This window comes from Alteromonas sp. LMIT006, assembly GCF_024300645.1.
GTDB lineage: Bacteria > Pseudomonadota > Gammaproteobacteria > Enterobacterales > Alteromonadaceae > Opacimonas > Opacimonas immobilis.
The window spans coordinates 2249188-2306858 of record NZ_CP101291.1; the positions used below are offsets into that span (position 1 = coordinate 2249188).

Here is a 57671-nt window from a genome sequence, read left to right on the forward strand (position 1 = left end):
TTTAATTGTCTTAATGGGGACCGGCCTAGTAACCATATATTCAGCAGGTGGTGAAGACATTGGATTGATCCATAAGCAAGTAACCCGACTCGGTATTGGCTTGGCCGTGATGTTGTTTTGTGCACAGATACCGATACACTTTTATCGTTCAATTGCGCCGATATTTTATTTAGTTGGAGTCTTGCTATTAGTCGCAGTACTGTTTATTGGTGTCGAGGGTAAAGGCGCACAACGCTGGCTCGATTTGGGCTTTATGCGTTTTCAGCCATCTGAAATACTCAAGTTATTCGTGCCGATGACCATTGCTTGGTATCTCAGCCAAGAACCATTACCGCCGAAGCTCAAACACGTATTGATAGGCTTTTTACTCGTGTTGATTCCCGCTTTGCTCATTGCCAGACAACCCGATTTAGGTACGGCCTTACTGATTGCTAGTTCGGGATTATTTGCGTTGTTCTTAGCTGGATTGAGTTGGCGAATCATAACGGTATCTAGTGTCTTAGCGATAAGCTTTATTCCGGTAATGTGGTTCTTTTTGATGAAAGCCTATCAAAAACAACGAGTCATCACGTTTTTAAATCCAGAAAGCGACCCTTTAGGTGCGGGCTACCACATCATTCAAAGTAAAATCGCCATTGGCTCTGGTGGGCTTTCTGGTAAAGGCTGGTTAGAAGGCTCACAATCACAATTGGAATTTTTACCCGAACGGCACACCGATTTTATCTTTTCTGTATTTAGTGAAGAATTTGGTTTAATCGGGGTTTTGCTACTGCTTGCGTTGTATGGATTTATCATAGTGCGAGGCCTAATCATAGCTGGTAGAAGTCAGTTTATATTTTGTAAATTATTGGCTGGTAGTATTACGTTGACCTTTTTTGTCTATGTGTTTGTAAATATTGGGATGGTCAGCGGCTTGTTACCTGTGGTCGGAGTACCTCTGCCTTTAGTTAGCTATGGCGGTACGTCTATGGTTACCTTGTTGGCTGGTTTTGGGATCGTCATGGCCGTTGCCACGCAAAAAAAGGTGGTTTCTCGATGAAGATCTGGATCATTTTTTTAGTCTTAATTATCAGTGGCTGTGCCCAATCTTATCGCTACTCTCAACGTGTAGATTCTGCCCCGGCGGTGCTGATCCCTGATCATGAACCCTCACCCATTATCCCGCGTTACGAGCCATATCGCTTAGCCAATCTCCGTCCTTATCAAATTGCAGGTATTTCCTATCAGCCCCTATTAAGTGGATATGGCTATGTGGAAGAAGGCATTGCATCTTGGTATGGACAAAAATTTCATGGTTACGCCACCGCCAATGGTGAGACATTTGATATGTATGAATATACGGCTGCCCATACCACCTTGCCATTGCCTTCATACGCCAGAGTGACTAACTTAGATAATGGCAAGTCTCTGATTGTTCGGATTAACGATCGCGGCCCTTTTCACAACAACCGAGTAATAGATTTGTCTTTTGCAGCCGCCAAAGAACTCGATTATTTAGATTCAGGAACGGCCAACGTGCGCATTGAAGTCATACACGTAGACAAGAACGAACTGGTGACGATTGGGGATAGTACACCGATCCCATTATCTGAATTTGTGCCTCCTTCACCTTTGCAGAAGCCTGAGGCCAGCAAGCAGTATTATGTGCAAGTGGCAGCTGCTACCAGTGAAGAAAACATCCTCTCTCTCGGTGACGTATTGCAACAAATCTATCAAACGGATTTTAAAGTTGCCGCACGAAATAACCTATACCGTTTAAAGCTTGGCCCTTTTGCTGATTATTTGAGCGCATCTGATGCACTAAACACCCTGCAAAGTAACGATTACCCTGAGGCCTTTATTGTTTTCGAGTAAGAGTGCAACTTTTTTGCCCTTTTAAGGTCACATTGTCCATACAATCTTGTTACAATCTTCACAGTTTAATTTTGAATTGGTTTGTCTATGTTTAAAGCAGTACTCCTTACCATTTGTTCTTGTTTTTTTATTTCTTTCGCGCATGCTCTTGTGGTCATTCCTCCTCCACCATCGGTCGCTGCTGAAGGTTTTTTATTAATTGATGCCAAAACTGGACATGTCATTGCTGAACAAAACGCGGATGTGCAACTCGCTCCGGCTAGCCTAACCAAAATCATGACCATGTATGTGATTGGTCAAGAGTTACAAGCCGGCAATATTGCCCTTACCGATATGGTGAGTATTTCAGAAAACGCATGGGCGAAAAACTTTCCTGATTCATCCAAAATGTTTATCGAAGTCGGCACAAAAGTAAGCGTTTCTGATTTGATGAAGGGAATTGTCATTCAATCAGGAAATGATGCATGCGTGGCAATGGCTGAGCATGTTGCGGGAAGCCATGATGCATTCGTGAGCATGATGAATGCCTATGCGGCTAAGTTAGGTATGACCAGTACCAACTTTATGAACGCCCATGGTTTGCATGACCCAGAACACTATACCACGCCTCGTGATATGGCTCGCTTATCGCAAGCACTTATTAACGATAATCCCAAAGAATATCAGCTCTATAGTCAAAAAGAATTTGAATACAACAACATTAAGCAATTTAACCGCAATAGCTTATTATGGGATAAGGCTCTCAATGTTGATGGCATCAAAACAGGCCACACTTCCGATGCAGGTTATTCGCTTATTACGTCTGCCACTCAAGGTGATATGAGACTGATTTCTGTGGTAATGGGTACTGAATCTGAACGCGCACGCAAAACCGAAAACAAAAAACTTCTGCGCTACGGGTTCCGTTTCTTTGAAACCATTGAACCTTACAAAGCCGGCGAAAGCTTTGTTGCGCATCGTATTTATATGGGCAACCGAGATACGGTTGATTTAGGAATTGATCAAGATGTATCTATTACCATTCCAAGAGGACAAGCTCAAAACCTAACAGCGAATTTCGTCCTTGACCGCAAGTTAGAGGCGCCTCTCTCTAATGGAGAAACCGTTGGCAAGCTATTTCTGCAAATCGAAGACGAAGTGATCGCACAGTACCCACTAGTCTCTTTACAGAGTGTCGAAGAAGGCGGTTTCTTTTCCAAGGCAGCGGACTTTATCAAGCTCAAACTGAGCAGCGAGCAACAATAATATTTGATATGGTGAATTCACAACGGTCTGAGTGTATAATCAGACCGTTTTTTTTATCCAAAGGTGATAATGTGGATACCCGTTTTGACGAACTTCTTGAATTTCCTTGCTACCAAACTTTCAAGGTCCTTGGTCTTGCTCAACCTGACTTCCCTGACCAAGTGATCACTCGTTTGCAGCAACTAGCACCTGGTGACTATAATCCGACAGTAAAACCCAGCAGCAAAGGCAATTATCATGCTTTATCACTGAGTGTAAAGGTGACATCTAAAACGCATATGGAGTCGATTTATACTGAACTGTCGGCATTAGATGTTGTTCGAGTCGTAATCTAAGCGTTTATTTATGGATACGATTATCGTTCGCCAACTCGGTCGTTGTGACTATGCCCCCATCTGGCAAAAGATGCAGGACTTTACCGATCGACGTGATGAACACACTCGTGATGAAATATGGTTAGTCGAACATGAAGCGGTATTTACCCAAGGGCAAGCGGGTAAAGCCGAGCACATACTGAATGTTTCAGATATTCCGATTGTCAAAGTCGACCGCGGAGGGCAAGTTACCTATCACGGCCCAGGCCAACAGGTGATGTATGTTTTACTGAATATCAAACGTCGCAAACTTGGTGTACGTCAACTCGTTACAGCGTTAGAGGAGACGATTGTGGCGCATTTAGCCCAAGCTGGCATTGAGAGTTATCCAAAAAAAGATGCGCCAGGTGTTTATGTCAACGAAGCTAAGATTTGTTCTATTGGCTTACGCATTCGCAAAGGTTGTTCATTTCATGGACTTGCGTTGAATGTGAATATGGATTTAAGCCCATTTCAGCTTATCAACCCCTGTGGCTATGCTGGTTTACAAATGGTTGATGCACACCGTCTAGGCGACGAACGTCCACTAGAACAAGTTGGAGTATCTGTAGTAAAATGTTTTCATGCGCTAATAGGGGCGCCTGCACTAGAATTTAGAGAAGGTTTTGATGAGTAACTCACGGACACAAGCTGGCGTAAAGCTACGCGATGATGAGAAAGTAAAATATATTCCGGTCACAATCGTACCTACCGAAAAAGAAGAAATGCTCCGCAAACCAGAGTGGATAAAAATTAAGCTCCCTCGCACCACCGATCGCATTGACAACATCAAAAAAGTCTTGCGCGAAAATAATCTTCATTCAGTATGTGAAGAAGCGAGTTGTCCCAATCTGGCCGAGTGTTTTAATCACGGTACAGCAACGTTTATGATTTTGGGCGATATCTGTACTCGTCGCTGTCCATTTTGTGATGTGGCTCACGGCAAACCTTTACCACCGAGTGCTGAAGAACCTGAGAAGCTTGCCAAAACCATCGCGCAGATGGACTTAAAATACGTCGTCATCACCTCCGTTGACCGCGATGATTTGCGCGATGGCGGTGCGCAACACTTTGTGGATTGTATCAATGCGATCCGTAAACATAGTCCTAATACCAAAATTGAAGTTCTGGTACCTGACTTCCGAGGACGCATGGATACAGCATTAGAGATCCTTAAAAAGGGAGTACCAGACGTATTTAACCATAACCTTGAAACCATTCCTGATTTGTACCGTGAGTGTCGCCCAGGTGCAAATTACAAGTGGTCGTTGGAGTTATTGCGTAAATTCAAAGCACAGCATCCAGATATTCCTACTAAGTCAGGCTTAATGATGGGCATGGGTGAAACGAATGAGCAAATCCAACAAGTATTAGATGACCTTCGTGAGCACAATGTCGATATGTTGACCCTTGGCCAGTACTTACAGCCATCACGCCATCACTACCCGGTTAAACGCTATGTGACTCCGACTGAATTTGATGAACTAGGAGAATACGCAAAATCAATTGGCTTTACTCACGCTGCATGCGGACCAATGGTCCGATCAAGCTATCATGCTGATAAACAAGCTGCTGGTGAAGACATTGTTGGACAATTTACGCCGAACAAATAAAACTTGATGCATGGCAGACAGAAAACGAATTTACATCGCTTACACTGGGGGGACCATTGGTATGAAACCCTCTCCACAAGGATATGTCCCTGTTGCGGGCTTTTTACAAACAAGTGTAAGTCAACTTTCAGAGTTAACCCGTCCGGAGATGCCGGAATTTGAGCTCCATGAATACCAGACACTGTTGGATTCTTCAGATATGCAACCCAGTGACTGGCAATTCATAGCGGATGATATTGTCGAGCGGTATGACGAGTTTGATGGATTTATCATCTTACATGGTACCGATACGATGGCGTATACCGCGTCAGCGCTGTCTTTTATGTTTGCCAATTTGGATAAACCTATTATTGTAACTGGTTCGCAGATACCGCTTGCACAATTGCGCTCTGACGGTCAAGAAAACTTATTAAATGCCTTATACCTCGCCGCACACCATCCAATTAACGAAGTGTGTTTATATTTTAATAATCAATTGTTGCGCGGTAATCGCGCGCGAAAATTAGACGCTGATGGCTTTGCTGCATTTGGCTCGCCAAATTATCCAACATTGATTGAGGCTGGGATCCATATTCAGCGCAATGATTTCGCCCCTATTGCTAATTCAGGGTCAATGAAAATGACCCGAATCACCACTCAACCTGTGGCATTGTTGTATTTGTATCCCGGTATCAGCGCTCAGATTTTGGAAAACCTGTTGCGTCAACCTATGAAAGCGATTGTATTGTTGAGTTATGGCGTGGGTAATGCACCACAAAACAAAGCAATTTTAAGCTTGTTAGCAAAGGCTAAAGAAGACGGCATCCTTGTCCTCAACTGCACACAATGTTTGCACGGTAGTGTGAATATGGATGGTTATGCGAATGGCAGGATCTTATCCGATGTGGGAGTAATCAATGGGTACGATATGACACCTGAAGCTGCACTCACTAAACTTCATTACGTTTTATCCGCCACAGATGATTACGATGAACAAATCACTCTCCTTGGGCAGAACCTCAGAGGCGAGATGAGCATCAACGCTTAAAGCTTAGTGCGGAAGATCTCGCTTTCTTCAGATAACTCACGACGCAATTCAGATTTGCTTTTGTGAACCATTTCACCATTTTCGCCTATGGTCATGTGTTCGTTGGTTTTGGCAATTTTGGCTTGATATAACATCACTGCTTGCAGTGCGTTTTCTTTTTGTTCATCGGTTAAGCTTTGGCCATTTGCCCACTTACCGGTCTCTACCGCCGTTTGCAAATTAGCAAAAATTTCAGGAGTCATTCCTGCGACAAGTTGTTCAACATTCATACTGGTTATCCTAAAATTTAATTTTCTTAGCTTTGATAAAAGCGATTCGAGCGCGATTGACCACGTACCACAAAAAACCCAATACCAACATTAACATGCCAATGCTGTGTTGCGTGCCACCGACCTCAGGTTGTCCCCAATACAATAAACCAAACCCCGTGATGAACACTAACACTGCTACAAATGACTGAGTTTGCAAGCTTTGATGTTGGTCGTAGCGTTTGCGTTTTTCTCTCTCCAAAATCGCATCGGCATCATCTGCCCCAACTGCAAAATCACAATGTGGACACGTTTCGGCTTTGTCGGAGATTTTTTTCTTACAAGCTGGGCAATCAGTTAGCATGTGAAACCTTGGAATTTATTTAAAAACAAAAAAGCTGATACGTATGATATCAGCTTTTTGATGTTAATTTAATGTCAGCGACTTAACTGTCTTTGACTTTATCCCAATATTGATTCATCGAATCTTTCATCTCTTTGCGCAACATCAAGATCCCAAACAAGTTGGGTAGTGTCATGACCACAATTGCTACCGCTGAAAACGTCCATACCAAGGTGGTATCAGAAAACGCCGCCATAAAGAAACCAGCCACATATACCACGCGATATGGCATGATGGATTTTGGTCCAAACAAGTATGTCATGGCACGGTCACCATAATAAGACCATGCAATCGCAGTAGAAAAGGCAAATAACAGCAAGCCCACAGACACGATATATTGGCCAAAATCACCAAAGAACCCGCGGGTGAAGGCTATGGTCGTTAAACGAGCAGAATGCACGAGTGATTTACCTGAAACAACGAGATTGTCTTTTTGTGGCTTACCATCTTCAACAATCACCATGCCAGTGAAACTATCTTCTTCAGAGGCAATACTAAAGACAACGTCTTCAGCAACAGAGCGCGAATTAATGATGGTAAAATCGGTGTTAACGGCTTTGCCGCTGACGACTTGAATACGACCGTTATACGGAGTAATCGCTTTGTCATCAATGTTGTTAAGATATTTATATAATGACTCAACATCAGCTTGATTTTGGTCGCTATATTGCCCTGACACAATCAGCATGTCCGCTTTGTCAAAAATGTTGTGGTGTTTTTCATTCCACACGCCTGATGACAAAATGACTAAGCCTGTAATAGTACAGATAATGATGGTATCGATGAAAGGTTCTAGGATTGACACCATGCCTTCGGCTGCTGGATCTTTGGTTTTGGCTGCCGCGTGTGCGATTGGCGCAGACCCCTGTCCCGCTTCGTTGGAGAATAAACCACGATTTACCCCTCGGTTGAATGCATAGGCTAAGCTCGCGCCCAAGAACCCTCCAGCAGCAGCTGAACCGGTAAACGCATCAGCCCAAACTGACGCAAAAGCAGGCCCTAAGTTACCTAAATTAGCAAAAATAACCGCTAATGCACCAATGATATAAATTACTGCCATAATCGGGACGATTTTGGACGTCACAGCAGCAATACGCTGAATCCCACCCAAAATCACCAAACCGAGTAATATGGCTAAAATGCCGCCCATCACCATAGGATCAATACCAAAGGACTGTTCCATTGCACTGGCGATACCGTTAGATTGTGGCAAATTACCTGTGCCAAATGAACAAATAACCGTTGCCACCGCAAAGGCGATGGCCATCCATTTCATATTCAAACCTTTGTCCATGAAGTACATTGGACCACCTGCCATGGTGCCGTCTTCGGTTTTTTCACGGTATTTGTGAGACAGAGTGACTTCTACAAACTTAGTCGTCATCCCCAAAAAGGCCGTCACCCACATCCAAAATAATGCTGCAGGGCCACCAAGGAATATCGCAAAGGCTACCCCAGAAATATTACCAGTGCCGACCGTACCAGATAATGCCGTAGTTAATGACTTAAACGGTGAGGTATCACCAGGATCATCATCATGAGTGTATTTACCCGAAACGACTTTCCAACCGTGTTTAAAAAAACGGATCTGCGGAAATTTTAGGTAAAAGGTAAAAAACAGGCCAGTTCCGAGTAAGACATACGGAAACCAAAAGGCACTGCCCAAAAACCCATCTAACATGAGTAAAAAATTATTGAGTGCTTCCACTTGTTGCTCCTTTATAAAGGGTTATTGTTGTAATACTTTCATCACTGCGCGCATCGCCACAAGGACATCTGCACCGAGCTGTTGTGAACGAGGTATCGACCAACCATAGACAGCATCTGGTAAATCTGCATTGTCTTTAAATGGCATCTCAAGAGTATATGATAGACAATTAAAACGATGACCAATGGCAGTTGCTGCGATCGTCAAATTGGCCGTACCTGGCGCATCTTTGGGATAGCCATAGGTATCTTGAAACTCAGGTGTGGTCTGCATCAATACTTGTTTAAACGTGTTCTCTAATTCAGCTAATCGCTCGTTGTAGTTCGGATTGCCTTCACAACCGGCAACAAAATTATACGGTAGCGCTTCATCACCATGCATATCCAAGAACAGGTCGACTCCGACTTCATCCATCTTGTTGCGCACAAGGAACACTTCTGGAGACTGCTCCATGGAGGGACTCTCCCATTCGCGATTGAGGTTCACCCCAGCTGCATTAGTGCGCAGATGACCACGCACACTGCCATCCGGATTCATATTGGGAACGACATAAAAGACAACGTGTTCAAGCAAATCACGTGCTACGCCATCGCTATCATCGAGTAATCTTGACAGAATACCTTCAGCGCACCACTGTGCCATAGATTCCCCTGGGTGTTGGCGAGCAATGACCCAAAATTTTAATTTTGGTGTGTCAGATTGCTCGTCACCAATGACCAGCAAATCCATATCACGTCCATCTAAGGTTCGGCCGAGTAATTCATGACGACATTCAAACCCAGTTTGTGCAGAAGCAATTAAATCCATGTGCCGCTCATAACTGTAAGGTGCAAAATAAGCAAAGTACATGACATCGTGCTCTGGGGTCACGTCGATGGTCAAGGTATCACCATCAAAGTGGCTGTCTACGCGGAACCATTCTTCACGATCATAGCTGGCAACCGCTTGATACCCTTCCCATCCTTTAGGGTAGGCTGAATTGGCTAAATCTGTAATACGCAGTGTATGGTTAACCATTGCTGTCGTTGCCAGACGAAAGTGAAACCACTGGTAAAAGTCAGATTGATGGTCTTTGTTAATGGCTAATCGAATGTCTTGAGGAGACTCTGCCGTAATGACGCGGATGTTGCCGCTATCAAAAGCACTGCTTATATGCATTGATGATTTCCGTGTTATTCTTATTACTTGCAATGTAGCACAATTTTTGTGGAAATGACCAGTATTGTCTAGCGTGATATTAAGGACTAACTCGTAAAAGCAAGCTTTACCTTCATCCCAAACTCTGAACTATACCCGACACTCCGCCCAACAACTGCTCCTTGGTTGTCCAGAATATACACGCTTGGAAACGCACTGATTTGGAACGTATGCGCTGTGCTACGAGTTCCTAACAGTACATTACTGCGCTTGGTACCCGTCTCTTGAACAAATCGCTCGACCTCTTCAAGGTTTTGAAATGAAAGAGCAATCTTAACCACATTCACTTGTTCCGAATCGAGTTCATCAACATTGTTTATACTCCAATAACACACCTTGCACCAAGGCGCGAAAAAATACACCAATGTCGGTTTATCATTGTCAAGTAGCGGTTGTGTGCGCCCGTCAAGACTCACAAATTGATGCTCAGGAATCGTGACTGTGCCATCTGCGACCAGCATATTACGCTGTTGATACCAGACGATGGCCATCAATATCACAACAAAGACACATATCTCAATGAGACTTCTGCGAAGTGACCGAAATTTTGAAGTTTTGTTGGTTTCCATCTGCGTCATGTTGAGTCCTGAATACTAAGCCTGTTCATTAAGCATGATAATTAAGACCGTAATAGTATCAGTGTTCTTTCACAGAACAAAAAAAGCCCCGGCACACTGTCCGGGGCTTAATCATATTAGAGTGAACAACACTTATTGAGCTGGTAGACTCGGCGCAAATATACCCGCCATATCTTGCGCCACACGCATAACCTGACAGCTATAACCAAACTCGTTATCATACCAAACATATAATGTTGCACGGTCACCCGACACAATCGTCGCAGCACTGTCGACAATTGACGCTGCACGCGCACCCACTAAGTCACTAGATACAATCTCTGTCGATGAAGTGAAATCAATTTGATTTTGTAACTCAGAGAACAAGGCCGCATTTTGCAAAAAGTCATTAATGGCTTCTTTAGAACCGGCTTCTTTTTCAAGATTCAAATTCAAAATAGCCATTGATACATTCGGTGTTGGTACACGGATCGCGTTACCCGTCAATTTACCTTCAAGCTTAGGATAGGCTTTTGATACGGCTTTCGCAGCACCGGTTTCAGTGATAACCATATTCAGTGGCGCACTGCGACCACGACGCTCAGCTTTGTGATAGTTATCAATTAAGTTTTGGTCATTGGTGAATGCATGCACAGTTTCGACATGGCCGTTTTTGATGCCGTATTCTTCATCAAGTACTTTTAGTACGGGTGTAATCGCATTGGTAGTACAAGATGCCGCAGAAACAATTTTATCATCCGCAGTGACGTCTTGATGGTTCACACCATACACGATGTTTTTGATATCGCCTTTGCCCGGTGCGGTTAATAGCGCTTTCGCTGCACCTTTCGCTTGAAGGTGTAAGCCAAGGCCATCGCGGTCACGCCAAATACCGGTGTTGTCAATGATTAAAGCATTATCGATACCGTATTGTGTGTAATCGACCGTTTCTGGTGAGTTTGCATAAATCACTTGAATGTAAGAGCCATTGGCTAAAATAGCTTTGCGTTCGTTGTCTACAGTGATTGAACCATTGAATGGACCATGTACTGAATCGCGACGCAACAATGAGGCGCGTTTTTCTAAATCGCCATCTTTACCGCCACGCACGACAATCGCTCGTAAACGCAATTTGTTATTTTCACCTTGACGTTCAATTAACAACCGCGCCAATAAACGACCAATACGTCCAAAGCCGTATAATACGACGTCTTGTGGTGCTTGGTTATCTTCTTTATCAACCACTGGAGCAAGTTGGTCTTTGATAAATCCGACTAGGTCTGTAGATTCTTTACCTGCGCCATAATGAAAATCATACGCCAATTTGCCAATATCAATGCACGCTGGTGCAATTTGCATCTCGTTGATGGCATCAAGAATAGGAAAAGATTCGCGTAAGCGAAGTTTTTGGCCTTCATGACGTCGAACCGTGCGATGTGCTTTGATGACATCGATAGCGCTGGCGTTTAATAACGAGCGACCGTAAACGGTGATTTCAATCGCTTTGTTGCGATACAGTTTACCAATAATTGGCATCATTTTTTCAGCGTATTCCTGACGCTCCTGCCAACTTTTCTGAAGTTCCAATTCGACTGCTTGATTCATTGTAATTAAGGCCTTTACTCAAACTAGTTAAACACTTGCCACGGTACGTTTGTAGGGTACAGAGGCGACAAATTCGAGTCTAAGTGTATACAAGGAAAATGGGCTTGCCAAATTGTTGGATAATTACAAAAAATGAATATTTTCAGAGAAATTGAAAGAATTGTATGTTGTTTTTCAACATTATTAGAGGTTAGTTACAGTGAACGCGCATGCTTGACGTTTTCAGACGAAAATAAAGCACACTATATAAGACTAAAATATATTATTATTTTGCGTGATATATTATTTATTCACCCGAGTGAAACTGCAAAGAGACACTATTTACGCAATACCTCTCACCAGTCGGTGCAGGGCCATCGTTAAAAACATGTCCCAAATGCGCATCACAGTGTTTACACAAAATTTCGGTGCGTATCATGCCATGTGAATGATCGGGGGCAAACTTTACATTTTGTGTTGTATCTTGATCAAAAAAACTCGGCCAGCCACAGCCAGATTCGAATTTATGCTCAGAGCTAAACAGTGGCGCATCACAGACAACACAGTGATACATCCCAGTTGCAAAATGCGCGTTATACTCGCCAGTAAAAGGACGTTCAGTGCCTTTTTCTTGTGTCACGTATAGTGCTGCAGGACTGAGGTGAGCGGTACTAAATGATTTGGACATTATGCTTCTCTTTTACTATCGTCTTGTTTAAATATAACAAACGAACGATTTGAGATCACAAATTGTGGCTTCGCTATGTAAGCTCCTGCAGGTCTAAAGTCCGTCATACGCGTATCGAGCACTACCTGCCAACGATGGTTCTGCTTAACGGTAGGCAACACCATATTGTGATCGACCTTGTCGGCATTGACACAAATCAGCCAGTGCTCTTGATTATCACGATTACCAATTAACTCTACGGCAAAGCCTTTGTTCATTGGATCATGCCAATCGGAATCGGCTTTGGGACTGCCATCAACTTTGTACCAATGGACGGCATCCACATTGCACTGGTCAAAAAATGCATCATCTGCTAATTGAGCATTGGTGAGGATCTGACTGGATTGTTTTAACGCGATACAGTACTGACAAAAAGCTAAAAAATCCGCCTGCTGCCGATTGAGATCCCAATCACAATAGTTGAGCTCATTATCTTGGCAATACGCATTATTATTACCGAGTTGAGTACGACTTAATTCATCGCCATGCAAGACCAATGGCGTGCCCTGAGCAAAGATCATCGACGCAAACAAATTGCGCTTTTGCCGTTCTCGGACGTGGTTGATCACCACATCATCGGTTGGTCCTTCAATGCCATAATTGCAACTCGCATTGTGATTATGACCATCGCGATTATCCTCAAGATTCGCCTCATTGTGTTTGTCTTGGTAGCTCACGACATCTTGTAAGGTGAAGCCATCGTGAAACGTCACGCCATTGACCGATGTGTAAGAGGCGCGAACGCCTTTGTGGAAAATATCTCGCGAACCAAACATGCACGTCGCAAAGTCCGCCATTTTGTTATTATCACCGCGCCAAAAACTGCGGGTGATATCGCGAAATTGATCGTTGATTTCAGCAAAGGACACCGGAAAATTCCCCAACTGATAACCATAATCACCAATGTCCCACGGCTCGGCTATGTGAATTTTGTCACGCAAAATTGGGTCTTGTTGCAAGGCTTTAAAAAAACCTGACTTTAATGAGAACGCGTGTGGCTGACGCCCCATATTCGTTGCCAAGTCATAGCGAAAGCCATCAAATCCATATTCTGTAACCCAATGTCTTGCTGCATCTAATATCATTTGGAGATTGTACTGGTGCGCAAGGTTAATGGTATTACCACATCCTGAATAATTCGCATATTCTCTTGATTCAGGTAAAAAGGTATATGCCGTACTTGGTTGGGTCGCACGATGATGTAATATCGGTCCATCAGGACCACCTTCGGCAGTATGGTTAAACACCACATCCAAAATCACTTCAAAACCGGCTTTGTGCAGCTTATCCACACAAGTTTGTAATTCTAAATGCGCATCACGGTAGGCATAACGAGGCTCCGGTGCAAAAAAGCTGGCCGTATTATAGCCCCAATAATTCGTGAGGCCCTTTTCGACAATGAAAGGCTCTGGCATAAACGCCATCAAGGGCATCAACTGAATCGTGGTGATGCCCATGTGGTGCAAATGCTCGATCACAGCAGTATGGCACAAGCCTAAATAAGTCCCGCGATGCTCAACTGGCACGTCTGGGTGTTGCATGGTCATACTTTTGACATGCGCTTCATATACGACGCGATGATGGGGCAAAATCGCTTTTTCTAATGGTGCAACCCGAACCAATTTTGAGGAGCGATGTTGCGATGGGATTTTGCCTTTTGGAAACCACAATGAAGGATTTTTATTGTATTGCTCACGATCCCAGTACCAAGCATGAGACAGTTGTTTGGCGTATGGATCACTGATGAAGCACGCTCCACCATCTTGCATCGTAACATGATACAAATAAACCAAATCAGAATAGCCTGTATTAATCGACCAATACCAATCTTTACCTACGCGCTTTTCTGCAGGAAAGCGAGCCAATTCTTCTTGCGTATCGGCATGAAATAAAACCAATTCTGCGTCCTTGAGTTCAGGCCCATACAAGACGAACTCAAGACTGTTTTGAGTCAGTGTGACTCCGTACGAAGCACGCAGATTGGCCGTAATCATTGTTGTACTAACACCACACAGGCTAATGGTGGTAATGCTAGCATCAAATGACCATTAGCAACGGTTGTAGTTTGAGGCACAAAATAATCACTCCCACCATAAATAGCTGCATCCGAATTAAACACCACTTGATATTCCCCGTCAGAAACATGATCTAAAACGTACTCATTGTGTGGGATGGGCGTAAAATTACAGAGCACAACGGCAATTTGGCCAGAATCTGCATGGCGACTAAAACACACAATGGAGCGTTCCTCATCATTGTGTGATAACCACCGAAACCCCTTTCCAGTATGACATTGCTCATGTAGTGCAGGGTTGTTTCGATATAAGTGATTCAAATCGCGATACAACTGTTGAATCTGTGAATGCTTTGGCTCATCTAGCAAATACCAATCGAGCTGACCATCGTGATCCCACTCCCGATATTGCCCCAATTCACAGCCCATAAAATTGAGTTTTTTGCCCGGATGGGTAAACATGAAACTTGCATAAGTTCTCAAGTTCGCTCGCTGTTGCCAATCATCGCCAGGCATTTTGTTAAGCAGTGAGCCTTTGCCGTACACCACCTCATCGTGTGATATGGGCAAGACGAAATTTTCGTCAAACGCGTACACCATCGAGAATGTGATTTCATTGTGGTGATACTTACGATGTGCTGGATCACGACTGATGTATTCTAATGAATCGTGCATCCAACCCATATTCCATTTGAAGCCAAAGCCGAGTCCGCCCATATCGACAGGACGAGACACCTTAGCGAACGAGGTGGATTCTTCAGCAATGGTCATGACATTTGGAAACTGCTCATAAACAGCTCGATTCATCCACTGTAATAAGCTGATGGCTTCATAGTTGTGATTACCACCATCGACATTTGGGATCCACTCGCCATCGTTGCGCGAGTAGTCCAGATACAACATAGATGCCACCGCATCCACACGCAATCCATCGATGTGAAAATGCTCACACCAATATAAAGCATTCGCCACCAAAAATTGACGCACTTCATCTTTACCAAAGTCATAAATGCATGAGTTCCAATCTGGATGCCAGCCTTTTCGTGGGTCTTCGTATTCATAAACACACGACCCATCGAACTTAGCTAAACCATGATCATCCTCTGGAAAATGCGCCGGTACCCAATCAATAATCACCCCAATGCCGGCTTGATGGCAGGTATCAACAAAATATTTGAAATCATCAGGCGTTCCAAAACGGCTAGTTGGTGCAAATAAACCAACGGGTTGATAGCCCCAGGAGCCATCAAATGGGTATTCAGAAATCGGCATACACTCGATGTGCGTATAGCCCATGTCTTTAACGTATGAGACCAAGTCTTGAGCAAGCTCACGATAGGATAAATAGCGACGTCCATCAACCGGTCTACGCCACGAAGCAAGTTGCACTTCATAGATGCTGATGGGATGTGAATACGGATCGGAATTTTGTCTATTGCGCCATTCACTGTCATTCCAAACGTAAGAGGAATGGTCAAAAATCACCGAAGCATGCGATGGATATTGATCATGGTAAAAGCCCACTGGATCGGCTTTATGAGGTAAACGCTCACCTTGTGCATTACGCAAGGCAAACTTGTATTTTTGTCCAATGTGCGCTGACGGAATGACCAAAACCCAATAGCCCATATCGGTTTTTTGCATGGGATGCGCCGTATCATTCCAGTGGTTAAATTCACCAATCACTGACACCGCTGATGCATTAGGTGCAAAAACCGCAAAACGAACCGCCTCTAAAGACGTATCATCTGAACCATGTAACGTAATGGCCTGTGCCCCAAGCTGACGATAGACATTTTGCGGCGCGTGATCGACAAAATGCACCGCATGATAAGCTTCATTTTTATACGCATAAGGGTCGACAATGGTGTATTCGGTGTCGACAGTTTGCACCTTCAGGCGGTACTGTTTTGGGATTTGACTGGCAATGACATTACAAAAAACTCCATCCCCGGCAGCTGTCAGTTCAACCACCTGTGCCCCTTGAACATCCACAACATTCACTGCGATTGCGCCAGGTATGTAAACTCGACAAAAGTCCCCTAACTCGTTGCGAAATACCCCCAAATCATTGAAGGGAAAACTCGCACGTCCTTGTACTAAATGATGATAATCAGTCATTCTGTTCCTTTTTATTTATGTTTGACTGGCGTCGATGCGCGCTTGAGAAATACGCGCAGACAAATCCAATATATCACGATTACTAAAAATATCTTCCAAGTTCTGCGACAACTTACGACGCCAATTTGGATATTCGTTAAAAGTGCCAGGGATATTGACTGGCTTGTCCATTTGCAACCAATCTTCCAATTGTAACGATAATAATGCTGAACTGCCCTTGGCCATATGCACCTGCATTCCGTAATTCAAAGCTTGGGTCATGCCGACATAATTGACATCGTGCCCTACTTCATTAGGTATTGAGCCATGGCCATGCAGGGTATTTAAAATTTGCTGCTTATTCTCATGACGCGATGCGTACAAAGGCTGCAAAATCTCTTCTGTTGGATATAAACCAAGTTCTTTACCCAATTCCAAATCATTGCAATGCCAATAACCAATCAAGGTTGGGAAGTCATGAATGGTCAAGGTCGCCATGGATTGCACAGGATAATGTGCGGGAGAATAAAACCCTCCATCTTCTGCTTGTTCGAAGAAAAAGACACGATAAGAATACACGCCATTAGACGCTAATTTATCTCGTATTTCCTCTGGCACTGTCCCCAAGTCTTCGCCAATAATAAGCGTTTGATGGCGGTGTGATTCAAGTGCCAAAATGCCAAGCAGATCATCCACTGGATAATAGACATATCCACCTTTGTCTGCGGAGTCACCTTTGACAACCCACCACAACCTCAGTAGCGCCATGGCATGGTCAATGCGCAACGCACCTGAATTGGCCATATTGGCAGAGAACAAATCGATGATAGGTTGATAGCCCTGTTGATAAAGCACTTCAGGATCCATCGGTGGCAAGCCCCAATTCTGACCCAATGGGCCAAGGATATCAGGTGGCGCACCGATACTTGCTTGCGTCACATACAAGTCTTTGGCAGCCCAAATTTCAGCACTGCCCTCACTTACACCAACAGCCAAATCGCGATAGATACCTATGGTGAGGTTTAATTCTGAAGCAACTGCACTGGCAGCTGCGAATTGTTGAGCCGCTAGGTATTGTAAATAACCATAAAAACGCACGCGTTCGGCATGTGATTGAGCAAACTCTGCCACAGCGTCATTTTGATAAGTTTGATACTCTTCAGGGAAAACTGGCCATCCCCAACTGTCCTTGCCCGCTTGGCGTAAATATTCTTGTAGTGCATCATACGTAGCTAGGGCTGCAAGACTTTCTCCGCCTTGTGTAATAAACGCATCCAGTTCTCTGGTATCCCCTTTAATATATTCTTGGTACAAGGCATTGAGCACGGGCATTTTTAGCTCGGCGACCGCCTTGTAATCAACATATTCAACTGCTCGGGTATGTTGTAATTTTGCCTGAAATTGCCCATCGCTGACCATGGCTTGAATTACGGGAGATTGATACTCAGGGACCGCAGTAACATCAATGTACAAATGATTGAGCCACTTTCGCGATGATGGGCTATATGGCGAACATGAGTCAGGTTCATTTGGATAGAGCGCATGAATCGGATTTAACCCAATAAAATCTGCTCCCTGCTGCGCAGCATTGCGCAGTAAAGCCTGTAGGTCAGTAAAATCACCCATGCCCCAGTTGCGTTCGCTGCGCACACAGTACAATTGAACACTCAACCCCCAAACTTTATGGCCTTGAGCTATTTTTGCTGGGGTATAGCACGCATCCGGTGCCATGATTAAACGCGCCTCTGCCAATACTTGCGTATCATGCATGAGTTGAAGTGTATGATAGCCGTCTGGTACTTCAAACTCTAAATCGATTGCAAATTCTTGGTATTCGGAATCTTCAATATCCGCAGCGTTGATCAAGGTATGCTCCGTCGCAATAAGATTTTGTAAAAGATCAGCGCCCGTTTCAGTAATGACTTTCAGTGATAATGGCGTATTCACCAAAGAAATAGGTAAACGCAGTGCAATCAATTTTTCGGAGGAATGACGCAACACTTTGACCGGATCAAGTGGCGTCATCCATGCATCTGAAACTTGCTCATTGATTTGTTGAACTAAGTGATCTTCTTTCTCGATATCATACCCCATGACACCTAAGATCTTTTCCTTAGTTCCTGCGGCAACCGATGTGGGTTTGCCATACGCATCAATAAATTGCGTTTCAATGCCTCGCATTTTGACGAGCGCATCAATGGGTGTTTGCGACATAAGAATTCCAGACTAGGTTATAGTGACCCTGCATTATTATGACTTAGTGGTCACATTAAAAATGAATACGATTGCATTGATGAGAAGTTTACACTTTTTCTGTAATAAAACTACATTTTACTGATAAAAACTTGCTAAAAGTCCGTTTCAACCCTATAATTTATGTAAATTTATTTCATTTTGTGTTTTTTCGATAAGATTAGAGGTCGTTATGACAATTAAAGTAGGTATCAATGGTTTTGGCCGTATCGGTCGCTTGGTTATGCGCGCAGCGGTTGAACGTGACAATATCGAAGTAGTAGGTATTAATGACCTATTAGATCTGGACTATATCGCCTACATGTTCAAATACGATTCTACTCATGGTCGTTTTGACGGCAATGTTGAAGTCACTGACGGTGGTTTATTGGTGAACGGTCGATTCGTTCGTGTGACGAACAAAACCAATCCTACTGAGTTAGCTTGGGATGAAATTGGCGTAGATGTTGTAGTCGAAGCAACTGGTATATTCTTAACCGCTGACAAAGCTCAAGCCCACTTAGAAGCGGGTGCCAAAAAAGTCGTCATGTCAGCCCCATCAAAAGACGATACACCGATGTTCGTGATGGGGGTCAATCACGAGAGTTATGCAGGCGAAACCATTGTATCAAACGCATCATGTACAACTAACTGTCTTGCACCTCTTGCTAAGGTCATCAACGACAATTTCGGTATTAAAGACGGTTTGATGACCACTGTGCATGCAACAACGGCTACACAAAAAACAGTTGATGGACCATCTGCCAAAGATTGGCGTGGTGGTCGTGGTGCCGGTCAGAATATCATCCCATCATCTACTGGCGCGGCCAAAGCTGTGGGTAAAGTCATTCCAGCATTGAATGGCAAGTTGACAGGTATGGCGTTCCGCGTGCCAACACCGGATGTTTCTGTCGTTGATTTGACTGTGAATCTTGAACGCCCTGCTTCTTATGAGCAAATCTGTGCAACGATTAAAGAAGCTGCCGAAGGCCCTCTTAAAGGTATTCTGGATTACACCGAAGATGCTGTTGTATCAAATGACTTTATCGGTGACAAGCACACCTCCATCTTTGATGCGTCGGCAGGTATTGCCTTGACTGACACTTTTGTCAAATTGGTAGCTTGGTACGACAACGAAGTGGGTTACTCAAACAAAGTATTAGACTTAGTGGCTCACATCCAAAAATAATTTGTTTCTCCCTCCTTACAAGCCCAGTTCCTACTGGGCTTTTTTTGTCTTGTGCACTATTCTTTAGAGAATACTCAAAAAGGACTCAACAACACATGAATACTCTCACCTTACGGACCTCATCGGCCAGTTGCCAAATTGCGCTGCATGGCGCACACCTCACCTCTTATGTGCGCAATGGATTGGAGCGTTTGTTTGTTTCGCAGCAAGCTGTAATGGATGGCACCAAAGCGATTCGAGGCGGAGTACCGATTTGCTGGCCATGGTTTGGTCAGCTACATGCTGATATCGCTTCGCACAAAATAGCGCATGGCTTAGTGCGAAATCAACCATGGGATATTATTGCGCAAACTTACAGTGCTGAAGAGTCGTCTGTCACTCTAGTACCATCTGATACACATCATCCGTTGTGGCCATCAGGGTTATCTTGCTCAATCAAAATCACATTGGGTGAAGTGCTAGAGATACGCTTAATATCATCCAATTCCAGTGCAAAACCAATTGCGCTCACCGGTGCATTGCATACGTATTTTGCAATTCCAGATATCGTAGATATTGAACTTGAGGGTTTTGAGCAAGCACATCAATATATTGATAACAATACCACTACACGACATGATTTTGGCGAAAATCCCTATCTAATTAACGATGAAGTTGACCGTGTCCATTTGCTGCCAGCGCCATCAACCAAAATCGTAAGCGATTCCCCTATCACAATAAAGCACAGAGGGCATGACTCACTTGTCGTATGGAACCCTGGCGCTGCTAAAGCAAAAGCACTCGCGGATTTAGCTGATAAAGAGTATCGACAGTTTGTCTGTATCGAAACTGCTCTTACCCAAGGATTTGAGTTAATTCCTGGAAACACCCATGAGCTAATACAGTCGATTGACTGATATTTTAAAGCACAAAAAAACGCACACTATTCCTTAATAATGTGCGTTAATGAAGTCTTGCGAACTAAACTAACTGACTTTTACGCGACGGCGTTTGCTCCTTCCACCGCTTCTTTAGCAAGTTGGGTAATCGCATCCCAATCACCGGCATCCATCAACGCATCCGGTGCAAGCCATGAGCCTCCCACGCAATGAATATTAGGTAAGGCCAAATAATCGTGATAGTTAGATAAACTGATCCCACCTGTTGGGCAGAACACCATATCTGGGAACGGACCTGCAATCGATTTAATGGCTTTTACACCACCCACCGCTTCTGCTGGGAAAAACTTTAGATGGGTATATCCAGCATCGCGAGCGCGCATCAAATCAGAGGTAGAGGAAATACCTGGGATCAGCGCAATTGGTCCTGCTTTACCAGCAGCTAATAACTCTGCAGTCATACCTGGGCTGATCGCAAATTTAGCGCCCGCATCGGTCACTTGTTGTAACTGTTCTGCATTGGTTACGGTACCCGCGCCAATCATCGCATCCGGTAATTCTTTTGCGATCAATTCAATGGCCTCTAGAGCCACAGGAGTACGCAACGTCACTTCCAAAATATTAATCCCGCCAGCAATCAATGCTTTGGCTAATGGCACTGCGTGTTCTAATTTTTTGATCACAAGCACAGGAACAACAGGTGATGTTGCGAACACGTCTTGTACTGAGTATTGCCATGACTGACTCATTAGGCATTCCTTACATGTTGATTAAGGTACGCAGCGGCACCCAATAACCCGTGATCGGGTTCGTTAATTAAGTACGTAGGGATATCTTTTATGTAATGAGCCATTTGTCCCTTGGCTTCAAAGCGTGACCGAAAGTCACTTTTTTGTAAAAATTCTACAAACCGCGAAGCAATGCCACCGCCAATAAACACACCACCGGTCGTAGCTAAATTCATCGCTAAGTTACCTGCAAAACTGCCCATGATGGCGCAAAATTGTGCTAAGGCTTTTTCGCAAATTGCGCATTGTTTATTGAGCGCACTTTCAGTGATCAAAGCCGCTTCATTGTAAATAGGCTCAACGCCTTCAGCCTGAGCAAGTGCTTTGTAGATGTTCACAATACCGCGTCCTGACATGACCTCTTCAGCTGAAGCTCGTCCATATTGGGCTTGTAAGTAACGCCAGATGACGACATCGGTTTCATCCACAGGAGCAAAATCGACATGACCGCCTTCTCCATCAAGGGTTTGCCAGCCACTTGTAGTTTGCGTGATGTGCTCAACACCCAAACCTGTGCCTGGACCAAATACCGCGATGTTGCCATTTTCAATTGGTGCACCTGCGCCAATTTGGATGATTTGCTCATCATTTAATACAGGTAGCGAATGAGCGACTGCTGTAAAGTCATTAATAACAAATAAATGTTGAAGACCAAGATTATTTTGCAATCCTGACGCCGTAAACTCCCAATCGTTATTAGAGAATTTGATCACTTCCTGATTGACCGGCCCTGCAATAGCGATACACGCAGAAGTAAAGGTTTTATCTTTGTGCTCTGCAAAGTAGTGCTCTATCGCAGCTTGAATGCTTACAAACTCAATACACTGATATTTCTCAATATCAGCTATGCCGTTATCAGTAACGGTTGCCAGACGAATATTCGTTCCGCCGACATCTGCGATCAGCTTATGCCCCAAATTGCCAATCTTGTTAGCCATTGTGTGTTGCTCCTTGCTCGACAAATAACGTACATGCGCCTTCCTCAGCGCCAGAAATTGATAAACGCATACCAGCAAACATTTCACGTCCCATGCCAACATGATGTTTAGCTAGATTAGCTGGTTGCGCGTCTCGCTTGGTAAGTTCATCGGCATCCACTAACAAAGACAAAGAGCCGGTAGTGGTGTCAATTTCAATCATATCGCCGTTGTGAACTTTTGCCAGTAAGCCTCCCTTGTATGCTTCTGGTGTAACATGAATGGCAGCTGGTACCTTACCTGACGCACCAGACATGCGACCATCTGTGACCAATGCGACTTTGTAGCCACGGTCTTGCAACACACCTAGCGGTGGCGTTAAGCGATGTAATTCAGGCATACCAATCGCGGCTGGACCTTGGAAACGCACCACCACAACACAGTCTTTGTCTAGATCACCGGCTTGGAACGCGGCATCTAATTCAAATTGATCTTCAAATACAACCGCAGGTAACGTCAGTTTGCACTCTGGAGAGCGCAATGCAGAGGTTTTGATGACCGCACGACCTAAGTTTCCTGATAATACAGATAAACCGCCATCGGGTTTAAATGGCACGGCAACCGATGCAACCACCTCTTTGTCTAAGGATTTAGAAGGTCCTTCGACCCACTCTAGTTCACCGTCACGCAACACAGGCTCTTTGGTGTACATTTCAAGGTTATCAGAACAAATTGTTTTGACATCATTGTGAAGTAAACCCGCGTCCAACAGCTCTTTGATAAGTAATGACATACCGCCGGCCGCAACAAAGTGATTGATGTCCGCATGACCGTTAGGATAAATACGAGTCAATAATGGTGTTGCACGAGACAAATCAGAAAAATCATCCCAGTTCACAATAAAACCAGCTGCTCTTGCTACTGCCACTAAATGCATGGTGTGATTTGTAGAACCACCTGTTGCCAACAATCCTACCAAACCATTGACCACGGCTTTAGCATCCACTAGCTCACCGATTGGGCGGTAATTATCGCCTAAATCAGTAATGCGAGTGGCTTGCACACCTGCTGCACGGGTCAAAGCATCGCGCAAAGGGGTGCCTGGATTGACGAAGGAGGAACCCGGTAAATGTAGGCCCATTATCTCAACCACTAGTTGGTTTGAGTTGGCCGTACCATAGAAGGTACAAGTACCTGCTGAGTGATACGATTCACTCTCAGCTCTTAACAGCTCTTCACGACCCGCTTTACCTTCAGCGTAAGCTTGACGCACCCGGGCCTTTTCTTTGTTTGGTAAGCCAGAAGGCATAGGGCCAGCCGGTACGAATACCGTTGGTAGATGACCAAAAGATAAGCTTCCTATTAACATACCAGGGACAATCTTGTCACATATCCCGAGCATCATCGCGCCATCAAACATGTTGTGTGATAAGGCTACAGCAGTCGATTGCGCAATGACGTCGCGGGACAACAATGACAAGTCCATACCGGCATTACCTTGAGTAACGCCATCACACATGGCCGGTACGCCACCAGCAAATTGCGCCACCGAGCCCACATTCTTAATCGCATCTTTTATGATTGCCGGGTAGTTTTCATAAGGCTGATGTGCAGATAACATGTCATTGTAAGAGGAACAAATCGCAATGTTCGCTTTGACCATTGAGGTTAAATCAGCTTTTTCTTGTTTACCACATGCGGCAAAACCATGCGCCAAATTACCACATGACAACGCACCACGGTGTGGGCCTTGACGACGTGCTACGGCTATTTTGGCAAGGTAATCTGCTCGAGTTTGCTTGGAACGCTCGATAATGCGTTCGGTGACTTCTTGAATAATTTGGTTCATTGGTCCCTACTCCTATGGTGCCCACATAAGGTTAACGGTTGCGCGATTAATTACCGCACTAATTGGCATCGCCAATTCCGTGCTTTGTAACGCCTTGGCAATCGTGTCCTTTTTGGATTCACCGACTAAATGTAAAAATATATTTTTAGCTGCTAAAATCGCCGGTAGGGTCAGCGACATACGTTGATGAGGCGCCGTGGTAGGCTGTACCGCAATGTATTTAGCTTGTGAATTGAGATCTAAACCTTGCTCGATTTGTTCTGAACATGGAAATAACGAAGCCGTATGACCATCTTCACCCATTCCCAATATCACCACATCAAAGGGTAACTGCACATTATCCAGTGCAGCTTCACATGAGGCTACTGCATCTTCAGCATTGGCAAAATCATGCTTTAACGTAATAAATGTGGCCGCGGCTGCGTAGCTTTGTAACAAGTACGTGCGCACAAGTTTGTCGTTGCTCGCATCATCGTTTACATCCACCCATCGGTCATCCGCTAAGGTAATAACCACCTTACTCCAATCCAACTCGGTTTGAGCCAGTGTCTGAAACAAGGCAACCGGGGTACGACCACCACTGACCACAAGTGTTGCTTGGCCTTTTTCTGCAATGGCTTGATTTAGAAGCTCTGTAATAGTGATGGCGAATTCAACGGTTAACTGCTCTGCAGAAGAAAATTCGTGTGATACAAGGGCCATAATTATTTTCCTTTTGCTTTTTTGACAGCTTGTTGTTGATACCACGCTCGACCAGTCTTAGCGAGTAAACCAATGGATTCGACCGGCCCCCAGGTACCTGCTTGATATGGCTCGGGTGGTTCATTTTTAGCTGCCCATGCACCGATGATCGAATCGACCCATGACCAAGCCTGTTCTACTTCATCGCGACGCACAAATAATGCTTGGTTGCCAAGCATGACTTCCAATAAAAGCTTTTCATAGGCATCAGCGATACGTTCATCCGAAAAAGCCTCAGAAAAAGATAGGTTCAGCTGGGTTTTTTGCAGATCCATAGAGCCTGATGAGGTCAACCCTGGCACTTTATTCATAACGGTGATTTCTACGCCTTCGTCCGGTTGCAAACGAATGACCAATTTATTCGGTGGCAATTGCGCAAAGCTATCTTTAAATAAGTTATGTGGCTGACGTTTGAAGTAAATCACCACTTCAGAGGTCTTCGCCGGCATGCGTTTACCCGTTCTTAAATAAAAAGGTACGCCCGCCCAACGCCAGTTATTGATGTGCGCTTTGATCGCAACAAACGTCTCGGTTTGTGATTTTTGGTTCGCATCAGGCTCGTCCAAATACCCTGGTACTTCTTTGCCATTCACAAAGCCACCCACGTATTGACCGCGAACCGTCATCTCATCAATATTAGAGGAGTCAATTGGACATAACGCTTTGAGTACTTTTAGTTTTTCGTCACGAATATCATCCGCATCTAAAGTTGCCGGTGGCTCCATCGCCACAAGTGACAGGATTTGTAATAAGTGGTTTTGCACCATATCACGCATTTGCCCAGCATCGTCAAAGTACCCCCAACGCCCTTCAATACCAACGGACTCAGCCACACTGATTTGAACATGATCAATACTGTTGTGATCCCAGTTGTTTGTAAAAATAGAGTTCGCAAAACGCAACGAAATCAAATTTAAAACTGTCTCTTTGCCAAGATAATGGTCGATGCGATAGATTTGTTTTTCTTTAAAATATTCTGCTACTGTTTCGTTAATGACTTTAGAGGTTGCCAAGTCATGTCCAATGGGTTTTTCTAGCACAACCCGCATTGAATCATCAATGGCATTAGCATGTTTTAAACCTGCGCAAATATCACCGAAAATAGAAGGAGGCGTCGCAAAATAACACACCATAGTTCGCGCTTCATTTACCAAAGGAGTAAACTGCTCATAATCAGACGGCTCAAGCATATTAATACACAGGTAACTGAGCTTTTTAGAAAAGCGAGACCACGTGACTTCACAAATCGTCTCGCCCAAAAATTTTTCTAAATTTTCTCGAACAATGGCAACGTATTCTGTCTGCGCCAAGGGTTGACGGGCCACACCGATAAATTTAGTTTCAGGATGAATCAAATCAGCTTTCTCTAGCTGATACAGTGAGGGAAGCAACTTGCGACGAGCGAGATCTCCCACTGTGCCAAAGAGGACAAAATCACAAGGGTCGAACGAAGGTTTAATCACGTTTTTATGCCTTTTCAATGAACACAACACAATTGCATTCTTCTAATGTATTAAGGTTAAGTGTACTCAATTTTGTAGTAAAATTACAACTTTTACACTGTGATAATGCAAAAAATATCACTTTAATGCGATAATACTGAAAGTTTTACTGTAATTTTGTGCAAAAACAATACATCTTGTATAGAAATACAGGTATATTGTTACTCATGCAAAAGAGACACCCATTAGTATGAATATTTTAGAACAAATCACCCGACACTTTGACGCGTTTAGTAAAAGCGAAAAAAAAGTGGCTCAAGTCATTTTAGATAACCCAAAAAATGCCATTCATTCATCTATTGCGACACTGGCAAACCTTGCCAATGTCAGTGAGCCTACAGTCAACCGTTTTTGCCGTAGACTCGATACTAAAGGCTTCCCCGATTTTAAACTGCATCTAGCTCAAAGCCTCGCCAGCGGAACGCCTTATGTCAATCGCAACGTTGATGAAAATGATGGACCAGCTGAATATACGAACAAGATTTTTGAGTCAACCATGGCAGCTCTGGAAACCGCTCGTCAGTCGGTTGATATCAATGCTATTAACCGGGTAGTAGACCTGTTAACACAAGCCAATAAGATTTCATTTTTTGGTCTTGGAGCTTCCGCATCTGTTGCACAAGATGCCTTGAATAAATTTTTCCGTTTCAATGTCCCGGTCGTGTATTTCGAAGATATTGTCATGCAGCGCATGTCGACGATGAACTCGACGGATGGCGATGTAGTGGTGTTGATTTCTCACACTGGGCGCACAAAATCATTAGTTGAAATTGCACAAATCGCACGAAGCAATCACGCTGTTGTCGTAGGTATTACCGCAAAAGACTCCCCACTTGGCCGTGAATGTAATTACGTTCTTTCATTGGATGTTGCCGAAGATACCGATATGTATATGCCCATGGCGTCTCGCATTGCGCAACTTACCTTAATTGATATCCTAGCCACTGGCTTTACTTTGAGACGTGGCAATCGATTCAGAGAAAATTTAAAACGCGTTAAAGAATCATTGAAAGACTCTCGTTTTTCGATTAAATGATCAACAATTGTTCAAATGCGCACGGATAGTAATAAAATTACGTAAAAAAACCACATTTTTAGTGAATATTTGAAAATCTGTAATATAATTACAATATAAATGAGCTATCATACGATATTCACGACAGACACAATACGGACTCTTACATGATACTAAATCGTCGCACCAAAATTCTTGCCACTCTCGGCCCTGCCACTGATTCTCAAGAGATATTAGAAAAACTCATCGCCGCTGGCGCCAATGTTGTGCGCATGAACTTTTCGCATGGCACTGCTCAAGACCACATTGAACGAGCAGCACGGGTTCGAGCTGCAGCCAAAAAGCTCAATAAGTACGTTGGTATTCTTGGCGATTTGCAAGGACCTAAGATTCGTGTAGCACGCTTTAAAGGCGGTCCTATCTATTTGAATATTGGCGATGCATTTGTACTTGATGCTAGTTTAGATAAAGATGCAGGTGATCAACACTCAGTAGGCATTGATTACAAAGACTTACCCAATGACGTAGTGCCAGGTGATGTGTTATTACTGGATGATGGACGAGTCCAATTAATTGTTGATCGAATTGATGGTAGCGCCATTTACACAACGGTATCGGTTGCTGGAAAGTTGTCAAACAACAAAGGCATCAACAAACAAGGTGGTGGCCTTTCTGCGGCGGCGTTAACAGATAAAGACAAAGAAGACATCAAGACTGCGGCGCAAATTGGCGTAGATTATTTAGCCGTATCCTTCCCTCGCTCTGGTGCGGATCTAGAATACGCAAGAGAACTTGCTCGTGCTGCAGGATGTAACGCACAAATTTGTGCCAAAGTTGAGCGTGCTGAAACCGTTGCAACGGACGAGGCCATTGATGACATCATTCTTGCTTCCGATGCAGTGATGGTTGCACGTGGTGATTTGGGTGTTGAAATCGGCGATGCCGAACTGGTTGGCGTACAAAAAAAACTGATCGCTCGCTCCAGACAATTAAACAAAATAGTGATCACCGCTACGCAAATGATGGAGTCGATGATTGAAGCGCCACTTCCGACCCGAGCCGAAGTGATGGACGTCGCCAATGCCGTGTTAGATGGTACCGATGCAGTCATGTTATCTGCTGAAACGGCCGCGGGCAAATTTCCAATTGAAACCGTTGAAGCCATGGCTCGCGTATGTATTGGCGCAGAAACGCACCCAAGCGTGAACGAATCTAAACACCGCATGGATGAAAAATTTGAATCCATATCAGAAACCGTAGCAATGGCTGCAGTTTATGCTGCTAATCATCATTTTAATATCAAAGCCATTGTTGGCTTAACCGAGTCGGGTAACAGCACTAAGCTCATGTCACGCATCACGACTAACCTACCCATTATTGGTTTGTCTCGTCACGCTACAACTCTTAATGCTATGGCATTGTACCGAGGCGTTAAACCTGTGTTTTTTGATTCGACGCAATCACGCCCTGGTCAAATCACGCAAGATGTTGTGAATGCATTAAAGGCTTATGGTTATCTTGCTGAAGGAGATAAATTCATCTTCACTTATGGCGATACCATGGAAACCATCGGTGCCACCAACACGTGCAAAATCGTCACTGTGAATTAACCACCACCCTCAGCGTTAACAAATAATTAACATCTCCTTCATTATCCGTTATGATGTCTCCTTAAAAATAAGGAGACATTAATGGAAAAGCAATTCGACATAATTGTCTTTGGCGCCACTGGATACACTGGCCGATTAGTCTGTGAATATTTGCGTGACCACTACGCCAATAGTGATGTTCAGTGGGCCATTGCCGGCCGTGACGAGGCGAAACTCACCCACACCAAATCCACCTTAAACCTTGCTGAACACATCGACGTACTGGTCGCTGACAGTCAAGATCCACAAGCTCTGCTGCCGCTGGTGACCAGTACCAAAGTCATCCTCACCACTGTAGGACCCTATCAGCTTTATGGGGATGTACTCATTCGTTTATGCGCAGAAATGGGCACTGATTATGTCGATCTGTGTGGTGAGCCAACTTGGATGCGCCAGCAAATTGATACCCTTTCTCAAACTGCCAAAGAAAGTGGTGCTCGGATTGTCCATTCGTGCGGATTTGATTCAATCCCCTTTGATTTAGGGGTGTTCTTTTTACAAGATTTAGCATGGCAATATTTCAACAAGCCTATGCCGAGTGTCAAATGTCGTGTGCGCAAGATGAACGGCAAATTTAGTGGTGGCACTGCCGCGAGCCTTCAAGCAACCATGGCCGCAGCAATGCAACAACCAGAGTTGCTCGGTTGGCTCAAAGACCCATTTAGTCTCGCGGGTGGTTTTGTTGGCCCAGATCAACCCAAAGGGAATGAGATCCATTTTGATGAGGCGCTTAACTCTTGGGTCGCGCCGTTTATCATGGCCAGCATTAATACCAAAAATATACATCGCTCTAACGCCCTACTCGACCATTACTACGGCAAAGATTTTGTGTATGACGAAATGATTTTGACCGGTCCTGGTGAGCAAGGGGAAAAAATTGCCAACCATATCGCCAACGATAAAAGTTTATCAGGCCCTGACGCCCCAAAACCGGGTGAAGGCCCGACTCAAGAGGAACGAGAAAATGGCTCTTATGATGTATTATTCATCGGTACTCTGGATGAGCATGAAGTGAGAGTCAGCGTTGGTGGACACCTTGACCCAGGCTATGGTTCGACTTCACGTATGCTGACTGAAGCGGCTTTATGTCTGGCTCATGATAATTTGGCTACGTTAGGAGGTGTATATACACCTGCTCCTGCGATGGGAGAGGCTCTGATTAAACGCCTGATTGAACATGCTGGACTGTACTTTGAGGTTGAGGAGCGACATTAGACTGGGATACTGAGCCGCAGCACCGAGCTGCGGCACTTATACGGTCATTCCCAATGGGTAAAGTAATCGCCACTCTCTAACGTTGGTTTGGGCATGGGTTTCAGGTTGGATGTACCAAGATATAAAAACCCGACGATTTCATCATCCTCACTGAGACCTAATGATTTTTTCATATAATTTGATTGAGCATAACTTCCAGTGCGCCAAATCCCAGCAAAACCTTGTGCTTGAGCCGCCATTTGCATTGAATGCACAGCACAAGCCGTTGAGCATACCTGCTCCACCATTGGCACTTTGTCATGTTCCACATACTGGGTATAGGCAATAATGACCATAGGCGCACGTAATGGCAACTGAATGGCTCGCGCAATACTTTGCTCATCTTTATCTTCAGCAATCGCAGATTCTTGTAACAAATCCCCTAATTTATTGAGCCCCCTGCCTGTGCAAACAATAAAACGCCACGGTTTAAGACCAAGGTGATCGGGTGCGCGCAATGCTGCTTGCTTGATATTTTCTAACGCATCCCCTTCTGGAGCTGGAGCCGTGAGTTTAGGCTGTGAAACTCGGTTTAACAACAAATCTAAAGCATCCATGAGTACCTCATTTGTATGAAGAAAAAAACAAGCAAAATGTACCCGTAAACAGGCTAAACACAAAGTGTTTTTGTAAAAAATTTTGCACTTTGTGACCAATGCGTTACAAAAAATTACAAATTTGCAGTAGCAGATTTACCCTCGTCTCTCTAGGATGTACTTTGAGACAATATAAAAGGTGTATTTAAGCATGGCAGCAAACCAGTCATTGACCAAATCTTTGTTTGTCGGGATTTGGAATGTCCTCAACTTCTCGCGGAAGTTAGTATTTAATCTGATTTTTATTCTTCTGCTTATTTTCTTCATTATGGCGATTGCCAATTCGGGTAAAGATGAGATCAAAGTCCCTCAAGGTGGCGCTTTGGTATTAAATTTATCTGGTAATTTGGTGATTCAAAAAACATCAGTCGATCCGTTTGATGAGTTTGCCAATGAAGCTTTTGGTGGCGGCTCTGGTCCCAACGAAATTCTGGTTCGCGATGTCGTAAAAGCCATTGAAAACGCCAAAGAAGATCGCCGCATCAGTGCGTTGCTGTTGGATTTTGATGGGTTACGTGGGGCAGGCTTGGATAAGCTTCGTGTTGTCGCGGCTGCTTTAAAGGATTTTAAAACCTCTGGCAAACCAGTGATTGCACGCGGCGATATCTATGGCCAAGTACAGTATTACCTAGCCGCGCATGCAGACAAAATTTACCTGAATCCGGAAGGTGCGGTGTTATTCGACGGCTTAACGCGACAGCGTATGTACTACAAAGAAGCACTAGAAAAGCTCAAAATCAATACTCATGTTTTCAAAGTGGGAACGTATAAATCTGCCATTGAGCCGTATTTGCGCAACGATATGTCACCAGAGGCAAAAGAAGCGAATGAAGCTTGGATGGGTAGCTATTGGCAACAAATGAAAGAAGACATTGCCAATGCACGCGGCATCGATATTGCCAGTTTTGATGAAACGGCTGCCGCTTTCATGACCAAATTTGAAGCCGCTAACGGTGACTTTGCCCGATATGCATTAGACAATGGCTGGGTGGATGCACTCAAAACTCGTGAACAAATCCGAGCTGAAATGATTGACTTGGTCGGTAAAGATGACAAAGACAGTTCATTTAAGGGAATTTCATTTGCGAGTTACATGCGCGTCATTGACTTCCCACTGCCACAAGAATTTACCAAAGACGGTATTGCCGTCGTTGTGGCTAAAGGCACAATATTAGATGGCAATCAGCCCTCTGGTACCATCGGTGGTGAATCCACCGCACGTTTATTGCGCAAAGCACGTAACAATGAGAACGTCAAAGCAGTAGTCTTGCACGTCGATTCCCCAGGAGGCAGCGCCTTTGCTTCGGAGATTATTCGTCAAGAAGTGATTGAACTCAAAAATGCTGGCAAGCCTGTCGTTGCAGTCATGAGCACCTATGCTGCATCAGGCGGTTACTGGATCTCGGCGAGCGCGGATAAAATCATCGCCTCTCCTGCAACCATCACCGGTTCAATTGGAATCTTTGGCATGCTAATGACTTATGAAGACTCACTGGCGCATTTGGGCGTATATACCGATGGTGTTTCCACCACTGAGCTGGGCTTTTCATCGTTGTCTAAAACCCTACCTGAAAGCCTAGAGCAAATCATTCAACGCTCTATTGAGCGCGGTTACGAGCAATTTATTACCCTCGTTGCTGACAACCGAAATATGACCCTTGAACAGGTTGATTCGATTGCGCAAGGTCGCGTGTGGATCGGTGAAACGGCGCTTGAGTTGGGTTTAGTCGATGCGTTAGGTGGCTTGGAAGAAGGCATCACAGCCGCCGCTGAATTAGCTGGGCTCGAGGATTATCAAGTTAAGTACATTGAACGCACTCTTTCGCCTAAAGAACAGTTTATTCGTGAGTTGTTACAAAACGCCACCATCAAATTAGTGCAAACACAAATGATTGATTCGAACAGCCCATTGTTAGGCTTGTTTGGTCAGATTGCGCGTGATATCTCGACGTTCTCTCGACTGAATGATCCGAAAGCGACGTATGCCATGTGTCTAGACTGTGAACTCAGATAACATAAAAGGCGTTTTGATAGCAAAAGCCCAACATAGGTTGGGCTTTTTTGTGGGTCAGTCTGAATGGATTTTTATCTCAAAACCAACGCTCAGTAAATGATTTGTCCAGGCTTTCAAACGCGGTTTTGAGGGTTTTTGCTAACTCTTTATATCTAGGCGGTTGTTTAGGTTGCGCGATGGTGACACCAGCTTGGCGCATTTTGGCCACAATCTCCCCGTGCCAAGCTTGCATGGCTGGCGGCAGTGGTTGATTGGCACGATGACCGAGCCACAGTTGACCTTGTAAGGGCAGACTAAAAAACAACCCAGCCATGGCCAGCGCTTGTGGCAAAAAACTCATACCGTGATTATTCACCAATAGCACAAACGAAAAGATGCCTAATCCAGGTAATACTTTATAACCGAACTGCGTCGCACTGATGACGCGACACTCGGGAAAGATCGCAAATAACTCTTTGCGCATAGGCCAAGTTTTCATGTATTGATGACCGTCTTTTACCATAGTGGCAAGGGATACTGACATGTAATACCTCAATTGTGGTTAGCAATTAAGCAAATTCTACTAAAAAAATTCAATTACGTTAATATACGCAGAATATTTATGCGAAGTTCGATAATTACTAGTTGAATCTTTAAAGTTTAGCACAATATAAACTAGTAATTACATTTACCAAGGCTTTGCGCCTAGACTGGAGATATCAATGTCAGAAGCAAGACACGTTAAACTGCTAATTTTGGGTTCAGGACCAGCTGGATACGCTGCAGCTGTCTATGCCGCTCGTGCAAATCTCAATCCAGTATTGTTAACCGGTATGCAACAAGGTGGCCAACTGACCACCACCACAGAGGTTGAAAACTGGCCGGGTGATCCAGAAGGCCTTACAGGTCCAGATTTGATGGTGCGGATGCAACAACACGCTGAAAAATTTGATACGGAGATTATTTTCGACCACATTCACACCACTGATTTTTCTAAGCGTCCCTTTACGCTAACAGGTGATGCCGGCACTTATACTTGTGATGCATTGATCATTGCTACCGGTGCGTCGGCCAAATATCTCGGCCTAGAGTCAGAGACTGCATTCATGGGTAAAGGAGTTTCAGCATGTGCCACATGCGACGGTTTCTTCTATCGCAATCAGAAAGTCGCGGTGGTCGGCGGTGGTAATACAGCTGTTGAAGAAGCGCTGTATCTTTCGAATATTGCTTCAGAAGTACATGTGATACACCGTCGTGATAGCTTCCGCAGCGAAAAAATCCTCGCCGACCGTCTGTTAGACAAAGCCAAAAACGGTAATGTGGTCTTACATTACAACCGCACGTTAGACGAAGTCCTTGGTGATGACATGGGCGTGACGGGTATCCGCATCAAGGATACACAGTCTGATGCAACCGAAGAAGTCGAAGTAATGGGTTTATTTATCGCTATCGGTCATCAACCTAACACGAGTATCTTTGAAGGCCAATTGGATATGAAAGACGGCTATATTACCGTCAAATCAGGTACCGAAGGAAACGCAACTCAAACCAGTGTACCGGGTGTATTTGCTGCGGGCGATGTCTCTGACCACATTTATCGCCAAGCGATAACCTCCGCTGGAACAGGCTGTATGGCGGCACTAGACGCTGAGAAATTCCTCGACGCGCTAGACGACTAAACCACACTAAGGCAGCGCTTCGCTGCCTTTTTATTATGATTGAACTCCCTTTATTAACACCGCATGATATTGCCTTTCCTGATGTGGAGCTTGCCTTAGAAGAACCCAATGGTTTATTGGCATTTGGTGGTGATCTTTCGTGCGCCAGACTGCGCAATGCTTATCGTTTGGGTATTTTTCCTTGGTATAGCCAAGGCGAGCCTATTTTGTGGTGGTCACCAAATCCAAGAGCCATCATCACGTACGAGCGTTTTCACATCAGTAAATCCTTGCGCAAGTGGCTAAGCAAACACTCATATAGAGTAACCGTTAATAACGCTTTTGACGAGGTCATTAAGGCCTGCAGCAGTATCCCGCGCAGTCCTATAAAACACGAGGATGGCACTGAATCAACCAATGGTGTTTGGATCAATGCCAATATGGTATCAGCATACAAAGCGTTGCATCGAGAGGGTGCAGCACATTCCATTGAAGTCTGGGAGGGCAATCAGCTAGTCGGAGGCTTATATGGTGTCTGTATTGGTAATGTATTTTGTGGAGAATCTATGTTTCACAAACGCACAAATGCGTCTAAACTTGCTTTTGTGAGTTTAGTTCAGTTTTGTCAAACACAAGGGATCCACTTTATCGACTGCCAACTGGAAAATCCATATTTAAAAAGCTTTGGCTGTTTTGCTGTTACTCGTGAAGAGTTTCGACAGCGACTACAACACGCTTACACTACGCCATATTCTGATGATATTTGGCAGCCTCGTGAGTTAGCCCCAGTCCCCCTAGCCTATTGGAATGTATTATGAAGTTTGGCCTCACGTCACATTTCCCTTGTAGTTACCTCCCCGACAGGGAAGAGCGCCTATTGGTGCATGTAGGCGAAGCTCAAGAAGGTCTGGTTTATGATAAGCTTATCCAAGCTGGCTTTCGCCGCAGTGGCGAGCAAATGTATCGCCCGCACTGTGCTCGCTGTAATGAGTGTAAAGCTATCAGAATTAATCTGGCCAAATACACTCCTTCGCGCAGCCAAAAAAGGCTCATCAACAAAAATAAAGACTTAAATATGCTCTGGCGTGCCAGCGAAAACATCAACCTAACGGATTATTTCCCACTCTATGCCGATTATATTAGCGAAAGACATCATGATGGTAGTATGTATCCTCCTGATTTGAACAGCTTCTTGACATTCAATCAATGCGCATGGCGCCAGCCTTACTTTTTGGAAGCGTGGTTGGACAATCGCCTAGTGGCTGTCGCGATTACGGACGAAGTGGCAAACGGATTATCCGCATTTTATACCTTTTTTGCTCCTGAGTTAGAAAAACGCTCTTTGGGTGGTTACATGATTTTGGCACAGATCGCTCAAGCACAACAGCTCGAACTGCCTTATCTGTATTTGGGTTATTACATCAACGAATGCGACAAAATGAATTACAAAACACAATACTCCGGCTATGAGTGGTTTAATGGTGAATATTGGTCTGATGAATCTCTCAAGCGCTAAATTAACGAAAGTATTACTTTACATATGAGTGAGTTTTCTGTATCTTCTGCGCGTTATTTTTGAGCAAATAAAGGTTTCTAAACTAGATGGCAAAAGAAGATTGTATTGAAATGGAAGGCACAGTGTTAGATACACTGCCAAACACTATGTTTCGTGTTGAATTAGAAAACGGACACGTTGTGACTGCCCACATTTCAGGCAAGATGCGTAAAAACTACATTCGTATCTTAACCGGTGACAAAGTTACCGTCGAAATTACGCCATACGATCTCAGCAAAGGGCGCATCATTTACCGCGCACGTTAATTGCAAACACGTTAGCTGCAAACATATTGATTCCAAAAAAAAAGAGGCTTACGCCTCTTTTTTTATTCCTTCTCGACCGTAGTCGCTGCCTTTGGCAATTCTTGTGGCTTGAAAGTAAACGTTAGCTCGTTTTTCTTAAGATCAACCTTAACTGAACCGCCGTTCGCTAAACCACCGAACAGTAATTCATTGGCTAATTCTTTCTTAAGCTTATCTTGAATCAAACGTCCCATCGGGCGTGCACCCATGGCTTTGTCATAGCCTTCTTCAGCAAGCCATTCTCGAGCTTTATCCGTGACTTCAAGGGACACACCTTTGGTATCTAATTGAGCTTGTAGCTCAATTAAGAATTTATCGACCACTTGCAAGATGACATCTTGCGTCAAGTGATTGAACCAAATGATGCCATCTAAGCGATTGCGGAATTCTGGTGAGAATACCTTGTTGATCTCGCTCAGCGCATCATGTGAGTGGTCTTGTTGCTTGAAGCCTATGGATTTACGAACAGTTGCTTGTACTCCGGCATTGGTGGTCATGACTAAGACGACATTGCGAAAATCCACCTTACGGCCGTTATTATCGGTTAAGGTACCGTGATCCATTACTTGCAACAAGATGTTGTAGATGTCGCTGTGTGCCTTCTCAATTTCATCAAGAAGCACTACAGAATATGGGTTTTTGATCACAGCATCCGTTAACAAACCACCTTGGTCAAAACCAACATAACCGGGAGGTGCACCAATCAAGCGTGATACCGCATGACGTTCCATGTACTCAGACATATCGAAGCGCACTAACTCCACGCCCATTATTTTGGCAAGCTGAGCCGTGACCTCAGTCTTACCCACACCGGTTGGACCAGCAAATAAGAATGAACCAATTGGTTTTGCTTCATTGCCTAACCCCGAACGAGACAAGTGAATTGCATCGGTTAACGTAGTAATCGCATTATCTTGACCAAACACCACCATCTTGAGGTTGCGTTCAAGGTTTTTGAGCACTTCCATATCGGATGCGGAAACCGATTTTTCAGGGATCCGAGCGATTTTGGCAATGATTTTTTCAATTTCTAAATCAGTAATCTCAGAAGGACGTTTGTCTTCCGGCATTAAGCGCAAACTTGCCCCGGCTTCGTCCATGACGTCAATGGCTTTATCTGGCAAATGTCTGTCATTAATGTACTTGGCGGATAATTCTGCAGCCGCTTTAAGGGCTTTTTGTGTGAACTTCACACTATGGTGCTCTTCATAACGCGATTTGAGCCCCATCAATATCTTCGTAGTATCTTCAACGCTTGGTTCCACCACATCAATTTTCTGGAAACGTCTCGCCAAGGCGCGGTCTTTCTCGAAAATGCTTTGATATTCTTGATAGGTAGTCGATCCAACACAACGCAGCTCGCCGCTGGAAAGTTTGGGCTTGAGTAGGTTCGATGCGTCCATCACCCCACCTGAGGCAGCCCCTGCACCGATAATGGTATGGATCTCATCGATAAATAAAATGGCATTCTCATCCGCTGTCAGCTCTTTTAAAATACCTTTGAGGCGTTTTTCAAAATCTCCGCGATATTTGGTACCGGCTAACAGCCCCCCTAAATCAAGAGAATAAACGGTTGCCGCTTGCATCACTTCAGGCACATCTTCATTGACAATACGATACGCCAAACCTTCGGCGATGGCGGTTTTACCGACGCCGGCCTCGCCAACTAGCAAAGGGTTATTTTTACGACGACGGCACAAGATCTGAATGGTGCGTTCTACTTCATGATCGCGACCAATTAAAGGGTCAATCTTGCCTTCTCTTGCGGTTGAGTTCAGGTTTGTCGTGTACTTCGAGAGCATCGAGGAATCTTCATCGCCCTCAACAGCTTCTGTTTGTGGCTCATTGATGGATGGCTCTTCATCTTTCTTAGTAACACCGTGGGAAATAAAATTGACCACATCCAATCGCGTGACGTCTGATTTCTTTAATATGTAAACAGCTTGAGATTCTTGTTCGCTAAAAATCGCAACCAATACATTAGCACCAGTCACTTCTCCTTTACCTGAGGATTGAACGTGGAACACTGCGCGTTGCAATACGCGTTGAAAGCCTAATGTCGGCTGAGTTTCGCGCTCATTCTCGGCATCGTCTAACATCAGAGGCGTGGTGTCTTTGACAAAATCAGTCAGTTCTTGTTTGATGGTATCCAAATCAGCACCACAGGCTTTCAAAGCCTCTAACGCTGCTGGATTATCCAACAACGCTAACAACAAGTGTTCAACCGTCATAAACTCGTGGCGATGTTGACGCGCGAAGATAAATGCCTCGTTGAGCGTTTGTTCCAGATCTTTGTTTAACATATAAAATGCTACCTCTTTTGCTTACGCAATATGATTATGCGCGTTCCATTGTACACATCAGTGGATGCTGATGTTTACGTGCATATTCGTTAACTTGCATGACTTTGGTCTCTGCAATCTCGGCAGTAAAAACCCCACATACGGCTTTACCGCGATAATGTACTGTGAGCATGATTTGATTAGCTTGTTCTGTGTTCATTCGAAAAAATTTGACCAAAACGCTAACTACAAAGTCCATCGGTGTGTAATCGTCATTGTTTAGAATGACTTTGTACATCGGCGGCGGTTGGGTCTTCTGACGCTCGTCCTCGAGCAGTTTGTCGCCGTCTAAGATGGTCGTATTATCTTTACTCATACCTTTAATATAATACCTATCGACAGTTTTTCATCTATTAATGAGAAAATAATTTTTTATTCGTTCACAAACTTGACATAACGCAAGTCCACTGACTACTTTTAAGGTAGGTTTTGCGGAATTTTACTGGCTTTGCAGATGTTTTCGCTCAACCTTGGCACTATCCTATATCATATTAAGTCGTTTTTATAGTCATAGTGGAGGCATTCAATCACATCAAAGAAAAGGCATAGAGGAACAGGGGTATGGCGCTTGGCAAAGTAAAGTGGTTTAACAACGCTAAAGGTTTCGGCTTCATCGTACCCGAAGGCGGTGGTGAAGATATATTTGCTCATTATTCAACAATAAAGATGGATGGATACCGTTCTTTAAAAGCAGGACAGGAAGTCACTTTTGATGTCGCACAAGGGCCGAAAGGCTTGCATGCAGAAAACATTGCCTTAGATCAGGATTCTGAACGATAGAAACTTGGTTGGGTTGAGTCGAGCAAAAAAAGCAGGCAAATGTCTGTTTTTTTATGCCCCGAACAATATTTGTGAAGTGCATGGCACATATTTTATAAATCGGTACAATAGAACTTGTTTCATTCGATAATAAACTTATCCAAAGTATGATTGTGTTGTTTAACAAACCCTTTGATGTGCTGTGCCAATTTTCCCCTCAGCCTGGCAAGCGTACATTAAAAGATTTTATTGATGTACCCAATGTCTACGCTGCTGGTCGCCTTGATCGCGATAGTGAAGGATTATTGGTACTCACCGATGATGGTGCTTTGCAACATCGCATTACTCATCCAAAGAAAAAAATGAGCAAAGAATATTGGGTTCAAGTAGAAGGTGAGATTGGCTCTCAAGCAATCGAGCAACTATCGTCGGGCGTTCAATTAAAAGATGGTCTCACACTGCCTGCAAAAGTCAGCGCAATGGCTGCTCCAAATGTCTGGGAACGACACCCGCCAATTCGAGATCGCAAATCCATCCCAACGTCATGGATAAAAATCGTCTTAAAAGAAGGACGTAATCGCCAAGTCCGGCGGATGACGGCCGCAGTGGGCCATCCTACATTACGTTTGATTCGCTACCGTATTGGCAGCTGGACAATTGACACAGTTGAACACGGTCAATATCAAATATTCGATCATTAAGCCGGTGATTCACTGACAAAAAAATGCTAAACTATCACCGTTTAAAACGACCATAGTAATTACGTTAACTGACATGCAGAACACTTCTCAAAACGAAGCTCTACCATCTCCTGAAAACACCAAAGTCATCATCGGCATGTCAGGCGGTGTCGACTCCTCAGTGTCTGCATTTTTGCTCAAAGAGGCCGGTTATCAGGTCGAAGGCGTCTTCATGAAAAACTGGGAAGAAGATGACAACGACGAGTACTGTGCCGCAGCTGAAGATTTAGCGGATGCTCAAGCGGTTGCTGATAAATTAGGCATTGAGCTGCACACGATTAATTTTGCTGCCGAATATTGGGATAATGTATTTGAGTATTTTTTACAAGAATACAAAGCGGGTCGCACCCCAAACCCCGATATCATGTGCAACAAAGAAATTAAGTTCAAAGCCTTTTTGGAATACGCCGCTGAAGATTTAGGCGCGGATTACATCGCCACAGGTCATTATGTGCAACGTCGCGACATCGACGGCGATACTCAAATGATCAGAGGGTTGGATCAAAACAAAGACCAAAGTTATTTTTTGTATACCTTGAGTCATGAGCACGTCCGTAAAACCCTATTTCCAATCGGGCATTTAGAAAAACCAGAAGTGCGACGCATCGCAGAAGCGCAAGGGCTGGTGACATATGATAAAAAAGACTCAACCGGGATCTGCTTTATCGGTGAGCGCAAATTCAAAGACTTTTTAGCACAATATCTGCCTGCGCAACCAGGCCCTATTGTGACAGCAGAAGGTGAGTCCATCGGTGAACATCAAGGGTTGATGTATCACACTTTAGGTCAGCGCAAAGGATTACTCATTGGCGGCACCAAAGAACACGGCGATGAGCCTTGGTATGTGGTGGACAAAGACGTGCCCAACAATACCCTCATCGTGGGTCAAGGTGCGAATCATCCGCGCTTATTCTCCAAAGGTCTCATTGCGAACCAATTGCATTGGGTAGATCGTAATGCCTTAACCGAACCAACGCGCATGACTGTCAAAACACGATATCGCCAACACGACATCAATTGTGTGGTTGAACCAACTGATAGCGATTGCGTAAACGTCATCTTTGATGAGCCACAAAAAGCCGTGACACCGGGACAATCCGCTGTATTTTACCAAGGCGACGTGTGCTTAGGAGGTGGCATCATCGAGAGTTATATACGTTAATGAGTGAAGCAATAGAAGCCACCCTCGCCCTTGCCGGAGTATGCCAGGCGGCTACCTTGGTGCAAGCCGTTGCCCGCAAAGGTCAATGTGATGATACGGCGTTTCAGGCCAGCATCTCAAGTATTTGTGTTACTGAACCAGAACACCCACAACAAGTGTACGGCCAATTATCAAACTTAAAAATTGGCTACACCACACTGGTTTATCAGCTCAACACTCGAGGAGCACAGAAAGACGCAGAGCTCACTCGTTACATTGCCAGCTTATTGGGTTTTGAGCGCAAACTTGCCAAAAATCCTCAAGCAATGTCTGAACTGGGACAGCGTATTGGTAACGTGCAACGACAATTAGCCCATCTAGAGTTCGAGCATCACCAAATTTTATCCAGTTTAGCCAGTGCCTACGTGGACATTATCAGTCCACTAGCACCACGTATTCAAGTCGCAGGGAACCCTGCGCACCTCGGACAAGCTTCAAATCAGGCAAAAGTTCGAGCATTGTTACTCGCAGGGGTTCGCTCTGCTGTATTGTGGCGCCAAATGGGAGGCCAGCGCCGCCAAATTTTATTTAATCGTAAACGCATCTTGCGCGGAGCCCAAGCTGCCTTACAGCAAATGAGTTAGACGTTAGGAGCCTTTTGTGGATCTATCTTTATTAACCGCCCTATCCCCTGTCGATGGGCGTTACGCCAGTAAAACCAATGAACTTCGTGAGTATTTTTCGGAGTTTGGCCTTCTCAAATATCGCGTCATTGTCGAAGTGCGTTGGTTACAACGTTTGGCGGAGACCGCTGAAATCAAAGAAGTTCCTGCGTTTTCCGCTCAAGCCAATGAACATTTGAACCAGATCGTATCTTCGTTCTCTGAAGACGATGCCCAACACATCAAAGACATTGAAAAAACCACCAATCACGATGTGAAAGCCGTAGAATATTTCCTCAAAGAACAAGTCGCCAACATACCTGAACTCAATGCGGTTTCGGAGTTTATCCACTTTGCTTGCACCTCAGAGGACATAAACAACTTATCTCATGCGTTGATGTTAAAAGAAGCGCGTGATGAGGTCATTTTGCCTTATATGGACAAATTGATAAATGCATTGCGTGAGCTGAGCAAAGAATATCGCAGCATCCCGATGATGGCCCGGACTCATGGCCAACCAGCCTCTCCTACCACCATGGGGAAAGAGATGGCAAATGTGATGGTGCGCTTGCAACGCCAACGCAACCAAGTAGCACAAGTCTCTGTGCTTGGCAAAATTAACGGCGCTGTGGGCAACTATAATGCGCATTTATCGGCCTACCCGGATGTGAACTGGCATGCCTTAAGTGAACAGTTTGTTACAAGCCTAGGCATTACTTGGAATGCTTACACGACTCAAATCGAGCCGCATGATTACATCGCAGAATTATTTGATGCCGTTGCTCGTTTTAATACCATTTTACTTGATTTTGACCGAGATGTTTGGGGCTATATTGCACTAGGTCACTTTAAGCAAAAAACCATCGCCGGCGAAATTGGCTCATCCACTATGCCACACAAAGTCAACCCAATTGATTTTGAAAACTCAGAAGGGAACTTAGGCATTGCTAATGCGTTGTTTGCACACCTTGCGACCAAACTTCCCGTGTCTCGCTGGCAACGTGATTTAACGGATTCGACAGTTCTACGTAACTTAGGTGTGGGCATGGGTTATTCACTTATTGCCTATCAAGCAAGTTTAAAAGGGATCAGCAAACTTGAAGTAAATGAAGCAAGTCTGCTTGCCGAGCTCGATGACAACTGGGAGCTTTTGGCGGAACCGGTTCAAACCGTGATGCGCCGATATGGTATAGAGAAACCATACGAAAAACTCAAAGAGTTAACTCGTGGCAAAAAAGTCAACGCTGACATCATGGCTGACTTCATCGATGGACTAGAATTGCCTGATAGTGTCAAGGCAGAACTTAAAACCTTAACTCCAGCAAGCTATATTGGCGATGCGATCCGTCTTGTCGATCAGTTGTTAGACGCTTAAAACCTTGTCATGATGCCTCTTTATCTTGTTAAAGGGGCATCTTATGCACACCCTACCATTTATACCCGCAATTACCAAGCCGCTGCATCAGTCACTGGATGACTGTGTGGTACTATTCTTTGATATGGCAAACTTTGTCGAACTGACACGAGACTTTCGTGATAAAGACGTGGTTTTTGCCATGCACTACTGTTTTTCAGCATTTGAACCCGTCATTGAATCCGCCATGGGCAAAATAATCAAAACCAATGCCGATCAATGTTTAGTCCTATTTATCCACCCTGACAAAGACGACATTTGGCCGTGTATTAGTGAGTTATTTCGGCAGTTTTACAGTATTTGTCACTACTATGGGATTGAAGGCCAGTTGCGCTGTGGCGCTCACAACGGCTCACTCGTGGCAGGATACATAGGTTCGAATAGACGTTACTTTGATATTTGGGGAAAAACGGTTAACATGGCATCTCGTTTAGAACGCCACGCAAAGCTCGATAGTATCAGTATGAGCGAGACTTTTTTCTTTGAATTCTGCCCATATCAAACACTAACATTGAGCGCACAGCATTTAAAAAGTTATGGACAATTGAGAACCGCACAATATGACTTCGCACACTTACGATATCATTGATTTTGATCCAGAAGTTTTTGTTCAACAATACTGGCAAAAGAAACCCTGTATTATCCGCAAGTTATTTCCTAATTTTCAGGACCCAGTGGATGCTGATACCTTGGCAGGACTTGCGCTTGAAGAGGATATTGATGCTCGCATAGTCAGTTTCGCAGACGAGCAATGGGACGTTCATCAAGGTCCTTTTACAGCTGATGACATCAATGAAAACTGTGTGGGTGGCTGGACCTTAATGGTACAAGGTGTCGACAATTACTTACCACAAACCAAAGCCTTAACGGAAAAATTTGCGTTCATTCCTCACTGGCGCTTTGATGATTTGTTAGTCACTTACAGTGTGGCGGGTGGCGGTGTTGGTGCACATTATGACGAATACGATGTGTTTATTGTGCAAGGCATGGGGCAACGACGCTGGCAGGTTGGACACAAACTCAGTAGCAGTTCTGAAAAGCTATACCCTCATGCTCAATTGCAACAAGTCAAACCCTTTCAGCCTATTATCGATATTGTGATGCTACCCGGTGATGTTCTCTACATACCGCCATTTTATCCGCATCAAGGTAAGTCCATCACTGAATGTTTCAATTACTCTGTTGGCTTTAGGGCTCCAAATCAAAGTGAATTATTGCAGGGCTTAGCCGATGGCATCTTGGATAACGACTTATTAACCAAACGCTTTAGCGACCCTAATCGTGTGATCACTCATAAACGTTCCGCGGTGAATGGGCATGATATTTTTGTCTTAAAGCAATTATTGCATCAGTTTATTGATCTAGATGAAACCGATTATTTGCTGACAGAAATGTTATCCAAAACCTATCATCCAATCCACGATGAATATGCTCTTGAATCACCATACAGTTCAGCTGAAATGCTGCGAATGATTAATGCAGGTTTAACCATGGTACCAAATCTTGGGATCCGCCCACTCTATCCTGAGCATCAAACTAATGAGTTTTTCGTGTTCTTTATCAATGGTCGTCGCTATGAGGCCGATGCCTTGGATAGGCCGTTTTTTGAAAGCTTACTCAACGAAACAAAAATGAAGGTAACCCCTAGTGATCACCTTCAATTCAGTAGTGTCAATATCATCGCTGAACTAGTCAACGAAGGATTTTATGAAATACTCGATTAGTTTACTTGCCAGAGCTTATCATCCTCGCTCATGTGATATAAGTCATGAGCCCGGGTGCCGAGCAACGTGAGGTATTCTTTTTGAGTTTCGTTGATCTTCTCAGCTTGAGAAAGGTTCTCCACTTTCAACTGCCACAACAGCGAAAAATGTTTCAACACGCCTCGAACATCAGATGACACACTTGCAGGTACAAAATCCACTGGCAAGTCACCACTGATGACCCAAAAGTATTTACCATCACGGGTTTTGATTTTCCATACCGCCACCATTGGCGCGAGATAGCGACTATCTTCGATAACTACAGATTCGAATAACACACCGTTTTCTGCTAGGTGTTTATTGGCTTTTTGAAATTGTTCACGCACCCATTCGGCTAATTGTTCTTGATCTTGAGGAACTGATTCGGCCATGTTGGTTCCTATTATAATAGTGAATTGAGTAATATTTGTAGTGGATGTCGCGGCTTGCCATCACTGTATCGAGCCACTTGACTGCGACAAGAGTAACCTGTTACCGCTCTCTGCTCGGGAGCAAATCGAGCAATTGCATCACGCCAGCTCAAATCATAGATCCCTTTGCTGTTGTGCAAATGCACCACTTCATGACCATATGTTCCGGCCATACCACAGCACCCAACAGACACGATACTAAGCTCTAACCCCGCATCAGCAAATATCTTCTGCCATTGCTTTTCACTGGTTGGCAGAGCTGTTTTCTCAGTACAGTGAGTAAAGAGGGCAAACTCATGCTCAGACTGAGCTTGGTTTTTGGCTATGACACTTGCTGCATGCTGTACTAACCACTCATGTACTGCCAGTACACTAAACTCTCCACGCTTTGCTCCTAATGTCTTAGTGTACTCATCTCGATAGACCAGCAGTAGTGAAGCATCTACGCCAACCATTGGGATATTGAGACTTGCGATGTCATTTAAAAAGGCAGCTGTGGACTTTGCAGTCTTGGCAAACTCCGTCAAGAACCCTTTGACATGCTGTGGTTTACCATTAGGGTTAAATGGCAGTAACACTGGGTTAAATCCTAGTTTTTGCGCGAGCAAGACAAAGTCTTCTACAACCTGAGCATCATAAAAGCTCGTAAAGGGATCTTGCACAATTAATACGGTTTGAGCCTTGTGTACGTCTGACAACTGCTGTAAGGCACTCATATCAAATTTTGTAGAAACCCGTTTCTTTAACGTTGGTGTAGATAGCAATGGTGCATCTACATAGCCAATACTCTCGCGCAGTGCCCATTGCACCAATCGGGAACGCATCACAGCATTATGTAGTGGAGCGATTTTGGCCAACCAAGGTGCCATGCGTTCAATATTAGCCACTAGGTAATCTTTTACTGGGCGTGAATATCTTTGATAATACAAGGCTATGAATTTAGCTCTAAAATCGGGCACATCCACCCCTACTGGACATTGCGACGAGCACGACTTACAGGCTAAGCATTCATCCATCACTTGCATGACTTCATGAGAAAAATCCCCTTTGCTTTGCGCTGAATTGGTATTGATTAAACGACTCAGCCATGAAGTTGTTCCTTGAGACGCATCCAAAGACTTGGTATCAACCCCTTGTTTCGCTAACAGACGAAGCCACTCGCGGATCATACCCGCTCGCCCTTTGGGTGAATGGCGACGATCGGCTGTGATCTTAAATGATGGACACATGGGCGATGTTGTGTCGTAATTAAAACACAAGCCATTGCCGTTACAGCTCATGGCAGGTTCGTATTCCTCTTTGAGCACCACAGGAATAGTTCGGTCGAATGCACCGCGTTTGGTATCACTAACTTTGACGAGCTCAGCATCAGACTTATACGGCGTACAAATCTTGCCAGGGTTCATCTTATTGAGCGGATCAAACACTGCTTTAATCTTACGCAACTCTGTGTACAGCTCCTCACCAAAAAACTCAGGAGCATACTCACTGCGATAACCTTTACCGTGCTCGCCCCACATCAGGCCACCATACTTAGCAACTAAAGCAACCACTTGGTCCGATATTTGTTTGAGAAGCACTTCTTGCTGCGGATCATTCATATCCAAAGCTGGACGAACATGTAATACGCCAGCATCCACATGACCGAACATGCCATAATCCAACTTATGCGAATCGAGCAAGTCGCGAAACTCCATGATGAAATCCGCCAAATTTTCAGGTGGTACTGCGGTGTCTTCCGCAAATGCAATAGGCTTTTTCGCCCCATCGGTTTTGCCTAGCAAACCTACTGCTTTTTTGCGCATAGCGTATATTTTTTGGATATCAGCGACATCATAGGTGACTTGAAAGCCAATCACTCCTGTTTCGCCAGATTCAATCTCAGCTTGTAAGCGAGCTTCTAAGGCTGTGATCTTAGTGGTAATTTCGGTTTCATCTTCGCTGTTGTACTCGACCATATTCAGCCCAAGTACCTCGGCGTTTGGCACATCTTGAATCAGATCCGACACCGAATGCCATATAATATCGGCTTTGGCTAGATTGAGTACTTTTGAATCGACCGTTTCAACAGACGTAGCTTCAGCCTCGACCATCTTAGGCGCATGACGCAAAGCCGATTCAAATGAGTTGTATTTGATATTGACCAAAGCTTTGTGCTTGGCAATTGGGGTAATGTTGAGTTTGGCTTCCGCCACAAATGCCAAGGAACCTTCAGAACCAGCAATTAAACGGCTTATGTCAAACTGTTGTTGTTCAGGAATATACGCATGTTCCAAATCATAGCCCGTTAAGAAACGATTCAAGCGCGGAAATTTTGCTAATATCTGATCTCGCTTAGCGACACATGAAGTTTGAATTTGCTCGCTGATTTGCGCATAACTGGACTGGGCATGTGCCAAGCAATCATCGATTGAAGTCGGTTTGGTATGCAGAACATCCCCATTGGCTAACACACTGGTCAGGCCTAGTATGTGATCGGAGGTTTTACCATAGACTAAAGAGCCCTGACCTGAGGCGTCAGTATTGATCATGCCACCAATGGTTGCACGATTCGAAGTCGAAAGGTCTGGAGCAAAGAAAAAACCAAATGGCCTCAATGCATCATTTAACGCATCTTTAACGACACCTGATTGGACTCTTACCCATCGTTCTTCAGCATTGATTTCTAGTATCTGATTCATATAACGCGCGGTTTCAACAATGATCCCAGATGTTAATGACTGACCATTTGTGCCAGTACCACCACCACGAGCAGAAAACACCACTTCGGGAAAATCATTCGCAACTCTGCCAATAATCGATAAATCATTCACTGATTTGGGATAAACCACCGCCTGTGGTAGTTTCTGATAGATTGAATTATCCGTTGCCATCGCAAAACGCGAGGAATAGGCCGTTTCAATATCACCAGTAAAATCACTGTCGCGCAACGCATCCAAATAATCTTGATAGTGAACAGATAAAGCTTCTTGAGGGTCGAGTACCGGTAACATGTTGACTCTTTAGTCATAATTCATGAACGCAAGTATACAAAAAAGCCCTGAAAGATGCATCAATCAGGGCTCAAATTACTCAATATGCAGGTGTAAATTAAGCGTGCTTCTCCGCTAGGTACAACCACGTTTCGACAACTGTGTCAGGATTCAGCGACACACTATCGATACCTTGTTCAACTAGCCAAGCTGCAAGGTCTTCATGGTCAGATGGGCCTTGACCACAAATTCCCACGTATTTACCGCGTCTCTTGGCGGCTTGAATGGCCATAGCGAGAAGTTTTTTGACCGCAGTGTTGCGTTCATCAAATAAATGCGCAATTAAACCAGAATCGCGATCCAATCCCAACGTCAATTGAGTTAAGTCGTTAGAGCCAATCGAGAACCCATCAAAAATGTCTAAAAATTCATCAGCTAATAACGCATTTGACGGTAATTCACACATCATAATAACGCGTAAACCATTTTCTCCTTGCACCAAACCTTCTTCGCGCAATAAGTCGATGACTTGCTGACCTTCTTCCAATGTGCGCACAAACGGGATCATGATTTCGACATTGGTTAATCCCATGTCATTGCGCACGCGTTTAATGGCTTCACATTCCAAAGCAAAACAATCGCGGAAATCCTCGGAAATATAACGTGACGCACCACGGAAACCGAGCATTGGATTTTCTTCGTCTGGCTCGTATTGATAACCACCGACGAGGTTAAAGTATTCGTTCGATTTGAAATCTGACATTCGTACGATGACTTTTTCAGGCGCGAACGCCGCACCGATCGAACTGATGCCTTCCACGAGTTTTTGAATATAAAACTCTTTTGGCGAAGCATAACCGGCAATCATCTCGGCAATTTCGGTTTTCAAATCATCGGGTTGTTCGTCAAAGTTTAAGAGAGCTTTAGGATGCACACCAATCATGCGGTTGATGATAAACTCTAGACGTGCAAGACCGACACCTGCATGCGGTAAACGCGCAAAGTCAAACGCGCGATCAGGATTACCTACATTCATCATGATCTTCAATGGTAAATCAGGCATCGAATCGATGCGTGACGTTACCACGTCAAAGTTTAGTTCTTCTGAATAAATGAAACCAGTGTCCCCTTCCGCACAGGATACAGTGACTTTGTCACCCGTATTGATGCTCGACGTCGCATCGCCACATCCAACAACAGCCGGAATACCTAATTCACGTGCAATGATCGCAGCATGACAAGTACGTCCACCCCGGTTGGTGACGATAGCTGAGGCACGTTTCATGATCGGCTCCCAATCAGGGTCAGTCATATCGGTAACCAGCACATCACCCGGCTCAATTTTGTCCATTTCAGCAATAGAGCTAAGAACTTTTGCAGTGCCTGCACCAATCTTGTGACCAATCGCACGACCGGTACACACTGTCGGGGCATTGCCATCGAGTTGATAGCGTTCAATGACTTGTGCATCTTCACGTGAGCGTACAGTTTCTGGGCGAGCTTGTACTATGTATAACTTCCCATCTGTGCCGTCTTTGGCCCACTCAATGTCCATCGCTCGGCCGTAGTGCTCTGCGATAATCACGGCTTGCTTCGCTAATTCTTCTACTTCAGCGTCGGTAATAGAAAATGTCAAAGACTGTTCTTTTGGCACATCCACAATCTCGACTTGCTTACCGTGTTCTTGCGACGTCGAGTAAATCATCTGCGTAAGTTTACTGCCTAAGTTACGACGCAATACCGCAGGACGCCCCGCCGCTAGAGTGGGTTTGTGAACGTAAAATTCATCTGGATTGACCGCACCTTGAACCACCATTTCACCTAAGCCAAAACTAGAGGTGATAAACACTACATCTTCAAAACCAGATTCAGTATCAATCGAGAACATGACACCAGAAGCGGCTTTATCCGAACGCACCATGCGTTGAATGCCAGCAGATAAGGCTACGCCTTTGTGGTCATAACCTTGGTGCACACGATAGCTGATGGCACGGTCATTAAATAACGATGCGAATACATGTTTAATCGCGACTAATACGGCTTCATAGCCTTTTACATTCAGAAAAGTTTCTTGCTGACCAGCAAATGATGCATCAGGCATATCTTCTGCAGTCGCCGATGAACGCACAGCAAAAGAAGCGGCGTCGCCGGCATCGCCAGAAAGCTCAGCAAACGCATCGGCAATGGCTGTTTCTAAAGCTGGCTGGAATGGTGTATCGATGATCCACTGTCGAATTTGCTCGCCGGCTTTAGCTAGCGCGTTGACGTCTTCGACGTCCAACGCATCAAGCACTTCATGAATACGAGCTTCTAGACCACTTTGCTCTAAAAATTCATTAAACGCATACGAGGTTGTTGCAAAACCACCCGGTACCTGCACGCCAGCATTGGCTAAATTCGAGATCATTTCACCAAGAGAAGCGTTTTTGCCCCCTACTCGGTTAACATCATGCATACCTAATTGTTGATACCATAGAACGTATTCTTGCGCTTGTTCTTGCACTTGCGAGCCTCCAGCCGTATTGTGTAATAGCTTAATGGTTTATCGACATTAATTACTGCCTGTTTAAAATTTAACCAAAAAAGCAAAATAGCATTGTAGAATGCTGACTATAAATTTGTAAAATTTAATTGTAATCCGTAATAAAATTACAAGATTGTTAAGGAGTTGTGATGCGCGCAGCCTATTATATTTCCGATGGCACAGCCATTACTTCAGAAGTTTTTGGCCATGCTTTGCTGTCTTTATTCCCAATTGAGTTCAATCACATCACGATCCCTTTTGTCGAAACTGAACAACATGCAAATGAAGTGTTAAAGCAAATATCTGTAAGTTTTCAAGAAACAAATCAGCGTCCGTTGGTTTTTTACACAATCGTTAACAGCGACATTCGTCATATTATTGCCAACTCAGTTGGCATCAATTACAACTTTTTAGACCAATTTGTGGCCCCACTTGAAAAGATCCTAGGGGTACCATCAAAGCCAGAAAAACATCGTACTCACAGCATCCATGAAACGACATACGACATTCGTATTGAAGCGGTCAACTATGCATTGACTAATGACGATGGCGCAAATTTACAGAATTATGCAGATGCGGATATTATATTGGTTGGAGTATCGCGCTCAGGCAAAACGCCAACGAGTCTTTATTTGGCATTACAATACGGTATCAAAGCGGCTAATTATCCTTTTACCGAAGAAGATATGGGAGACATGATAAAACTCAATCCTGCGTTGCGCCGATATAAGAACAAGATTTTTGGCTTAACTATCGCGGCCGAGCGCTTGCATCAAATACGATCAGAACGCAGAGCCAACTCCAAATATGCCTCAATGCAACAATGTCGTATGGAATTGAGAGAAGTGGAAAACTTATACCGTAAAGAAAGGATCCCTTTTCTCAACAGTACCAAATTTTCGATTGAAGAGATTTCGGCCAAAATTTTGGCCACAACTGGACTGAAGCGTCGAAAGTATTAATCTTTGGCTAACGGTCTGCCGCCGGTCACTTTATTGGCTCGACCCTCGGCTTTAGCCTTCTCTGCGCGCAGACGACGAACTTCTTTGGGATCAGCTATCAGTGGACGATATATTTCAATGCGATCACCGTCCTTTACCATATCTTTGAGACGACAGGCACGATTCCAAATCCCGACTTTGTTCTCAGATAAATCGATTTCAGGAAAAATGTGCTGAATATTAGATTGAGTAATACATTCCTCAACTGAAGTCTCAGCAGGGACTTCAACGGTGACGATTTCTTGTTTATCTGGAGTGCCATAAACGACTTCAACCGAACACAATTTCTGCATTATGCATTTCCTTCCGCTAAGGCTTTTTGTTTAGCTCGAGCGATAAATGCGCTGACCATTACATTGGCTAGTTGGGTAAACATTTTGCCAAATGCCATGGCGATAAGTTTACTTTTGAACTCAAATGTCAAATTCAACTCAACCTTGCATGCGTGCTCATCGAGTTCAGTAAATGTCCATCCACCGCTCAAAGATTTGAACGGCCCATCGGCGAGTTGCATCTTGATTGCACGGTTGGGTTCAAGGCTATTGAGTGTCGTAAAAGTGTGTTTGATGCCCGCCTTTGCAATGTGCATAGAAGCTTTCATATGTGACTCATCAGCTGAATGCACCTCTATACCTACACAACCTGGTAAAAACTCGGGATACGCATGAACATCGTTGACTAAGTCATACATTGTCTTAGCACTGTAGGGAACCAGTGCGCTTTTGTTTACGTCAGCCATAACACCTCAACCTTAAATATCATGTAAATAATAACATAACCCATATCTTTAAACGCAAAAAAATATCCCCATATCGCTATACACATTGCAAAATACCGATATACTAACTGGATGAAAAAGAAGTCAAATCCCAGCACCACCATCGCGCTCAACAAAAAAGCGCGCCATGAATATTCTTTTATAGATAAATATGAAGCCGGCATGGAGTTACAAGGGTGGGAAGTAAAAAGTATTCGCTCTGGTAAGGTCAATTTAGTTGACGCTTACGTTTTTATTCGTGATGGCCAGGCCTATGTGTCAAATGTCAATATTACGCCACTCAATGAAGCCTCGACTCATGTGATCTGCGATCCAAGACGCGTGCGTCGACTGTTGCTCAAACGTCGCGAGCTAGATCAACTCATTGGCGCAGTAGAACGCGATGGCCATACGATTGTCGCCACTGCCATGTACTGGAAAAAATGTTGGGTCAAACTCGAGGTTCAACTCGCTCGAGGGAAGCAGTCACACGACAAACGCGATACCATTAAAGACCGCGACTGGGCACGTCAAAAAGAACGCATGATGAAGCACAAAGCTTAATCTAGCTCGGTATAGTTGATAAGTACTTTTTCTGCTCCGCTCTAATCTTGGTTTGCTGTATTGAGCGGGATATTGCAAGCATCTAGTAATGCATGAATGTCTTCACTTACACTTATATTTGAAAGGAAAAGCCCATAACGGTTTCATTTGGGAAAATTATTTATGTTTTTTATCGCTTAATTAGGATAAAAGTTGTAAATTTAGTGATACTTCATTTTGCGAAATACACATAAGGACACGTTATGAAACTCGAATCCATGGTCTTGCATCACGCTTACAAATCTGACCCGACGACTAAAGCAGCAGCCGTGCCAATCTACCAAACCACATCTTATACGTTTGATGACACCCAACACGGTGCTGATCTCTTTGACTTAAAAGTTGCTGGTAATATCTATACTCGAATTATGAATCCAACCACAGCCGTATTAGAAGAACGCATGGCGGCTTTAGAGGGTGGGATAGGTGCATTATGCGTTGCTTCAGGTATGGCTGCCATTACCTATGCGGTTGAAGCCATTACTCATGTTGGCGCGAACATCATCTCGACCAGTCAACTATATGGCGGTACTTATAATTTGTTTGCTCATACCCTGCCACGCCAGGGTGTTGAAGTACGTATGGCGTCTTTTGATGATCTTGATACATTAGATGCCTTGTTTGACGAGAATACAAAAGCCGTTTTTTGTGAGTCCATCGGTAATCCTGCCGGGAATGTTGTTGACTTACAAGCGCTTAGTGAGATTGCACATAAACACGGTGTGCCATTAATAGTGGATAACACTGTAGCAACACCCGCGCTGATTCGTCCGTTTGAGCACGGTGCCGATATCGTGATTCACTCTTTGACCAAATACGTTGGTGGCCATGGCACAACCATTGGCGGTGTGATTGTTGACTCTGGCAAATTTGACTGGGTCGCCAATAAAGACCGTTTCCCAATGCTCAACGAACCCGATCCCTCTTATCACGGTGTGGTGTATACCGAAGCACTTGGTCCTGCTGCATATATCGGCCGCTGTAGAGTGGTACCTTTGCGCAACACAGGCGCAGCACTTTCGCCGCAAAATGCCTTCCAACTACTGCAAGGATTAGAAACTTTGCCATTGCGCATGGAGCGCCATTGTCAAAATGCACAAGCCCTCGCTGAATATTTAAGTGCTCATCCGCTAGTAAGCTGGGTCAACTACGCTGGGTTAGATAACAGCCCATATCACGCAACATGTCAAAAAATGTCTGGTGGTTTGGCTTCGGGAATAATCAGCTTTGGCATCAAAGCCGATGATGCCAAAGTCGCTGGTGGCAAATTCATCGATGCATTACAAATGATCTTACGCTTAGTGAATATTGGTGATGCCAAGTCACTTGCTTGTCATCCTGCATCAACGACGCATCGTCAATTATCTCCTGAAGAACTTGCCTCCGCTGGGGTTTCAGAGGATCTAGTGCGCATTTCGGTGGGCATCGAACACATTGATGATATCATCGCAGATGTTGAACAGGCGCTGAAGGCCTCCCTAGCTTAATAAAAACACTAGCCTCAAATGAGTTCTTTACGCTATTATATGGCGAAAAATAAAGAACTCATTTGATTATGTCCAATCGCTCTGCAGATCATTTTTCCGAAATTCGACTAGAAGATAATGACCGTGTTGCGCCGCGTTCGCGAGCGGCTTCACCCCCACCCACCCCCAAGTCGTCAAGCTCTTCTTTGACCCTAATAGCCTTTATTCTAGCCTTATTTGCATCAGGCGTTGGCGGTTACTTGTACTATTTGCATACGCAAACGATAGCAAGCTTGGATGATGCACAAAACCGGATTGTAGAATTAGAAAATCAGCTCTCCGCCACAGGTGAAGAAATGGGTAGTTCGACGGTTGCCTTGCAAGCCAAACTCAAAGAGTTAGCAGCCAAAAGCGATGAACTCTGGGAACAAATGGATAAGCTTTGGGCATCGGCATGGCGTCGGAATCAAAAAGAGCTGCGCGATCTAGAAAAAGTTGTAGAAGACAATCGCACCAACTTGCAAAAAGGTCAAAATACTATCACCGCAAATGTGGCAAAGACGGACAAAGGACTCGATGTATTAGGTGTGGACATTAGCAGTTTGCGAAATGAATTACTGGCCGTCAATCTTGAAATTGAATCAGTTAAGCAATCTATATTGAGTCACCAAAGTTCAAACAACACAGTCAATGACAAAATTGCGATATTGGAACAACGCAATAATGCACTAAAGCAAAAGGTGACTCAGCTGGAACGCACGGTCTCGACTTTGCGTTTAACACCAACAAGCTAACCCATGACTGATTCTGTTCTCATTATTGGTGTAGGTGCTTTTACTCATGGGATTGCCGAGCGTCTTCAAAAGGCTGGATTGAACGTGGTGGTTTGGCTAAATCGAGACTATGGTCATTACGGTGCTCGACAAGTCGCAACATGTTTTACCTTGCACGACTACGCCAGCCCATTAGAGCTATTGGCTGAACACCCTTGTACCTATGTATTGCCGATGTCAATTGATTGGGCTCAGCAAACTTGGGCGTCGGCGCTTGTGGCGAACACAAAGATCCTCTGTCCTATAGGGGAAGCTTTGCAGCTAGAAAGAGATCGCTTTTTTGCTCATCGTTTATGTGAACAATATGGCATTGCGTTACCTAAAGCACATGTGGCAATGAATCGATTGGACGCTGAAGCCTTTATCGAAGAACACCCTGCTCCCTATGTGCTCAAAAACACCTTATGCTCCCCTACGAGTCCCATTCACACCATAGTGTGTGAAACCTTAGCGGATACCAAAAGTTGGCTAAATCGAATCGACTATGCAGAAGGCGTCTATTTGCAGGAATATCTCGGTCATCGTGAGGCTGGGCATATCGCGTTTGTTCAAGGTGATACCATTACGCCTCTTATTACCAATCAAGAATACAAACGCGCATTCAATGGCAATATGGGCAAAATCGCTGGTGCACCACTTGGCGGCATTGTCGAACAAGATCCTACGGATAAATACGGACTGGTAGCTGAACTTATCGAACCTTTAAAGCCATGGTTTAAGGAAGTCAATTATTGTGGTCCAGTTCAAGTAACAGCGATATTTAAAGATAATCAATGGCGGGTCATTGAATACAACTGCCGACTGGGTGTCACGTGCGGTACTATGATCATGAGTATGTTGAATAACCCAATTGATCTCTTTAGAGCATTGGATGGAGAATCATTCATACCCGATTTTAAAGCCTCTTATCGGATCGGTACTTCAGTGACATTAGCCGGATATGGCTATCCATTTCTCGAAATCACAGGTCCTGCTTTCCCTGTTCTGATTGAGCCTTATGCACAAGCTGATATTTGGTTTAACGAAGTGATAAAAGGGCAAAATAATGACATTCTGGCAGATGGTCACAGACTACTCGAAGTCAATGCGTATGGTGAAAGCGTGGCACAGGCACTGACTCATTGCTACGCTCAATTGCAACGTATCCATTGTTCTGGAAGTTATTATCGAACGGATATCGGTCAAACGATGTGGCCTCCAGGAAATGCCTAATGAATATTCCTGATGTGGCTGCCATCCGCAATGCTTGGGTAGAAATCGATACTGTCCAACTCGCCCAGAACTTTGCAATCATTGATCGACATGCCCCTGCTCAGCTAAAGCGCTTATGTGTCGTAAAAGACAATGCTTATGGACATGGAGCAATAACAACCGCTCGTCTTGCATTGGCTAATGGGTATTGTTATTTGGCGGTTGAAACAATTAAAGAAGCCTATGAGCTGCGACAAAACGATATTCAAGCACCGATTTTGTTATTTGGTGAAGCGAGTTTAAAAGAACTTGAAGCATGTGTTGCGTTCAACATCACTCCTT

General features: G+C 44.3%; 54 protein-coding genes (2 of these 54 only partly in view). 30 read left to right on the forward strand and 24 right to left on the reverse strand.

Annotated elements, in window-relative coordinates; genetic code table 11:
* The 7 genes from rodA to ansA form a co-directional block, all read left to right on the forward strand.
* Window positions 1–1039, forward strand: the 3' portion of a protein-coding gene (gene rodA, locus NLG07_RS10480; protein ID WP_254855398.1) for a rod shape-determining protein RodA. Its footprint begins 74 nt before the window's first position; only the last 1039 of its 1113 coding nucleotides appear in the window; its start codon lies beyond the left edge, outside the window; it ends in the stop codon at window positions 1037–1039.
* On the forward strand, window positions 1036–1854 hold the full coding sequence (locus NLG07_RS11890; protein ID WP_303049204.1) for a septal ring lytic transglycosylase RlpA family protein: 819 nt from the start codon (window positions 1036–1038) through the stop codon (window positions 1852–1854). The genes rodA and NLG07_RS11890 overlap by 4 nt, the downstream gene beginning before the upstream one ends.
* A gap of 87 nt (window positions 1855–1941) precedes the next feature.
* The gene (locus tag NLG07_RS10495; RefSeq protein WP_254855399.1) at window positions 1942–3099 is read left to right on the forward strand and encodes a serine hydrolase; all 1158 of its coding nucleotides are present in this window, start codon (window positions 1942–1944) and stop codon (window positions 3097–3099) included.
* A gap of 71 nt (window positions 3100–3170) precedes the next feature.
* A complete protein-coding gene (ybeD, locus tag NLG07_RS10500; protein ID WP_254855400.1) occupies window positions 3171–3434 on the forward strand; it encodes a DUF493 family protein YbeD in 264 nt (87 codons plus the stop codon).
* A 10-nt stretch (window positions 3435–3444) separates the two neighbouring features.
* Window positions 3445–4089, forward strand: a complete 645-nt coding sequence (lipB, locus tag NLG07_RS10505; RefSeq protein ID WP_254855401.1) for a lipoyl(octanoyl) transferase LipB — start codon at window positions 3445–3447, stop codon at window positions 4087–4089.
* A complete protein-coding gene (gene lipA, locus NLG07_RS10510; RefSeq protein WP_254855402.1) occupies window positions 4082–5065 on the forward strand; it encodes a lipoyl synthase in 984 nt (327 codons plus the stop codon). Before lipB ends, lipA begins: the two co-directional genes overlap by 8 nt.
* A gap of 10 nt (window positions 5066–5075) precedes the next feature.
* Complete coding sequence (gene ansA, locus NLG07_RS10515) at window positions 5076–6092, forward strand: asparaginase (RefSeq protein ID WP_254855403.1); 1017 nt, start codon at window positions 5076–5078, stop codon at window positions 6090–6092.
* Here the strand turns inward: ansA and NLG07_RS10520 are convergent.
* The 10 genes from NLG07_RS10520 to malQ form a co-directional block, all read right to left on the reverse strand.
* On the reverse strand, window positions 6089–6361 hold the full coding sequence (locus NLG07_RS10520) for a YeaC family protein (protein ID WP_254855404.1): 273 nt from the start codon (window positions 6359–6361) through the stop codon (window positions 6089–6091). The genes ansA and NLG07_RS10520 overlap by 4 nt on opposite strands.
* A 10-nt stretch (window positions 6362–6371) precedes the next feature.
* Window positions 6372–6704, reverse strand: a complete 333-nt coding sequence (locus NLG07_RS10525; protein WP_254855405.1) for a zinc ribbon domain-containing protein — start codon at window positions 6702–6704, stop codon at window positions 6372–6374.
* A gap of 82 nt (window positions 6705–6786) precedes the next feature.
* Window positions 6787–8451, reverse strand: coding sequence for a sodium:alanine symporter family protein (locus NLG07_RS10530; RefSeq protein WP_254855406.1), 1665 nt, complete (start codon window positions 8449–8451; stop codon window positions 6787–6789).
* 21 nt (window positions 8452–8472) lie between these two features.
* Entirely contained in the window at window positions 8473–9609 is a 1137-nt protein-coding gene (locus tag NLG07_RS10535; RefSeq protein ID WP_254855407.1) for a M14-type cytosolic carboxypeptidase, read from the reverse strand.
* Between the two features lie 86 nt (window positions 9610–9695).
* Entirely contained in the window at window positions 9696–10226 is a 531-nt protein-coding gene (locus tag NLG07_RS10540; RefSeq protein ID WP_254855408.1) for a thioredoxin-like domain-containing protein, read from the reverse strand.
* Between the two features lie 132 nt (window positions 10227–10358).
* The gene (locus NLG07_RS10545) at window positions 10359–11810 is read right to left on the reverse strand and encodes a glyceraldehyde-3-phosphate dehydrogenase (RefSeq protein WP_254855409.1); all 1452 of its coding nucleotides are present in this window, start codon (window positions 11808–11810) and stop codon (window positions 10359–10361) included.
* 286 nt (window positions 11811–12096) lie between these two features.
* Window positions 12097–12477: a peptide-methionine (R)-S-oxide reductase MsrB gene (msrB, locus tag NLG07_RS10550; RefSeq protein WP_254855411.1), complete on the reverse strand. Its 381-nt coding sequence runs from the start codon at window positions 12475–12477 to the stop codon at window positions 12097–12099.
* Window positions 12477–14510 (reverse strand): glycogen debranching protein GlgX, encoded by a 2034-nt coding sequence (gene glgX, locus NLG07_RS10555; protein ID WP_254855412.1) that lies wholly within the window; start codon window positions 14508–14510, stop codon window positions 12477–12479. Before glgX ends, msrB begins: the two co-directional genes overlap by 1 nt.
* Entirely contained in the window at window positions 14507–16651 is a 2145-nt protein-coding gene (gene glgB / locus NLG07_RS10560; protein WP_254855413.1) for a 1,4-alpha-glucan branching protein GlgB, read from the reverse strand. The genes glgX and glgB overlap by 4 nt, the downstream gene beginning before the upstream one ends.
* Window positions 16652–16666: 15 nt before the next feature.
* On the reverse strand, window positions 16667–18844 hold the full coding sequence (gene malQ / locus NLG07_RS10565; RefSeq protein WP_254855414.1) for a 4-alpha-glucanotransferase: 2178 nt from the start codon (window positions 18842–18844) through the stop codon (window positions 16667–16669).
* 211 nt (window positions 18845–19055) lie between these two features.
* Between malQ and gap the strand changes: the two genes are divergently transcribed.
* Window positions 19056–20051, forward strand: a complete 996-nt coding sequence (gene gap, locus NLG07_RS10570) for a type I glyceraldehyde-3-phosphate dehydrogenase (RefSeq protein WP_254855415.1) — start codon at window positions 19056–19058, stop codon at window positions 20049–20051.
* A gap of 95 nt (window positions 20052–20146) precedes the next feature.
* Window positions 20147–20947: a D-hexose-6-phosphate mutarotase gene (locus tag NLG07_RS10575; protein WP_254855416.1), complete on the forward strand. Its 801-nt coding sequence runs from the start codon at window positions 20147–20149 to the stop codon at window positions 20945–20947.
* 80 nt (window positions 20948–21027) lie between these two features.
* Here the strand turns inward: NLG07_RS10575 and NLG07_RS10580 are convergent, their stop codons facing one another.
* From NLG07_RS10580 to zwf, 5 genes are read right to left on the reverse strand one after another with little or no spacing between them, the layout of a single operon-like run.
* Window positions 21028–21678: a bifunctional 4-hydroxy-2-oxoglutarate aldolase/2-dehydro-3-deoxy-phosphogluconate aldolase gene (locus NLG07_RS10580; protein ID WP_254855417.1), complete on the reverse strand. Its 651-nt coding sequence runs from the start codon at window positions 21676–21678 to the stop codon at window positions 21028–21030.
* Window positions 21678–22634: a glucokinase gene (glk, locus tag NLG07_RS10585; RefSeq protein WP_254856857.1), complete on the reverse strand. Its 957-nt coding sequence runs from the start codon at window positions 22632–22634 to the stop codon at window positions 21678–21680. The genes NLG07_RS10580 and glk overlap by 1 nt, the downstream gene beginning before the upstream one ends.
* Before the next feature lie 13 nt (window positions 22635–22647).
* On the reverse strand, window positions 22648–24483 hold the full coding sequence (edd, locus tag NLG07_RS10590; protein WP_254855418.1) for a phosphogluconate dehydratase: 1836 nt from the start codon (window positions 24481–24483) through the stop codon (window positions 22648–22650).
* 12 nt (window positions 24484–24495) lie between these two features.
* Window positions 24496–25185, reverse strand: coding sequence for a 6-phosphogluconolactonase (gene pgl / locus NLG07_RS10595; RefSeq protein WP_254855419.1), 690 nt, complete (start codon window positions 25183–25185; stop codon window positions 24496–24498).
* 2 nt (window positions 25186–25187) lie between these two features.
* Complete coding sequence (zwf, locus tag NLG07_RS10600; RefSeq protein WP_254855420.1) at window positions 25188–26687, reverse strand: glucose-6-phosphate dehydrogenase; 1500 nt, start codon at window positions 26685–26687, stop codon at window positions 25188–25190.
* A 229-nt stretch (window positions 26688–26916) separates the two neighbouring features.
* Between zwf and NLG07_RS10605 the strand changes: the two genes are divergently transcribed.
* The 3 genes from NLG07_RS10605 to NLG07_RS10615 all read left to right on the forward strand — a co-directional run bounded on the left by NLG07_RS10605 (window position 26917) and on the right by NLG07_RS10615 (window position 30605).
* Window positions 26917–27762: a MurR/RpiR family transcriptional regulator gene (locus tag NLG07_RS10605; RefSeq protein WP_254855421.1), complete on the forward strand. Its 846-nt coding sequence runs from the start codon at window positions 26917–26919 to the stop codon at window positions 27760–27762.
* A 146-nt stretch (window positions 27763–27908) separates the two neighbouring features.
* Complete coding sequence (pyk, locus tag NLG07_RS10610; RefSeq protein WP_254855422.1) at window positions 27909–29351, forward strand: pyruvate kinase; 1443 nt, start codon at window positions 27909–27911, stop codon at window positions 29349–29351.
* Between the two features lie 81 nt (window positions 29352–29432).
* A complete protein-coding gene (locus NLG07_RS10615) occupies window positions 29433–30605 on the forward strand; it encodes a trans-acting enoyl reductase family protein (RefSeq protein ID WP_254855423.1) in 1173 nt (390 codons plus the stop codon).
* Window positions 30606–30649: 44 nt separating this feature from the next.
* Here NLG07_RS10615 and NLG07_RS10620 read toward each other — a convergent pair whose 3' ends face one another.
* Window positions 30650–31201, reverse strand: coding sequence for an NAD(P)H nitroreductase (locus NLG07_RS10620; RefSeq protein WP_254855424.1), 552 nt, complete (start codon window positions 31199–31201; stop codon window positions 30650–30652).
* A gap of 190 nt (window positions 31202–31391) precedes the next feature.
* Between NLG07_RS10620 and sppA the strand changes: the two genes are divergently transcribed.
* Entirely contained in the window at window positions 31392–33254 is a 1863-nt protein-coding gene (gene sppA, locus NLG07_RS10625) for a signal peptide peptidase SppA (RefSeq protein ID WP_254855425.1), read from the forward strand.
* 76 nt (window positions 33255–33330) lie between these two features.
* Here the strand turns inward: sppA and yfbV are convergent, their stop codons facing one another.
* The gene (gene yfbV / locus NLG07_RS10630; RefSeq protein ID WP_254855427.1) at window positions 33331–33777 is read right to left on the reverse strand and encodes a terminus macrodomain insulation protein YfbV; all 447 of its coding nucleotides are present in this window, start codon (window positions 33775–33777) and stop codon (window positions 33331–33333) included.
* A 178-nt stretch (window positions 33778–33955) separates the two neighbouring features.
* Here yfbV and trxB point away from each other — a divergent pair, with 178 nt between their 5' ends.
* The 4 genes from trxB to infA all read left to right on the forward strand — a co-directional run bounded on the left by trxB (window position 33956) and on the right by infA (window position 36712).
* Window positions 33956–34912 (forward strand): thioredoxin-disulfide reductase, encoded by a 957-nt coding sequence (trxB, locus tag NLG07_RS10635; RefSeq protein ID WP_254855428.1) that lies wholly within the window; start codon window positions 33956–33958, stop codon window positions 34910–34912.
* A 35-nt stretch (window positions 34913–34947) separates the two neighbouring features.
* Window positions 34948–35709, forward strand: coding sequence for a leucyl/phenylalanyl-tRNA--protein transferase (aat, locus tag NLG07_RS10640; protein ID WP_368501254.1), 762 nt, complete (start codon window positions 34948–34950; stop codon window positions 35707–35709).
* A complete protein-coding gene (locus NLG07_RS10645) occupies window positions 35706–36407 on the forward strand; it encodes an arginyltransferase (protein ID WP_254855429.1) in 702 nt (233 codons plus the stop codon). The genes aat and NLG07_RS10645 overlap by 4 nt, the downstream gene beginning before the upstream one ends.
* A gap of 86 nt (window positions 36408–36493) precedes the next feature.
* A complete protein-coding gene (infA, locus tag NLG07_RS10650) occupies window positions 36494–36712 on the forward strand; it encodes a translation initiation factor IF-1 (RefSeq protein WP_010180309.1) in 219 nt (72 codons plus the stop codon).
* Window positions 36713–36774: 62 nt separating this feature from the next.
* On the opposite strand, the gene clpA is transcribed toward infA, so the two are convergent.
* Both clpA and clpS read right to left on the reverse strand, forming a co-directional pair.
* Window positions 36775–39054, reverse strand: a complete 2280-nt coding sequence (clpA, locus tag NLG07_RS10655; RefSeq protein ID WP_254855430.1) for an ATP-dependent Clp protease ATP-binding subunit ClpA — start codon at window positions 39052–39054, stop codon at window positions 36775–36777.
* Between the two features lie 34 nt (window positions 39055–39088).
* Window positions 39089–39409 carry an ATP-dependent Clp protease adapter ClpS gene (gene clpS / locus NLG07_RS10660; protein WP_254855431.1) on the reverse strand — a complete coding sequence of 107 codons (321 nt, stop codon included), beginning with the start codon at window positions 39407–39409 and terminating at the stop codon, window positions 39089–39091.
* A gap of 245 nt (window positions 39410–39654) precedes the next feature.
* Between clpS and cspD the strand changes: the two genes are divergently transcribed.
* The 7 genes from cspD to NLG07_RS10695 all read left to right on the forward strand — a co-directional run bounded on the left by cspD (window position 39655) and on the right by NLG07_RS10695 (window position 45533).
* The gene (gene cspD / locus NLG07_RS10665; protein WP_254855432.1) at window positions 39655–39873 is read left to right on the forward strand and encodes a cold shock domain-containing protein CspD; all 219 of its coding nucleotides are present in this window, start codon (window positions 39655–39657) and stop codon (window positions 39871–39873) included.
* 146 nt (window positions 39874–40019) lie between these two features.
* Window positions 40020–40553, forward strand: coding sequence for a pseudouridine synthase (locus NLG07_RS10670; RefSeq protein ID WP_254855433.1), 534 nt, complete (start codon window positions 40020–40022; stop codon window positions 40551–40553).
* 73 nt (window positions 40554–40626) lie between these two features.
* Window positions 40627–41754 carry a tRNA 2-thiouridine(34) synthase MnmA gene (mnmA, locus tag NLG07_RS10675; protein WP_254855434.1) on the forward strand — a complete coding sequence of 376 codons (1128 nt, stop codon included), beginning with the start codon at window positions 40627–40629 and terminating at the stop codon, window positions 41752–41754.
* Window positions 41754–42377, forward strand: a complete 624-nt coding sequence (gene hflD, locus NLG07_RS10680; RefSeq protein WP_254855435.1) for a high frequency lysogenization protein HflD — start codon at window positions 41754–41756, stop codon at window positions 42375–42377. The genes mnmA and hflD overlap by 1 nt, the downstream gene beginning before the upstream one ends.
* A gap of 16 nt (window positions 42378–42393) precedes the next feature.
* A complete protein-coding gene (gene purB, locus NLG07_RS10685) occupies window positions 42394–43770 on the forward strand; it encodes an adenylosuccinate lyase (RefSeq protein WP_254855436.1) in 1377 nt (458 codons plus the stop codon).
* 43 nt (window positions 43771–43813) lie between these two features.
* Window positions 43814–44398, forward strand: a complete 585-nt coding sequence (locus NLG07_RS10690) for an adenylate/guanylate cyclase domain-containing protein (RefSeq protein WP_254855437.1) — start codon at window positions 43814–43816, stop codon at window positions 44396–44398.
* On the forward strand, window positions 44370–45533 hold the full coding sequence (locus NLG07_RS10695; RefSeq protein ID WP_254855438.1) for a cupin domain-containing protein: 1164 nt from the start codon (window positions 44370–44372) through the stop codon (window positions 45531–45533). The genes NLG07_RS10690 and NLG07_RS10695 overlap by 29 nt, the downstream gene beginning before the upstream one ends.
* Here the strand turns inward: NLG07_RS10695 and NLG07_RS10700 are convergent.
* From NLG07_RS10700 to ppsA, 3 genes are all read right to left on the reverse strand, one after another.
* Complete coding sequence (locus NLG07_RS10700; RefSeq protein WP_254855439.1) at window positions 45530–45943, reverse strand: DUF4826 family protein; 414 nt, start codon at window positions 45941–45943, stop codon at window positions 45530–45532. The genes NLG07_RS10695 and NLG07_RS10700 overlap by 4 nt on opposite strands.
* Window positions 45944–45954: 11 nt before the next feature.
* Window positions 45955–48975, reverse strand: coding sequence for an FAD-binding and (Fe-S)-binding domain-containing protein (locus NLG07_RS10705; RefSeq protein WP_254855440.1), 3021 nt, complete (start codon window positions 48973–48975; stop codon window positions 45955–45957).
* A 97-nt stretch (window positions 48976–49072) separates the two neighbouring features.
* Entirely contained in the window at window positions 49073–51457 is a 2385-nt protein-coding gene (gene ppsA / locus NLG07_RS10710; protein ID WP_303049205.1) for a phosphoenolpyruvate synthase, read from the reverse strand.
* Window positions 51458–51627: 170 nt separating this feature from the next.
* Between ppsA and NLG07_RS10715 the strand changes: the two genes are divergently transcribed.
* The gene (locus NLG07_RS10715; RefSeq protein ID WP_254855441.1) at window positions 51628–52440 is read left to right on the forward strand and encodes a pyruvate, water dikinase regulatory protein; all 813 of its coding nucleotides are present in this window, start codon (window positions 51628–51630) and stop codon (window positions 52438–52440) included.
* Here the strand turns inward: NLG07_RS10715 and NLG07_RS10720 are convergent.
* Complete coding sequence (locus NLG07_RS10720) at window positions 52437–52772, reverse strand: RnfH family protein (protein ID WP_254855442.1); 336 nt, start codon at window positions 52770–52772, stop codon at window positions 52437–52439. The two genes, NLG07_RS10715 and NLG07_RS10720, sit on opposite strands and share 4 nt — an antisense overlap.
* Window positions 52772–53218 carry a type II toxin-antitoxin system RatA family toxin gene (locus NLG07_RS10725; RefSeq protein WP_254855443.1) on the reverse strand — a complete coding sequence of 149 codons (447 nt, stop codon included), beginning with the start codon at window positions 53216–53218 and terminating at the stop codon, window positions 52772–52774. Before NLG07_RS10725 ends, NLG07_RS10720 begins: the two co-directional genes overlap by 1 nt.
* 111 nt (window positions 53219–53329) lie before the next feature.
* On the opposite strand from NLG07_RS10725, the gene smpB reads away from it, so the two are divergent.
* The 5 genes from smpB to alr all read left to right on the forward strand — a co-directional run.
* Window positions 53330–53800: an SsrA-binding protein SmpB gene (smpB, locus tag NLG07_RS10730; protein WP_254855444.1), complete on the forward strand. Its 471-nt coding sequence runs from the start codon at window positions 53330–53332 to the stop codon at window positions 53798–53800.
* 242 nt (window positions 53801–54042) lie between these two features.
* Window positions 54043–55326, forward strand: coding sequence for an O-acetylhomoserine aminocarboxypropyltransferase/cysteine synthase family protein (locus NLG07_RS10735; RefSeq protein WP_254855445.1), 1284 nt, complete (start codon window positions 54043–54045; stop codon window positions 55324–55326).
* Window positions 55327–55394: 68 nt separating this feature from the next.
* Window positions 55395–56099 carry a hypothetical protein gene (locus tag NLG07_RS10740; protein WP_254855446.1) on the forward strand — a complete coding sequence of 235 codons (705 nt, stop codon included), beginning with the start codon at window positions 55395–55397 and terminating at the stop codon, window positions 56097–56099.
* Between the two features lie 3 nt (window positions 56100–56102).
* Window positions 56103–57350, forward strand: a complete 1248-nt coding sequence (locus NLG07_RS10745; RefSeq protein WP_254855447.1) for a phosphoribosylglycinamide synthetase C domain-containing protein — start codon at window positions 56103–56105, stop codon at window positions 57348–57350.
* Window positions 57350–57671 carry the 5' end (the start) of an alanine racemase gene (gene alr, locus NLG07_RS10750; RefSeq protein WP_254855448.1) on the forward strand. Its footprint extends 812 nt past the window's final position, so only the first 322 of its 1134 coding nucleotides appear in the window; it begins with the start codon at window positions 57350–57352; the stop codon falls past the right edge of the window. The genes NLG07_RS10745 and alr overlap by 1 nt, the downstream gene beginning before the upstream one ends.

Coding starts and splice junctions, on each gene's coding strand:
- NLG07_RS10735 (WP_254855445.1), top strand. CDS start 54,043: ATGAAACTCGAATCCATGGTCTTGCATCACGCTTACAAATCTGACCCG.
- NLG07_RS10690 (WP_254855437.1), top strand. CDS start 43,814: ATGCACACCCTACCATTTATACCCGCAATTACCAAGCCGCTGCATCAG.
- NLG07_RS10720 (WP_254855442.1), bottom strand. CDS start 52,772: ATGCAGAAATTGTGTTCGGTTGAAGTCGTTTATGGCACTCCAGATAAA.
- NLG07_RS10705 (WP_254855440.1), bottom strand. CDS start 48,975: ATGTTACCGGTACTCGACCCTCAAGAAGCTTTATCTGTTCACTATCAA.
- NLG07_RS10700 (WP_254855439.1), bottom strand. CDS start 45,943: ATGGCCGAATCAGTTCCTCAAGATCAAGAACAATTAGCCGAATGGGTG.
- mnmA (WP_254855434.1), top strand. CDS start 40,627: ATGCAGAACACTTCTCAAAACGAAGCTCTACCATCTCCTGAAAACACC.
- yfbV (WP_254855427.1), bottom strand. CDS start 33,777: ATGTCAGTATCCCTTGCCACTATGGTAAAAGACGGTCATCAATACATG.
- glgB (WP_254855413.1), bottom strand. CDS start 16,651: ATGACTGATTATCATCATTTAGTACAAGGACGTGCGAGTTTTCCCTTC.
- infA (WP_010180309.1), top strand. CDS start 36,494: ATGGCAAAAGAAGATTGTATTGAAATGGAAGGCACAGTGTTAGATACA.
- trxB (WP_254855428.1), top strand. CDS start 33,956: ATGTCAGAAGCAAGACACGTTAAACTGCTAATTTTGGGTTCAGGACCA.
- cspD (WP_254855432.1), top strand. CDS start 39,655: ATGGCGCTTGGCAAAGTAAAGTGGTTTAACAACGCTAAAGGTTTCGGC.
- NLG07_RS10725 (WP_254855443.1), bottom strand. CDS start 53,218: ATGGCTGACGTAAACAAAAGCGCACTGGTTCCCTACAGTGCTAAGACA.
- ansA (WP_254855403.1), top strand. CDS start 5,076: ATGGCAGACAGAAAACGAATTTACATCGCTTACACTGGGGGGACCATT.
- NLG07_RS10605 (WP_254855421.1), top strand. CDS start 26,917: ATGAATATTTTAGAACAAATCACCCGACACTTTGACGCGTTTAGTAAA.
- aat (WP_368501254.1), top strand. CDS start 34,948: ATGATTGAACTCCCTTTATTAACACCGCATGATATTGCCTTTCCTGAT.
- msrB (WP_254855411.1), bottom strand. CDS start 12,477: ATGTCCAAATCATTTAGTACCGCTCACCTCAGTCCTGCAGCACTATAC.
- NLG07_RS10695 (WP_254855438.1), top strand. CDS start 44,370: ATGACTTCGCACACTTACGATATCATTGATTTTGATCCAGAAGTTTTT.
- NLG07_RS10645 (WP_254855429.1), top strand. CDS start 35,706: ATGAAGTTTGGCCTCACGTCACATTTCCCTTGTAGTTACCTCCCCGAC.
- gap (WP_254855415.1), top strand. CDS start 19,056: ATGACAATTAAAGTAGGTATCAATGGTTTTGGCCGTATCGGTCGCTTG.
- pgl (WP_254855419.1), bottom strand. CDS start 25,185: ATGGCCCTTGTATCACACGAATTTTCTTCTGCAGAGCAGTTAACCGTT.
- NLG07_RS10615 (WP_254855423.1), top strand. CDS start 29,433: ATGGAAAAGCAATTCGACATAATTGTCTTTGGCGCCACTGGATACACT.
- glgX (WP_254855412.1), bottom strand. CDS start 14,510: ATGATTACGGCCAATCTGCGTGCTTCGTACGGAGTCACACTGACTCAA.
- hflD (WP_254855435.1), top strand. CDS start 41,754: ATGAGTGAAGCAATAGAAGCCACCCTCGCCCTTGCCGGAGTATGCCAG.
- NLG07_RS10670 (WP_254855433.1), top strand. CDS start 40,020: ATGATTGTGTTGTTTAACAAACCCTTTGATGTGCTGTGCCAATTTTCC.
- NLG07_RS11890 (WP_303049204.1), top strand. CDS start 1,036: ATGAAGATCTGGATCATTTTTTTAGTCTTAATTATCAGTGGCTGTGCC.
- NLG07_RS10545 (WP_254855409.1), bottom strand. CDS start 11,810: ATGAATCAAGCAGTCGAATTGGAACTTCAGAAAAGTTGGCAGGAGCGT.
- pyk (WP_254855422.1), top strand. CDS start 27,909: ATGATACTAAATCGTCGCACCAAAATTCTTGCCACTCTCGGCCCTGCC.
- NLG07_RS10715 (WP_254855441.1), top strand. CDS start 51,628: ATGCGCGCAGCCTATTATATTTCCGATGGCACAGCCATTACTTCAGAA.
- NLG07_RS10575 (WP_254855416.1), top strand. CDS start 20,147: ATGAATACTCTCACCTTACGGACCTCATCGGCCAGTTGCCAAATTGCG.
- clpA (WP_254855430.1), bottom strand. CDS start 39,054: ATGTTAAACAAAGATCTGGAACAAACGCTCAACGAGGCATTTATCTTC.
- malQ (WP_254855414.1), bottom strand. CDS start 18,844: ATGTCGCAAACACCCATTGATGCGCTCGTCAAAATGCGAGGCATTGAA.
- edd (WP_254855418.1), bottom strand. CDS start 24,483: ATGAACCAAATTATTCAAGAAGTCACCGAACGCATTATCGAGCGTTCC.
- NLG07_RS10535 (WP_254855407.1), bottom strand. CDS start 9,609: ATGCATATAAGCAGTGCTTTTGATAGCGGCAACATCCGCGTCATTACG.
- NLG07_RS10620 (WP_254855424.1), bottom strand. CDS start 31,201: ATGGATGCTTTAGATTTGTTGTTAAACCGAGTTTCACAGCCTAAACTC.
- sppA (WP_254855425.1), top strand. CDS start 31,392: ATGGCAGCAAACCAGTCATTGACCAAATCTTTGTTTGTCGGGATTTGG.
- smpB (WP_254855444.1), top strand. CDS start 53,330: ATGAAAAAGAAGTCAAATCCCAGCACCACCATCGCGCTCAACAAAAAA.
- NLG07_RS10495 (WP_254855399.1), top strand. CDS start 1,942: ATGTTTAAAGCAGTACTCCTTACCATTTGTTCTTGTTTTTTTATTTCT.
- lipA (WP_254855402.1), top strand. CDS start 4,082: ATGAGTAACTCACGGACACAAGCTGGCGTAAAGCTACGCGATGATGAG.
- clpS (WP_254855431.1), bottom strand. CDS start 39,409: ATGAGTAAAGATAATACGACCATCTTAGACGGCGACAAACTGCTCGAG.
- NLG07_RS10740 (WP_254855446.1), top strand. CDS start 55,395: ATGTCCAATCGCTCTGCAGATCATTTTTCCGAAATTCGACTAGAAGAT.
- lipB (WP_254855401.1), top strand. CDS start 3,445: ATGGATACGATTATCGTTCGCCAACTCGGTCGTTGTGACTATGCCCCC.
- NLG07_RS10540 (WP_254855408.1), bottom strand. CDS start 10,226: ATGACGCAGATGGAAACCAACAAAACTTCAAAATTTCGGTCACTTCGC.
- NLG07_RS10525 (WP_254855405.1), bottom strand. CDS start 6,704: ATGCTAACTGATTGCCCAGCTTGTAAGAAAAAAATCTCCGACAAAGCC.
- NLG07_RS10580 (WP_254855417.1), bottom strand. CDS start 21,678: ATGAGTCAGTCATGGCAATACTCAGTACAAGACGTGTTCGCAACATCA.
- NLG07_RS10520 (WP_254855404.1), bottom strand. CDS start 6,361: ATGAATGTTGAACAACTTGTCGCAGGAATGACTCCTGAAATTTTTGCT.
- NLG07_RS10745 (WP_254855447.1), top strand. CDS start 56,103: ATGACTGATTCTGTTCTCATTATTGGTGTAGGTGCTTTTACTCATGGG.